The sequence below is a fragment of the Stenotrophomonas sp. TWI602 genome, assembly GCF_039674045.1.
GTDB lineage: Bacteria > Pseudomonadota > Gammaproteobacteria > Xanthomonadales > Xanthomonadaceae > Stenotrophomonas.
The window spans coordinates 112,640-153,527 of record NZ_JBDJMT010000008.1 but is presented as its reverse complement, the minus strand read 5'-3'; the positions used below and the strand labels follow the sequence as shown (position 1 = coordinate 153,527).

The following is a 40,888-nucleotide window of genomic DNA, read 5'->3' as shown; positions in this document are numbered from 1 at the left end:
GTGGGGGCGGGGGGCGGGGGGGGGGGCCCCCCCCGCTCCTCTGGCATCGGGCGGGCCCCCCCCCCGCCCCCGCCACTACCGATACCATCGCGCGCGATTACGCCGGCGCACCGGGCAACGGCACCACCGCTCGCTTCGCGGTCAACGTACTGCCCACCGAGGCCACCACCGTGCAGCCGATCGCTGCCCACTGCAGCGTGGTCAGGTGCTCGGCGAGCAACCCCATCGCCAGCAGCGCGGCGACCGCCGGCTCCATGCTGATCAGGATGCCGAAGGTCTCCTTCGGCAATCGCTTGAGCGCCATCATCTCCAGCGACATCGGGATCGCGCTGGAGACGATCGCCACGCCCAGCCCGAACAGCAGGATCTTCGGATCCAGCAGTGCCATGCCCGCGTGCGCCACGCCGACCGGCACCACCACCAGCGCCGCCGCGCACAGCCCCAGCGAGACGGTGTGCCCGGCCGGCAGATGGCCGGCACGCTTGCCGAAGATGATGTACATCGCCCAGCACACCGCCGCGCCCAGGGCGAACATCACCCCGGCCGGATCCAGTGGCTCGCCATGGCCCAGCGGCAGCAGCAGCAACAGCCCGACCAGCGCGCAGCCGACCCAGACGAAATCGACCGGCCGCCGCGAGGACCACATCGCCACCGCCAACGGCCCGCAGAATTCGATCGCCACCGCGATGCCGAACGGGATCGTGCGCAGCGCCATGTAGAACAGCAGGTTCATCACCCCCAACGTGATGCCATAGCGGAAGATCGCCCCCGCATCCGCGCGCGAGGTGGTCCAGCGCCACGGCCGGAACACCATCAGCAGCACCAGCGCCGAGAAGCCCACGCGCAGTGCGCTGGTGCCCTGCGCACCGATCAGCGGGAACAGCTGTTTGGCATACGAGGTGCCGACGGCCAGCGAGGTGACCGAGCCCAGCACGGCCAGGGCGGGAAAGAACGTAGAGAGGCGGGAGGTCGACATGCGCACAGGATATTGCGGATCGCCTGCCGACGCCGCCTTACTGCTGGCCCTGACGGCGGCCTCGATGTGCCGCGCTCGGAAGGCGTGAACGTTGCCCGGGCGGAGCTACCTGCGTCAGCGCGTGGCCGACAGCGCAGCATCGAACAATGCCGTCGCTTCCGTGATCGCGGCCCCGTGTGTGGCCTGCTTGTCGGCCGCCACCTGGCAGAGTGCGCCGACGCGCGTCTGGCCCAAAGCGGTGCAGCTGGACAGGAAGTCGTAGTGTCCCACCGCCGGCAAGGTGGTCAGCGTCGCCTTCGGAAGTGCCGAGGCAGCCACGTCGCTGTTGGTGGCCGGCGAGGCCACGGTGTCGGCTGCACCGACGATGATCGAGACCGGCGGCCTGACCTTCTCCAGTTCCTCCGGGGCGAAGGCCTGCACCATGGCCGGCGCAATCAGGAACACGGCGTCCACGCCTGGGATGGCGCGATCCTCACCGGCCTTGGCCACCCATGGGGCCAGTTCCGGTGTGTCTGCAGCCGCCATCCGGCGGGCAAGCGTCAGCGCCGGGTTCTCCGCCTGCGGGGCGCATACCCCATCGGCGGGATATGCGCGGCAGAATGCCAGCAGCCGCTTCACGTCCGGGCGTGCGCCCGCGGCGACCAGGGCAGTGAACCCGCCGGCCGAATAGCCCGCGATGCCCAACCGGGTGGCATCGATCTCCGCGGCCAGCGCCGGGTCGGCCTGCACCGCGGCCAGCGCGGCAGCCAGGTCATCCACGCGGTTCCACATCAGGATGCTGCCGGCCGCGGTCATCGGGTCCACCCCGTTGTTGCCGGGATGATCCACGGCGATCACCACGTATCCGGCCCGCGCCATCGCGGTGCCGAACCAGCCCATCATCCGGGCACTGCCACCGTTGCCGTGCGAGAGCAGCAGGACCGGCCAGCGGCCTTTGGCGATGGCGGCATCGGCGGCCGCCGTACCGACCTCGAACAAGGGCGCCCCCGGCGGGCCGATCGTCAGCGCGGTTTCCTGCGCATCGGGCTGGGCCGGATACCACACGGTGTAGCGCACGTTGTCGCGGTGGTCGGCATCGCGCACGGCCGCACTGGGCGTATGTGCAACGCCGTGCCGCTCGCCAACGGGCGGCACGGCCCCAGCGGCAAACAGGGGCAGGCACAGCGCCAGCAGCGCGGCACAACAACGGGCGGTCATTCGCATGGGTCAATCTCCTTGAGGTGCAACGTGTCGGCCAGCGGCAGCCAGATCTCCACCCCGCCGTGGCCGCTGCGGTCATCGAAGCGCGCGTCGTAGCGCTCCAGGTCCGGTGCGTCGGTCAGGGTCAGGCCGGACGCCGGCAGATAGTCATTCAACAGCCAGAACCAGGTGGAGCGGATCGCGGAAATGTGCCCGGCATGCCAGGCCACCACATACTCGCGAGGCGCAATCGAGATCGCCTGCCAGCCAGCGGGCACGGGCGCAGAGGCAGGGATCTCCACGCCGGCGATGTAGTCAAAGCCGCCGTCAGCGTCATTGTTGCCGCACACGCCGTAGGCGATCTGCGCGCCCAACCCATGCGCCTCGTCCAGGCGCTGCCATTGCGAAGGAATCGATGCGACGGTCGCGGCGGTATGGCGTGCACCGATGCCGGCCACGCGCAGGGCACCGCGGTGCGCGCGATGGGGTTCGATCGTGCAGGGTGTCGAGGGATCGATCAGCTTCAATGCCTCGACCAACACCATGCCGGCCAGCCCCTGCTCGCGCACCTGCTCGGGCGAACGTCCGAACTGCTCGGAAAATGCGCGGGTAAAGGCCGCGTGTGAGGCGTAGCCGGCAGCAATGGCCACCTCGAGAATGCCATCGGCCCCGGCCGCCAGCTGGTGCGCGGCGTGGGTCAGCCGGCGGCCTCGCAGATAGCGCACCACCGAGGTCCCGGTGCTGAGCTGGAACAGCCGCGAGAGATGGAACGGCGACAGCCCCACCACGCCGGCGATATCGGCCAGCGACGGGTTTTCAGCGAAGTGGCTTTCGATGTACCACAGGGCCCTGCGTGCCGCACCCATACCGCCAGATCCATGCCGATGAACGGGACCGCAGCGTAACCCAGCGCGCGCCGCGCCATTTGATCGTTCTTGCTGTCCGCTGCAACGCGCCGCGCCTGTTGTCTCAGCCCCTCACCGCCGCTTCGATGGCCGCCACGTCGATCCTGCGCATGGTCATCATCGCCTCGAACGCGCGCCGGGCCACGGCGGGGTCCTTGCTGGTCACCGCGTCGGTCAATACCCGCGGGGTGATCTGCCAGGACAGGCCCCACTTGTCGCGGCACCAGCCGCAGGCGCTTTCCTCGCCGCCGTTGCCGACGATCGCGTTCCAGAGCCGGTCGGTCTCGGCCTGGTCATCGGTCGCGATCTGGAAGGAGAAGGCTTCGCTGTGCTTGAACGCCGGTCCGCCGTTGAGCCCGAGGCAGGGAATGCCGGCGACGGTGAAATCGACGGTGAGTACGTCCCCCTGCTTGCCGGAGGGGAAGTCGCCCGGTGCGTGGTGCACCGCGTGCACCGCGCTGTCCGGGAAGGTGGCGGCGTAGAAGGTGGCGGCGTCCAGCGCGGTACCGTCGAACCAGAGGCAGATCGTATTCTTGCTGACCATGGGCATCTCCTGCAGCGGAGGAAGGCGGCCTGGCCTGCGCGGGGCCGCCGAATCGCGCGGAGGCTCAGGCTGTCCACCCAGCGCAGGCTCAGGGTAGCGACGGGGCTGTTAACCCAGCGCGCGGGTAGCTGCGGCGACGCACGAGGCGCGCCTGCGCCCGCGGGGGCTCGGCAGCGGGAAGTATGAATACGAGAGCGCCTGGAGTCGCCGGCCTTGCGCATCGGTGCCGATGTCCGATGCGGTTGATGATGCGAATCATTGCTATTACCATAGTGTGATCCGGGTCGCGCAAGGGATGCGTACCCGTGAACAGTTATCGAGCCCGCGCCGGGTCACCGCCCCCGCCAGCCGCTTCCTGCCCCCACCCGCTCCGCCGCAGGCCACCCAGGACGCCGGCCTTGCCCGTTGCCGCCTTTCTGGAAACGCCGATGACCCGCTCCGCCCACGTGCTGTCCCGCCCGTCGATGCACCGTCGCCCGCTGCCGCAGGCCTTGATGGTGGCGCTGTGCGCCCTCGCCGTTGCGCCTGCGTTCGCGCAGGATGCGACTCCTGACGCCACCACCCTGGACAAGATCGTGGTCAAGGGCGAGCGCGCCGAAGGCTATTCGGTCCGCCGGACCTCGGCCGGAACCCGCTTCGATCTGGCCCCGCGCGAGATCCCGCAGTCGGTCAGCATCATCAGCCACCAGCGCATCGAAGATCAGAACCTTGATGACATCATCGACGTGCTGGCCAACACCACCGGTGTGAGCAGCACCCAGTCCGATACCGAGCGCACCGAGTTCTATGCGCGCGGTTTCTACATCGACAGCTACCAGTTCGACGGCCTGCCGACCCAGATGGTGCAGAACTGGAGCTACGGCGATTCCGGCCTGGACCTGGCCCTGTATGACCGCGTGGAAGTGGTCCGTGGCGCCACCGGCCTGCTGAGCGGCGCCGGCAACCCGTCTGCCTCGGTGAACCTGATCCGCAAGCACGCCGACAGCGCCGAACTGACCGGCAACGTGTCGGTCAATGTCGGCAGCTGGGGCCGCACCCGCAGCACGGTGGATGTAACCACCCCGCTGAACGCCAGCGGCTCGGTGCGCGCGCGCGTGATCGGCAGCTACCTGGATACCGAATCGCAGATGGACCGCTACGACCAGCACAAGACGCTGGGCTATGCGGTGATCGATGCCGACCTGACCCCGGACACCCAGCTGAGCGTGGGCTACGACTACCAGCAGAAGCGCGCGAACGGCGCGACCTGGGGTGGCTTCCCGATGCTGTTCTCCGATGGCAGCCCGACCCCGTTCGATGCGTCCTTCAGCGCCAACCCGCGCTGGACCTACTGGGATACCACCAGCAAGCGCCTGTTCGCCACGCTGGAGCATGCGTTCGCGAACGACTGGAAGGTCAAGCTCGGCGCAACGCACGACACGACCAAGGCCGATGACAAGTTGTTCTACCCGGCCTACAACGACTGGACCAGCGGTGCATCGCTGCTGGACAAGACCACCGGTGCCGGCGTTACGCCCTCGGCAGGGTTCTACAACACCGAGCGCAAGGTCAATGCGGTGGACGGCTTCGTGGAAGGTCCGTTCCAGCTGTTCGGTCGCGAGCACCAGTTCATGGCCGGCCTGAGCTACAACAAGCGCGAGTTCGCCAACTACGGCGACTACCAGATGGGCTGGGCGCCGCTGGACAACTATCTGGCCGGTGTGGCGGATTTCCCCGAACCGAACTGGGTCGGCACCCTGCCGCTGCAGAGCGAAGGCACCATCACCCAGAAAGCCGGCTACGTCGCCACCCGCCTGTCGCTGGCCGATCCGCTCAAGCTCATCCTGGGCGCGCGCTACACCGACTGGAAGAGCGAAGGTGAAGGCGATGACCGTTCGCACAAGGTCACCACTCCGTACGCCGGCCTGGTGTTCGACATCAACGACACCTACTCCACCTACGCCAGCTATACCGAGATCTTCCAGCCGCAGACGGCGCGCGACCGCAGCGGCAGCTACCTCGATCCGGTGGACGGCAAGAGCTACGAAATCGGCGTCAAGGGCGCCTGGTTCGACAATCGCCTGAACGCCTCCGTCGCTGCGTTCCGCATCGAGCAGGACAACGTCGCACAGGTCACCAGCGAGCTGATCCCCAGCCGCCCGGGTGAGTTCGCCTACATCGCCGCGCGCGGCACGGTGAGCCGTGGGTTCGAGTTTGAGCTCAACGGCGAACTGGCCCCGGGCTGGAACGCGACCCTCGGTGCCTCGCGCTACGTGGCCAAGGACATCAACGATGCGGACATCAACACCAACCTGCCGCAGACCACCATCAAGCTGTTCACCAGCTACACCCCGCAGTCGCTGAGCTCGCTGACGGTCGGTGGCGGTGCCAACTGGCAGAACGGCATCTACTATCCGGTGCCGGCCTATGGCCGTATCGAGCAGGGTGGCTATGCGCTGGTCAGCGCGTTCGTGCGCTACCGCATCTCGCCGGCGTTCAGCGTGCAGGCCAACCTCAACAATCTGCTGGACAAGACGTACTTCTCGCAGATCAACGGGTACGGCGCGTACGGTGATGGTCGCAATGGCTCCATCACCTTCAACTGGTCGTTCTGACCGGTCTTTGATCGTATCGCTTCAACAACGGGGAGCCGGGCATTGCCCGGCTCTCTGCGTTTGGGGCCCCGGCAGATGGGTCGAGAGCCGGCCAGCGGCCGGCACTACCATCAAGGCCGCGCGCGCAGCACCAGATCATCACGGCCTGGCACGCAGCAGCGCCAGTCCAAACCCGATGAAGATCGTGCCGACCACACGGTCGAACACCTTGCGCAGCCCCGGCTTGGCCAGATGCCCGGCCAGCCCGCGGCCACCGGCGGCATACACCGTGTACCAGAACATCTCCATCACCGCGAAGGTGCCCACCAGGATCACGAACTGCGGCAGCTGCGGCTGGGTGAGATCAACGAACTGCGGCAGGAACGCCGAGGCGAACAGCAGCAACTTGGGGTTGCTGATGCCGATGATGAATCCATCGCGGAACAGCACGGTGCGTGAACTGGGCACCAGCGCCGTGGTGCTGCCGACGTCGATCGGCGCATCACCGCCGCGCCAGGCCTTGATCCCCAGGTACACCAGGTACGCCACGCCCGCGTAGCGCAGCACGTCGAACACCATCGGCGAGGCCTTGAGCACCGCGCCCAGCCCGGCGGCGGAGATCGCCAGGGCCAGTACCAGCGCGGTCAGGCAGCCGGCCATGGCGGCGATACTGCGACGGAAACCCACGCGCACGCTGCGGGTCATCACGTGCAGCATGTTCGGGCCGGGCGTGCCGCACAGGACGAACACGGTGACGGCGAAGATCCACCAGGTATGCAGGTTCATGGCAATGCCGTTCAGGAGAGGTAGTGCCGGCCGCTGGCCGGCTCCCCATGATGCCTGACGCAGACAGCACCGGCATGCCAGGCACGCGCGGTGGCCGGTGTGCGCAACGCATTTGTCCGTCCCTGCACGCAGCGGGGCGTGACCGGTACTGCTGCAAGCCGGCACCGGGGCGCCCTGATGGCGCCCCGGTGTGTCACCTTCGCATCAGCCCGCGATCAGAACCGCAGGTCCGCGCGCACGTACCAGTAGCGCCCGCGCGGAATGTCGTAGGTGGACGCGTCATAGCCGTTGAGCGAGCACGACAGGCAGATCGGCGGATCCTTGTCGAACACGTTGTTCAGGCCGGCGCTGAGTTGCAGACCCTTCATCCAGTCGACCTTGTAGCCCACCTGCATGTCGTGGAAGGTGGTGGCCGACAGTTCGTTGGTGCCTTCGGCCTGGTTGCTGCAGATCGGGAAGGCGGCCACATCGCCGCACTCCTCGGTGAGCTTGGAGATGTGGCGCACCGTCCAGGAGGCGTTCCAGTTGGACAGGTTCCAGCTCAGCGTGGCATTGCTGGTCCACTCCGGGATCGAGCTGTCGGCCACTTCCACACCCGGCTCCTGCGGCTGCTTCTGGCCGGCGGCCCCCAATGCCTCATAGCGGCCGACGAAGGTGTTCTGCCAACCGAGCTTGAACTGCCCGATCTCCGTCTGCGGCAGGGTCCAGAACAGATCCACGTCCCAGCCATCGGTCTTGATCGAGCCCAGGTTGGTCAGCCGGTTGTTGAAGCTGCTGACCGCACCGGTCGAGGCGCGGGTGATGCCACTGCAGTACAGCGGGTCCAGTGTGTCCACGCACAGATCAAGCTGGGTTTGGGCGTTGATCGCCTGGATCGCGCCTTCAATGTGGTGACGGTAGAACGTCACCTCGACATCGAAGCGCTCCGACCAGGACGCGTTGCTGCCGAACCACGGGCTCCACACGAAGCCGGCGCTGAAGCTGCGCGAGCGCTCCGGATCCAGTTCCGCGTTGCCGCCGGTGGTGACCGATATCTGCGAGTTGGCCTGCTGGAAGCCGCCCGGCACGCCGAGTGCGGCACAGTTGGCGGCACTGCCGCGCGGCGGCGTGCCCCCCAGCCCGACCGAGCACGGATCGAACAGCTGCAGATCGGCACGCGCGGCCGAGCCGTACAGTTCGCCGATGGACGGTGCGCGGAAGCCTTCGGCATAGCTGGTGCGCAGCACGAAGTCATTGGTCACCTGCCAGCGCAGACCGTACTTCGGGGTGAACTCGCCGCCGAAGGTGGAGTAATCCGAGTAGCGCCCGGCCAGGCTCAGGTCGAGTTTTTCCCCGAGCGCGCTCTTGGCGAAGATCGGCACGCTCAGCTCCAGGTAGGCCTCGTTGACATCGTAGGAACCGGAGGTCGGCAGTGACGGCACGCCGTTGTAGTGACCGATCACAGTCAGCGGATCCGGATCGTAGCGGCCCTCGTACTTGCGGTACTCATAGCCGGTGGCGAACGAGACCGGGCCGGCCGGCAGGTTGAAGAGCTCACTGCTCAGGTTGGCGGTGAACAGGCTCAGCTCGTTCTGGCTGCGGTCGCGCACGACCGGCTGGATCCAGCGCAGCATGTCCGGGGTGATCGAGCCGACCCCACCGAAGATGTTCAGCGGTACGCAGCCGGGGGTGGCCGCACATAACGCGGGATCACCCAGCGCCATGTTGACCTTGTAGATGTCATAGCTGCCGTAGTTGGTCTGCTCGGCCTTGTTCTTGCTGTACATGCCGTTGAGGTCCCAGAACCAGCTGCGGTCGGCGGCCTGGAACTGGCCGACCAGGCCGGTGGCGAAGTACTGGGTATTGACCTCCTGCTCGAACACGCGCGCGCCGCCTTCGACCGGGCGACGGCCGATCAGGCTCATGTTCCCCGAGGCGACCAGATCGAAGCCGAACGGGTTGTAGGGATTCAGCCCGGAGACCACGATATTGTCCGCCAGCGGATTGCCGGTGGCGCCGTCCGGGCCGAAGAACAGCGGCTCGGGGCCGGCCTGGTTGGTGGATTCGCGGCGGTTGCCCAGTGCCTTGATGTACCACTGGATGTCATCGGTGAGGTCGAAACGGAACTGGCCGAAGATGCCCTTCCGCTCGGACGGGGTGAGCACCAGGTTGTACTCGGCGAAGTTGAAGCGATCGGCCGAGGTGAAGCAGTGGTAGTCGTCGCTGCGGTTGCAACCGGCGCTGCCGTCATAGCGCGGATTGCTCACGCCGGTGTTGGGCACGATGTTCTGGCTGGCGCCGGTGTTGGGGTCCACGAAGGCGAACCGCCCCTGCGGAATGCCGCCACTGCCGAAGGCCAGCCCGGTACCCGGAATCGGGAAGCGCGACTGTTCGCGGTCCCGTGCATACACCGGGTCCTGCTTGGTCCAGCTCGCGCCCAGGAACAGGCTGTAGCGGTCACCGCTGGTGCCCCAGGCCAGGTCCACGCCCTTCTGGGTGCCATCGCCCTTGGTGTATTCGCCGTAGTTCATCGTCACCTGCGCGCCGTCGAATTCGCGGCGGGTGATGATGTTGACCACACCGGCGATGGCGTCGGAGCCGTACAGCGACGACGCGCCGTCTTCGAGTACTTCGATGCGCTCGACGATGGCCAGCGGGATGGTGTTCAAGTCTGTCGCCGCGCCCACGCCGGAGGCGGAGGATTCGTTGACCCAGCGGATGCCGTCGACCAGCACCAGCACGCGCTTGGCGCCCAGGTGCCGCAGATCGACCTGGGCCGAGCCCGCGCCCACCCCGCTGCCATCCGGCGGGAAGCCGAAGTTGCCCGAGGAATTGAACTTCGCATTGAGCGCCGAACCGGAGCCGGTCAGCTGCTGCAGCACATCGCCGATCGAGGTCAGGCCGGTACGTTCGATCTCGGTGCGGGTGAGGGTCTGGATCGGCACCTGCCCTTCCACCTCGGCCCGCTTGATGCGGCTGCCGGTCACTTCCACCCGGTCCAGATCGGTCGTGCTGCGGGGCGCGTCCTGCGCGCTGGCCAAGGCCGGCGCAGCCAGCAGCAGGCACAGCGATACGGCAACCGCCAGCGGGCGGTGGTGCAGGTTGTTCATTCGCTCTCTCTCCAAAGGAATGTCGGGCTGGGCTGCCGCGCCCCCTGCATGGCGGCAGCGTCTCCTTTGTAAACAACCTGTAAATGTGAAGGAGTGACGTGCGCCTCGCTTTCACGGGAATTCGACAAAACCGACTGCGCAGGGTCCAGCTATGGAGGCAGCTCCCGTGCGACGCGTAGGAACGCAAATGTCGCTGTTTTCAAGGGTCGTTGAAGGCATCCAAGGTGGGCGTCGTGCCGCTGCTGCGCGAACGCCATCCGCTTGATGCCAGGATTCGGGTGGCGACCGGAACCTTGGCATTTGCGCCATCCAGCGCGTCGGAATCGGCTTCAGTGCGCAGCCGTTGAACGTCGCCCGCACGGGCATCCACGTGCTACACCGCCCATGATGCGGTGGGATCGCGATCGGCACGTGCTTCCCACGTCCGTGGTCACCGGTGGAGCGATGGACCGGTGATGCGAATGGCCCGCCTCAGCGGCAGCTGTTCATCCTCGAGTCGGCTTGCCCTCACTCCCTTTCACCCCGCGCCGTTATGCTTTCCGGCATGACTCGACTTCCCCTGTATTTCTTCAGCGCGACCGTCCTGCTGGCCTGCACCGGGGTCAGCCCGGTGGCCGATGCCCAGAACCTGGATGCCCAGCGCGCGCAGCTCAAGGCCGTGATCGACAATGCCGAGCGCGGCCAGTTCGATCCTGCCCAGGCGGCGGCACTGAGCAGGCACCCGCTGTATGGCTGGGTCGAATTCGCCAACCTGCGGCGCAACATCGATACCGTCAGCAACGTGCAGGCGCAGGATTTCCTGAAGCGCTACAACGGCCAGGCGGTGGCCACCAGCTTCCGCAACGTATGGCTGCCCGCGGTGGCGCGGCGCCAGGATTGGCCGACGCTGCTCGCCAACTGGACCGACACGACCAACGTCGGCCTGCGCTGCGCCCAGCTCAACGCACGCCAGGCTACCGGCAAGGCCGATGCGCAGTGGGTCAGCGAGGCGCAGGCGATCTGGCGCAGTACCGGCAAATCGCTGCCCGATGCCTGCGATCCGGTGTTCGCGGTGCTGGACGCCAAGGGCGGCATGAACGCCGAACTGCGCTGGGCGCGCATCGATGCCGCTGCCGATGAGCAGCAGCCGGCGGTGATGCGCAGCGCCGCGCGCGGCCTGCCCGCTGCCGACCTGGCGTTGGCCAACACCTATGCCGCCTTCGTCGACAAGCCCAACGCCAGCGCGTTGAACTGGCCACGCAATGAGCGCAGCCGGCGCATCGCCACCGATGGCCTGGCCAAGCTGGCCAAGGCCGATCCCGGAGCCACCGAACAGCAGTTGCCGCAGTACGCCGACGCCCTGCAGCTGAGCGCCGCGCAGCGCGCGCAGGTGCTGTACCAGATCGCGTTGTGGACGGTCGCCTCGTACGGTCCCGACTCCGCCCGTCGCCTCAATGCGGTGCCCGAATCGGCGTACGACGAGCGCCTGCACGAATGGCGCACGCGCGAAGCGCTGTCGCGCGGCGACTGGCCAGCCGCACTGACCGCCATCCGCAAGATGGGCCCCACCCAGCGGGCCGACTCGCGCTGGCGTTATTTCGAAGCGCGCATGCTGGACAAGACCGGCAAACGCAGCGAAGCGCAGGCGGCCTTCCGTGAGGCGGCCCGTGCGGCCACCTTCCATGGCTTCCTGGCCGCCGACCAGCTCGGCCAGAACTACACGCTGTGCCCGTGGGAACCCAACGACAGCGCCCAGGCGCAGGCGGCGGTCGCGCGGGACCCGGCGATCGTGCGGGCGATGGAACTGTTCAAGATCGAACGTGCCGGCTGGGCCGTGGCCGAGTGGAACGATGCGCTGAGCCGCTATGACAACACGCAGCGTCGTCTCGCCGTGGAAGTGGCCCGCGACAACGGCTGGTTCGACCGTGCGGTGTTCTCGCTCGGCAAGACCCCGGACGAGCAGCGCCTGTACTCGCTGCGCTTCCCCCTGCACCACGACGACAGCATCCGCCGCGAGTCCGCACGCAATGCCATCGACCCGGCCTGGGTCGCCGCGGAGATCCGTGCCGAGAGCATCTTCAACCCGAAGGCCCGCTCGCCGGCCAACGCCATGGGCCTGATGCAGGTCCTGCCCACCACCGGCGCGGCCGTGGCCAAATCGATCGGCCTGACCAACTACGGCGGCGCCGCCAGCCTCTACGACCCCGACACCAACATTGCCATCGGCACGGCCTACCTGCGCCAGCTGATGAACAAGTACGAGGGCCTGCCCTACGTCACGATTGCCGCCTACAACGCCGGCCCGACCCCGACCGCCCGCTGGCAGTCGCAGCGCCCGGGGTTCGATCCGGACATCTGGATCGAGACGATCAGCTACAAGGAAACCCGTGAGTATGTCGCGCGCATCCTGGCCTTCAGCGTGATCTACGACTGGCGCTTGAACGGCGACGCGCTGCCGGTGACCGATCGCATGAACGGCCGCCTGCAGGTCAAGCGCAAGACCTTCGCCTGCGCGGCCAACGCAGACAAGGGCGGCGACTGACCGGCCCCGGTATGCCGGTTGGCGTCGCCTTGGCCCACTGCGGCATCATGGGCGCATGAAGATCTATCTTGTTGGCGGCGCCGTACGCGACCGCCTGTTGCAGCAGCCCCCCGGTGACCGCGATTGGGTGGTGGTGGGCGCCACCCAGACGGAGATGGAAGCGCAGGGCTACAAGGCCGTGGGCCGTGATTTCCCGGTGTTCCTGCATCCGGACACCGGCGAGGAATACGCACTGGCCCGCACCGAGCGCAAATCCGGGCGCGGCTACCGCGGTTTCGTGGTGGATGCCGACCCGTCGGTAACGCTGGAAGAAGACCTGCAGCGGCGCGATTTCACCATCAACGCGATCGCCTGCGATGAGGCCACCGGTACGTTGGTGGATCCGTATGGGGGCGTGCGTGATATCCAACAGCGGGTGCTGCGCCACGTCGGTCCGGCCTTCATCGAAGATCCGCTGCGCGTGCTGCGTGCGGCCCGCTTCATGGCGCGCTTTGCCCCAGCCGGCTTCACCGTGGCCGAGGAGACGATGGCCCTGATGCAGCAGATCGCCGCCAGCGGTGAGCTTGAGGCACTGGTGCCCGAGCGTGTCTGGCAGGAGCTGCGACGCGCCCTCGCCTCCGCGCGGCCATCCGCCTTCCTGCGCACGCTGCATGATGCCCATGCACTGGGCCCGATCCTGCCGGAGCTGGAAGCACTGTATGGCGTGCCGCAGCGCGCGGAGTTCCACCCCGAAGTGGATACCGGCGTGCACCAGGAAATGGTCAGCGACATGGCCGCGCAGCTGGCCCCGGGCGATGACCTGATCGGCTTCGCCGCGCTGACCCACGACCTCGGCAAGGGCCTGACCCCGCCAGAGGAATGGCCGCGCCACATCATGCATGAGCAGCGCGGGGTGGCCCCGCTGCGTGCCCTGGCCGAGCGCCTGAAAGTGCCGGTCGATCACCGCCAGTTGGCCGAAGCGGTCTGCCGCGATCATCTCAACGTGCACCGCATCGACGAATTGCGCGATGCCACCGTGCTGGAGCTGCTGGCCCGGTGCGACGGCTTCCGTCGCCCGGAGCGGATCGCGCAGATCGCGCTGTGCTGCGAGGCCGACAAGCGCGGCCGACTGGGCTTCGAGGACAGCGACTACCCGCAGGGCACCACGCTCACCCGCCTGCACCAGGCGGCGCTGGCGGTCCAGGCGCGCGACCTGGACCTCAGCCACCTGAAGGGACCGGCGGTGGGTGAAGCGCTGGCCAAAGCGCGTACGCGGGCGATTGCGGCGGTGCGTTGACCTACGGGATCACCCGGCTGCGGCGACACGCCACGGCGGTTGCAGAAACCGTTCGAGCACATCAAAGAGGGTTATCTTCTCAAGGCCATATGCAACGCGGGCGCTACCGGATGGGCACCTCGAACGGCCCGGCGGGCAAGCCGTTGCGGTCGTAGAGCGTAATGACCGGGCTGCCCGCCCATCCATACCGGACCCGGGTAGCCTGCCCTGCGCCGTCGGCCTCAAGCACCACGTCGTTGCCGTCTATATGCGCCTGCGCGTAGCGGCAGCTGGCCTGGGTATCCCCGCAGAGTTCAAAACCGACCGGCGACAGTCCTCCGTGAGCGACCAGTCCGCTCTCGATGTCGGCAAAGGCAACACGCACGCCGTTGCCATCGCGGCGTGCCTGCACCGGCACCGGCCCGGACGCTGGCGCAGGATCGGCGTAGGCCAGATGAAGCGCGGCACGCGCCAGGCGTTGCCCAACTGCCTGCTTGTTGGCCGGGTGCAGGTCGTCGTGCTCGCCGATATCCAGCGCCACCACCAGCGCCGCGTGCGGATCGGTCGCCACGACCCTGCGCTGCGCCTCCCGCAGTTGCGCCCAGTCGCTGGCCTCTGGTTGCAGCGGCGCCGGGCCGAAGCCGGACAGCTGCACTACCAGCAGCGGCAGCGCGCTGCCGAAGCTGGCGCGCAGGCTGGCACGATAGGCGGCCAATTTCGCGGCATAGGCCCCAGCCTCGAACGTATTGGATTCCCCCTGGTACCACAGCGCGCCCCGCAGGCCATACCCGGCCAGCGGCGACACCATGCCGTTGTGGAGGGTGCCCATGCCCCACGACGACAGCCACGGCGCGGTCGGTGGCATGCGCTGGGCTGCCGGTACTGTCTGGTAGTCCCACGGGCCGGCAAGCGGCAGGCTTGACCTGTCAGCCAACCGCAGTGCGCGCGGCTCCGCCGGCAGGCCTCCTTCGCGATACGTGTTGAGCACGTTGACCACCAGCGTGTTCGCACCGGCGTGCAGCGTGCCGGCCGGCAGCACATAGCGTCGCGCCAGCCCGGCACCGAAGCTGCTGCCCACGATGCGACCGTTGATCCAGGTGGTGTCCAGTTCGTCGATCCGCCCCAACTCCAGCACGCTGGGCTGCCCGGCCTGCGCGGCGTCGAGCTGCAGCGTGGTGCGGTACCAGCCCATGCCAAGGTGGTCGGCCAGTGCCGGCGCAACCCACGCCGTCGTGGGGGACGCCCTCTGCCAGGGACCGGTATCGTCAACGCGCCATGGCTGGCGCCTATCGGCACTATCGCGCTGCCAGGCCTGTTCCCACTGCGCACCCCAGGCCACCAGTGCCGCCGCCGGGTCCTGCGCGTACTGGTCCAGCACGGCCAGGGCCGGCGCCTGCCCATCGACCCGGCGCAGCGCATCGGCGCGTGTCCAGGCCTCGATGCGCGACCCGTTCCACGACGCATTGACCAGCCCCATCGGCACATCCACGTCGCGTTGAAGCGCGCGCGCAAAGTAGTAACACGTGGCCGAAAACCCCCGCACGGTGTCGGGCGTGGCGGCCTGCCACTGCGGTGCATCGGCGAAGCGCTGCGTCGGCACCGCGCTGTCCTGGGCCGGAATCTGCAGCAGGCGGATGCGATCGTGGGTGGCCGCCGCCAGTTCGGCGCGGGCATCCAGCGTGCGCTCCACCGGCAGGGCCATGTTGGATTGGCCACTGCACAGCCACACGTCACCGATGAGCACGTCATCCACGCGCTGCTGCCGCCCCTGCGAGGCCACGTTCAACACATGCGGGCCGCCGGCCGGCAACGCGGGCAGGGTCGCCTGCCAGCGGCCGCTGCGATCGGCGCGCACGCGTTGCGCATGCCCGGCCAGCTGCAGGTCCACCCGTGCGCCCGGTGCCGCCGCGCCCCATACGGCAATCGGGCGGTCGCGCTGCACCACCATGTGGTCGGTGAACGGCGCGTCCAGCAGGGCTGGCGCTGCGTGGGTCGCCGCCACCGCAAAAAACGCAATCAGCAGCACGCCGACCGGCCCGGCAGGCCGCTGCAGGCTCACGGCTGGACCGCGAACAATCCGCCGGAACCGGGCCACTGCGCCAACGCCTGCTCGCCCAGTCGTGCACGCGCGGTGGTGATGAACAGCCGTCCGTCGGGCGCGAAGCACAGGCTGCCCACGTGCGGCGCCGGTACCGCGAGCGTGCGCAGGACGGCGCCGTTGGCGGCCAACTCCACCACCGAATGGCCGCCCCACATCGCCACCCACAGGTGGCCATCGCGCGCCATCGCCATGCCGTCGGGCTTGCCCGGCACGCCCAGGAAATCGGTGACCACCTTCGGCTCGCCCAACGTGCCTGCCACCACATCGGCCGGGTAGGCGAGCAGGGTGCGGGCCAAGGTGTCGATCACGAACAGGGTGGTTTCGTCAGCCGAGAACGCCATGCCGTTGGCCACGCCCAGGCCGTCGGCCACGCGCCGCGCCGGCGCATCCACGGCCGGCGCATGGAACAGTGCGCCGCGTCCAGTGAGCAGGCCTCGATGCATCGACCCGCCCCACAACCCGCCGCGGCTGTCGGTGACCAGATCATTGAGCCGGCACCCTGCGCCCACGTCCACTTCCGGGCCCGCCTGCAGCGGCCCGTCGGGTGCAAACGCGACAAAGTGCGTCTCGCCGTTGCCCACCAGCGTGCCGTCGGCCATGGCCAGCGACCAGACCGGCTCGGACAGCGGCACCCGTTCGCACTGGGTCCCGTCCCAACGCAACAGGCAGGGCGCAGTCGGATCGACCCATCGCAGGACACCGTCGGCACCGAACACGGGCGATTCGCCCACGGTGGTGCGCGCGTCGCACACCAGGGTAGCGCGCGCCGGTGCCGCCGCCTGCACGGCGTGCATCCAGCGGGAGGCACGCTCCCCCACCGCCTCGGCACTGCGGCCGGGCCGGTACAGGTCGGTGCCCACGCCGAAGGCGCTTACCCCGGCCTCGCGGAACTCAGCAACCTGCGCGGGAGCGACGCCGCCGACGGCGATCAAGGTAACCCCGCCCGGCAACACCGCCGACAACGCCTGCAGGCGCGGCTGCGCACCGTTGGCCGGGAACGCCTTCAGATGGCGCGCACCGGCGGCGATTGCGGCGAAGGCTTCGGAGGCCGTGGCAAACCCCGGCACCGGTACCATGCCGTGCGCGATCGACGCGGCGATCACCGCTGCATCGGTGTTGGGGGCCACGCAGAAGGCGCAGCCGGTGGCGGCCAACTGCTCGACCGCTGCGGTGCTGACCACCGTGCCCGCACCGATCAGCATGCGCCCCTGGAAATGTGCCACCAGGGTGCGGATGGTGCGCAGCGGGTCCGGTGAGTTCAACGGCACTTCGGCCAGCCGCACGCCGGCGGCGTACAGCGCCTCGACCACCGCGATCGCCTCGTCACCGGGCAGGCCGCGCAGGATCGCGATGATGCCGGTACGCGCCAGCGCGGCGTCGAATGTTTCTGCGTGTTCGTCGTTCATGCCAACGCTCCGGCTGCCTGATGCAATGCAAGGAAGCCGCGGGTGGAGGCGTCCTGCGAGGCAATGGAGCGGCTGCCGCCGCCCAGTTCGACCAATGCGCGTGCATACAACGCGCAAACCGGGGCGGCCCCCACCAGCGGCACGGCGTGCAGGGCCTTTGGCCACTGCCGGCGCACATCGGACAGCTCGGCGCCGATCAGCAGCCCGCGCAGATAGGCCGCGCCATCACGCCGCGGCAGGTCGCCGCGGATCACCTTCGCCCGCGCACCAAACAGCAACGTACCCAAGCCCATGCCGCCGTCGTGCGCGGCATGCAGGCCATCGATGAAGGCCGCCCCGTCGTGCGCCGGCCCATCGACCACCGAGGCAAGCAGGCCGGCGGCGGTGAGGCGATCGAATATTTCACCGGACATCGCGGTCATGAAGGCCACCACCGTGCCGCCCTCCAGCTGCACCCATTTGCTGTGCGTGCCCGGCAGCGCGACCACGCCGGTGTCGGGCACCGCACCGGCGGCGACCAGGCCGAGCAATTCGGTTTCCTCGCCGCGCATGATGTCCGGCGCGCCATCCGGCCGCCGACAGGCCAGGCCGGGCACGATCGCCACGGCATGCGCCCCTATCTGGACCGGGTGCAGTTGGCCGGCCAACGCGTCCAGCGTGGCCGGACATTCCACATAGCCCGCATCGCTCCAGCCGATGTTGGAGCCCACCATGCCGCTGGCGTAGATGCGCGTGGCCTGCGGCCACTGCGCCACCACATCCTCCAGCAGCGCCTGCATCTGTGCCCGCTCCAGCCCCGCAATGCCGCGCGGCTGTTCGATCGCGCCGGTCACCTGGCCGTCGTGGCCGATGCGGAACGCGCGGAAATTGGTGCTGCCCCAGTTGATGCCGATGATGTACGGCGTGGCTGCCTCACTCATTGCCGGGTCACTCCTGCGCCACCGTCCAGGGGAAACACCGCGCCGGTGATCCAGCTGCTGCGCGGTGACGCAAGGAACAGCGCCAGCTCGGCCGCATCGGCCGGCGTGCCCAGGCGCCCCAGCGGATGTCGCTGCACGTTGGCGTGGCGGGCGCCAGCCGGGTCGGCGGCGCGTGCGAACGAGGCCTGCAACATCGGCGTATCCACCGACGCCGGGGCGATGGTATTGACCCGGATGCCATCGGCCGCAAACTCCAGCGCGGCGGTGCGCGCCAGTTCCTCCAGTGCGGCCTTGGAGGCCGCGTAGGCCGCCAATCCGGGCGTGGCGAAGCGGGCGTTGATCGACGACACCAGCACGATGCTGCCATCGCGACCGCGCATGTCCGGCACCACCTGCCGGATCACCCGCAGCGCGCCCAGCACGTTGACCGAGTACACATCCAGCCACACCGCATCGTCGTGTGCCAGGGTGCCACCGGCCGGGCAGATGCCGGCGCAATGCACCAGGGCATCAAACGGACCCACCGCAGCACGCAGCTGCCCGATCGCGGCGGTGACCGCCTCGGCCGACCGCAGGTCGGCGATCGCGCTGGCCTGCCCGCCGTCGCTGGCCACCTGGTCCAGCGTGGCCACCGTGGCGCCGTCTGCACGCAACCGCGCCACCACCGCCGCGCCGATGCCACTGGCCGCGCCGGTCACCAGCGCCACGCGCCCGTGCATTGCCGTATCGCTCATGCCCTGCCCTTTCCTTCCAGAAGATCCATGCTCAGAACCGGTAGGTCAGGCTGGCCTTGTAGGACCGGCCGAATACCACGTTGGTGCGCAGCCCTTCGGCATAGCCATCGAAGGTGCGCTGCTCGCTGTCCAACAGGTTGTTGCCTTCCACCTTCAGGGACAGGCGGTCGCTGAAATCGTAGCTCATCGATGCCGACAGATCCTTGTAGGTGTCGTTGTAGATGCCGGTGGACGCGGCCGACAGGCCGACCAGGTATTCGTCACGCCAGTTGTAGGCCACGCGGATGCCGAACGGACCGTTCTCGTAGTAGCCGATCAGGTTGGCGTTGTTCTTGGACAGGCCCGGGAAGGTCAACGCGCTGCCGTTGATGTCGGTGATCGGCGTTTCCGAATCGATCCACGTGTAAGTGGCGACCACCCCGAAGCCGTCGAACATGCCGCTGAAGGGCACCTGCGCCAACAGCTCCACGCCTTTTACCTTGGCCTTGTCGCCGTTGATCTTGCGCAGCACCAGGTAGTTGACGTTGTTGTAGGTCTCCGCGCTCTGGCGCTGGACAATGAAGGTGGAGACATCCTTGTAGAACAGTCCGGCCGACAGCAGCCCCTGGCCGCCGTAGTACCACTCCAGCGACAGGTCGTACTGGGTGGCCTTGAACGGATCCAGGTCCGGGGCGCCGCCGCTGCCGGTGCCCGGCGAGGTCTGCACACCGTTGCTGTCGAACACCGCGTTGTTGTTGAGGGTGACGCCGTTGTTGAGGTCTTCGGTGTTGGGGAAGGCCACCACCTTGGCCGCGCCGCCGCGCAGTATCAGGCTGTCAGTGATCTGCAGCTTGGCCACCGCCGAGGGCAGCACCTCGCGATCGTCGCGCTCGAACAGCGAGGGGCTCAATGCGCCGCTGCCGCTGATCAGGTTGCCGCGCGAGGTCAGGTCGCGGCCGACGAAGCGCACGCCCAGGTTGCCGCCCAGCGGCATGCCGGCCACGTCGGTGTCCCAGTTGAGCTTAGTGTAGGCCTCCAGGAAATCCTCGTCGACGCTGAAGGTGGCCGCGTAGGCCAGCGCGTTGTTGCGCGGGTCCAGGCACTGCGCGTTCTGTGAGATCTGCGGCAGCGTGGTGAAGCTTTCACAGCCCCCGAAGGTGCTGCGGAACGGCCCGAGGTAGGCACGCGGCAGACCACTGAACTCGCCCGGCAGGAAGTCGTTGTTGCTGTACACGCGGATGTACGGCGCCATCTGCGTGACCGGCACCCCGCCAACCGGCCGGATATCCGCGCGGCGCGGATCCTGCAGGCTTTCCAGGCGGCTGAAGCGTGCACCGAAGTCCAGCGAGCGCAACGGGCCATCGCCGAAGGCCAGGCTCCAGTCGGTGCGCAGCGCGCGCGAATCGGTCTGTGCGCGCCAGTCGTTGTCGAACATGATGGTCATGCGCCACTGCGATGGATCGGTCAGGTCGATGCCGCTGACGTTGAAGCTGCCGAAGCTGCCGCTGCGCAGGTCGAAGTCGGTGACCGAACTGCGCCCGGCCATTGGCGCCAGGCGCATATAGCGCTGGTTGTAGTTGGCGGTGGAGCGGCCCCAGTCCAACTCGGCCGAACCATCCAGGCGATCGCCGACCCGGAAGCCCGCACGCAGCGCGGTGGACAGCGTGTCCGAATCGATATCAGCCGATTCGGCATTGAGCAGCACCGTGCCGGTGGAGCGCCCCGCCAGCAGGATGTCGTGGTCGGAGTAGACCGCATTGCTCAACCCCGCCGAGGGATTGAAGGCGATCCAGTAGCGGTCACGCTCGGCCTTCTGGCGCGAATAGAACGTATCCCAGGTGAGCTCCACCCCATCGGTCGGCCGCCATTGCAGCACCGCGCTGACGCCGACCTTGGTGCGGTCATCGTCGATGTTCTGCGCACGCATGTCGGTGCTGCCGAAGCGGGTGCGGGTAGGGTCGGCGGGGTCGGTATAGCGGGCATACCCGGAGAAGGTGTCCAGGCCCTGCTGCACCACGTTGCGGCGACCGTAGGTGGCCGACAGCAGCGCACCGAAGCGACGGTCGTCGCTGCGCCGTGAGATCAGCCCGAACGCGTTGTGCCCCCAGGCATCGGACATTTCATCGTAGGTGCCGGCCAGGCTCACTACGTTCTGGTCGCTGTCGCCGGACAACGGCTGGCGGGTGTGGATGTCCACGATGCCGCCCAGCCCACCGGAGAGCTGGTCGGCGCCAGCCAGCTTGGTCACCTCCAGACGCGAGATCAGCTCGGAAGGCACCAGCGAGAGCAGGCCGTAGGTGGAGGTGGCCAACTGGTCCAGGCCGTTGCCGCCGCGCCCGGTGGCGTCGACGATCTGGCGGCCGTTGTAGAGCAGCACGTTTTCTTTTAGCCCGCGCACCAGGATGTCGCTGCCCTCGCCCATGCCGCGCTCGAGCTGCACGCCGGCCACGCGCCCGAGTGACTCGGCCACGTTGGTGTCGGGCAGTTTGCCGATGTCGTCGGCCACGATCGCGTCGACGATCTGCGCCGAGTCACGTTTGAGATCCCGCGAGGCTTCCAGGCTGCCACGGATGCCCACGACGCTGACCGCGTCCAGGGTCTGCGCCTGCTGTTCGGTGGTTGAGGGGGCCGGGGCGTCCTGCGCCGTTGCCAGCACGGGCGCCAGCAGGCAGGTGCCCAGGGCGATGAACAAGGTGGAACGTCGAAAACGATGCATGGATCGGACCCTCTCCCAAGGTAGGGACCCAGACCGGACTGCCGGCTGGATCCAGCGCTTTTCCGTCATTGCTGCTGCGCTGCGGCTTGGCAGCGTGTAGCTAATATAGCAATATGTTTTGGCCGCGCACGCTGCAATGCAGCGAAAAATGATGGTTCCTTTGCGGCATGTACGGGAACCTCCCTTCCATAGTGTTGCTATCCACGGCACACACAGTTCAACAAGGACCCGGCGCAATGGCCGTTCTGCAAGGTGTCTTCCCCATCCTCCCCACGATCTTCGACGCGCACGGCGCCCTCGATGAACGCGGCACCGAGGCGGTATTCGAGTACATCCTGGCCGCGGGTGCGGCCGGCGTGGTGTTCCCGGGCCTGGCCAGCGAGTACGACATGCTGTCGTTGGAGGAGCGGTTGCACCTGACCGCGTGCATCGGGCGCTGGAACCGCGGCCGGGTGCCCTTCATCGTCGGCGCCAGCGCGAAGACGCTGGAGGATGCGGTGCGGCTGGCGCGTGCCGGTGGCGAGGCCGGGGCCGAGGCGGCGATGGTGTTGACCCCGCATGCGCTGGCCGGCGATGCCGCGGCGATGGCGGCGTTCTTTGCCCGGCTGGGCAGCGAGTCGGGCGTGGCGGTGATGTTGCAGAACGCGCCCGCCCCGATGGGCGTGGGGCTGGGCGTGGACGAGGTGGTGGCACTGACCGCGCAGGTGCCGGCCATCGCCTACGTCAAGGAGGAAACCATGCCGTCGGGCCATCGCATCACCGCATTGTCCGAACGTGCCGGCGACAGCGTGCAGGCGGTGTTCGGCGGTGCCGGAGCGCGCTACGTGCTGGACGAACTGGCACGCGGTGCGGTGGGCACGATGCCGGCCTGTGAGATCACTGAAGTGCATGTGGCGATGTTGGCCGCCTGGGCCGACGGCGACCGCGACCGCGCGCGCGACCTGTTCGAACGCACCCTGCCCCTGCTGAGCATGCAGGCGGTGTTCCGCTGGCGCCTGACCAAGGCGATCCTGCTGCGGCGTGGCCTGATCGGCAGCGACCACGTGCGCGCGCCGGGCCCGTCGCTGGACCGGCATGACCAGCAGGAACTGACTATCCTGCTGGACCGCATCGGCGACCTGCTGCCGATGGATACCGTTCCCGGCCAGGCCACGAGACATTCCGCATGAGCGTTGTCAGCAAGGTCGAGACCTTCATCCTCACCGTGCCACGCACCACGCCGTACCTGGGTCCGCTCGGCGCGGGCGAACGGGTCAACGCGCGGGGCTATCTGGTACGCCGCGGCAACGGCACGCTGTACCCCACCGTGGACCGCTCGGTGCTGGTACGGGTCACCACCGCCGATGGCGCGGTGGGCTGGGGCGAAACCTATGGCATCTGCGCACCGCGTGCCACCTGCGAGATCATCAATGACCTGCTGGCCCCGGAACTGGTGGGTCGCGATCCGCAGGACGTGGAAACGATCTGGGATGACCTGTACGGGTTGATGCGCGTGCGCGGCTGCGGCAGCGGTTTCCATACCGACGCGCTGGCTGCGCTGGACATCGCCCTCTGGGACCTGCGCGCACGTGCGGCGGGGCAACCGCTGTGGTCGCTGCTCGGCACGCGCCAACGCGACAGCATTGCCGGCTATGTGTCCGGACTGCCGGCGGCCACCGTGGACGAGAAGGTGGCCATGGCCCGCACGTTTGCCGCACAGGGGCATGACGCGTTCAAGGTGCATGCCGTGGTCAGCCACGACGGCATCGCCGAGGAAATGGCCGCGCTGCGTGCCGCGCTGGGCGAGCAGGTGCAGCTGATGGTCGACCTGCACTGGAAGTTCGACCATGCCCAGGCCCTCGCACTGGCGCACGAGCTTCTGCCCAGTCGACTGACCTTCATCGAAGCGCCGTTGAAGCCGGAGGACGTGGCGGGTCTGATCGCCCTCGGGGCCGACAGTCCGATCCCGGTGGCGGCAGGCGAAGAGTGGCCCACCGACTACGTGGCACGCCTGCGGCTGGACGGCGGCACGCTGGCGTACGTGCAACCGGAGATGGGCCACACCGGCATCACCCAGTTCCTGCGCATCGCCAGGCTGGCAGCGCGCCGTGGCGTGCAGGTTGCACCGCACGCGACCATTGGCGGCGGCATCTTCATGGCCGCCAGCCTGCATGCATCGGCGGTGATCGACGGGCTGTGGCGGCACGAGTGGCAGCACTCGATCTTCTCGCGTTCGGTGGAGATGCTTGACACCGACATGGCCTACGCGCACGACGGCTATCGTCTGCCCAGCGGCCCCGGCCTGGGCGCGGTGCCGAACGCCCGTTTCTGGCACCACACCGAAGCGGTAGCGTAGTGCCGGGCTCTGCCCGGCTGCTGTTCGCAGGCGCTCCTTTTTGGTTCTTCGCCCCTTTGAGGGGAGCGTCTTGTTCCAACGGCCGTCGCAGAGTGCGCACGACGCTACGCGGATGGCCGGATGTGCAAGCGCCGTTTGGATCGGCTGGCGTCTCCGATCCGGCCGGTCGCGAGCGTAAGGGCGAAGAACCTTTTTCTGGCATGGGCTGATGAAGGCAGCCGGGCAGAGCCCGGCGCTACGTGCGGTGGCGTTTCGTTTGCTGGTCGCGTGGCGACGCGGCCATGATCCGCGCGCGCTTCATTGGCGGGACGCGCGGCGTTTCTCAGCCGGCCCCAACCGCCGCAGCCTGCGGGCCGATCAAGGTCATCTTCGAGAGGCGCGCCTGCTTCAACGCGGTCCACGCCAACAGCACCGCGATAGGATGCAGGAAGGCCATCAGCACGAAGGCGCGATCGAAGTTGCCGTCGGCCACCAGGTGCCCCACCACCTGCGCCGACACCATGCCGCCCAGCGCGCTGCCGCAGCCGACCAGGCCGGCGACCGAGGCGATGTAGCGCGACGGGAACAGGTCCACGGTCATCGTGGTCAGGTTGATCTGGTAGGTAAGGTGGGCGAAGGTCACCACGCAGGCCAGCGCCAGCAGCAGCGGAATCGGGGGATGCATCGCCACGAACAGCCCGACCGGTGCCAGGCACGCCGCGCCCATCATGGTGGTCAGGCGCGCACGCACCGGGTGCATGCCGCGCTTCACCAGCCGGCCGGAAATCAGCCCGCCGCCCACGCTGCCGATATCAGCGGCCACGTACACGATCCACGCCACCGACGCGATCATCGCCAGGCTCATGCCGCGTGCATCGCCCAGGTATTTGGGGAACCAGAACAGGTAGAAGTACCAGACCGGATCGGCAACCGCGCGCGACGCCACCAGTGCCCAAACGGTACGGTCGCGCGCCAGCCGCCCCCACACGCCTTTCATCGAGGTGGGCGGCGCAACCGGCACCGGCGTTTCCAGTCCCGGGGTCGCGCTGGCCTCGGCTGCAGCGGCGGCCTCGGCCTGCGGCGTTGCAGCCGGCACCTGCGCCTTGCGCGGATAGGCCCACCACCACGCCAGCATCCACAGCAGTCCGGCCACGCCGGTGATCCAGAACGCACTGCGCCAGCCGTAGGTCAGCGCGATGCCACCAATCAGCGGCGGCGCCAGCGTGGCGCCGATCATCGCGCCGGCCGTGTACAGCCCCAGTGCCAGCCCGCGTTGCGGCGCGGGAAACTGTTCGGACACCACTTTGGTGCCCACCGTGTAGTTGCCCGGCTCGCCCAGGCCCAGCGCGAAGCGGGCCGCGCCCAGCTCCACCGCACTGCGCACGAACCCGGTGGCGATGTTGGCCAGCGACCACCAGCCCACGAACAGCAGCAGTGCCACGCGCGCGCCAAGCCAATCGGTGACCCGCCCCGCCATGACATAGGCGGCCGCGTAGGCGAACAGGAACACCTGCACTACGCGCGCATATTCCAGGTCGGTCATCTTCAGGTCGGCCTGGATGGTCGTCGCCAGGATCGACAGCGCCTGCCGGTCCAGGTAGTTGATGACGGTCGAGAAGAACAGCAGCGCCAGCAGCACCCATTTGGTTTTCCCGGTCCCGCTCACCCGCCTGCACGCTTGGACATCGCTGATGCCTCCCCATCGGAAGGCTGCAACGTATTGCTATTGTAGCAACATGTCAAACCGCACTGCGGCAATCGCTCAGCCGATTTCCGCCGCCGCCGCGCGCAGCGCCGCCACCAGTTCCTCGGTGGCCGCTTCCGGGATCCAGCCGGACATGGCAATGCCGGCATGCACCGGATCGCCCATCGCGATGGCCACGATGTGGTGGTCACGTTCGTCGGCCACATGCACGCGCGCGTGGCCCTGCGCACGGGTAATGGCCAGGGTGGCCAGCAGTTGCTCGATGCCCTCGGGGAACATGGGAATCGGCCGGTCGGCATACAGCTCGCGCACGTCCTCGTCGCCCAGCTGGGCCAGCAGCGCGATGCCGATGCCGCTGGTGGTGGCGGGCAGCAGCCCGATGCGGCCCAGTCCGCGTGCCGCCTCGATGCCCGGCGGGGCATGGAACAGGTAGCTCACGCTGTCGTTCCAGAGCACCCCCAGCGCCACCGTGTGGCCGAACCGGCGCAGGTGTTCCAGCACCGGCAGCGCGCGCCGGATCAACCCGGAGGCAAACAGGCTCTGCGCGGCCAGCACGTGCATGCCCGGGCCGGCGGTGTACTTGCGGTCGGCGGTCTGCCGCGCAATACCAAGGTAGGCCAAGGTCTTGAGCAGCCGGTTGACCCGGGTGGGGTTGGCGTCAAGCTGCCGGGCCAGTTCACGGCAGCCGACCGGCTCGGGGGACGAGGCCAGCGCCTGCAGGGTGGCGATGCCGTCGATCAGGCTCTGGTTGGGCTGTGCATTGGGCTTGGTTCGCATCGGGAAAGCGTACTTCCCCCCCGCGGGTAATGCCACCAATAGCAACACGCCAGACCGGGGCGACGACCTTTCAGGGCAGCTTGCAGGCCGGTTGCGCCAACAGCCACGCCTGCGCGGCCGTCGTTGCATCCTGCCCCTCGGCCACAATCACGTCGGGCTGCAGGCGGTTGCCATCGCCGACGCCGTTGCGGTCGGCGATCACACTGCCGGTCAACAACAGCAGACTGCCATCGGGCAGACGCTGCGGGGTATTGGCGGTGGAATAGCCCGCACTGGGCTGGCCGAAGCTGCGCGACGCTGCCCGGCCGCGGAAGGCCAGTACCGATGCCTCGCCGGAACTTGCAGTGCGCGGCCCGAACAGGACGGCCACCGGGGCGCCCGGGTGGCGCAGTGTGTACTGCGTGTTGCGCGATCCGACCACCGCCTTGCCGTCCAGCCAGACCGCACCCTCGCGGTACGCCCACGGCTGGCGTTTGTCGGCCAGCAGGAACATGCCCACCGGATCAGCGCCCTTGGCATCGCCCAGCAACGGGCCCATGCCCAACAGCATCGGCCACATGTTGCCGCCACTGTTGCCGCGCAGGTCGACCACCCAGCCACAGCGAGTACCATCATCCTGCGCCTGGATGCGCGCCTGCAGCGCGACGGCCGCCTGCTTGCGCGCCTGCTTCTGCATATCCTGCGACTGCGTTCTGTCGTCCATGTAGGCGCCCACCTTGATCCACCCCAGACGCGCTGTCGGTCCGCTGCGGGCGTCATCTGTCTGCGGGGTCGCAGCACCCATCGCGGTTTGAGTGGCCTGCGCGCGCTGCGACTGCGTGCGCTGCTGGTTGGCCGATATCCAACGCCCGTGCCCGCCACTGCTGCGCTGGATCACATCGTCCAGCAACCGCCGCGTCTGCGCCGGGTCACGCGCGGCCGCCAACTCCGCGCGGGCCTTGGACCAGTCCACGCGGTCGCGATACAGCGACTGCTGCTGCAGCAGATCCAGGATCCGCGCCTGTGCCTCGGCACTGGGTACGTCCTGCGCGTGTGCAGCGCCACTTGCCGTTGCAAGCGCCACCATCAACAGCCAACCACGTCCTGCGATCATCGTGCTACATCCCTGTAGTGAAGAGGCCGCAGCTTAACGCTGCACGCGGTCATTGGCACAGTGCACCGTTCACATGACCAGCGACGCGTGACACTGCAACGCAGCGGCATCGCCGATTCCGTCCGGCGTACCGCTGCGGATTTTTGCCTGCCGTCGCCCTACCAGTCCAGCCGCAGCCCGATATTGCCTTCGATCACCTTGCGTTCCTTGCGTGCACTGCTTTCCAGGTCGCGCGTGTAATCGGCCACTGCAAACGCACTGACGGTGCTGTTGAAGCGCGCAACGACGCCCACGCCTACTTCCAGCGCGCGTGAATCCTGCTGGTTGAGGATGCGGTTGGTATCGAAATCGATGCGGTCTTCGCCGTCCAGGGTCTGCCAGTAATTGAGCTTGATGTACGGCTGCCAGCCGTTGCCGGCGATGTCGTAGTCGGCAGCCAGGCGCAGGCCGACGCGCCCGGTCCAGGCGTTGTCGTTGTCAAAGCGCAGCGCGGACACCGCGTCGCCGGCATCGTCCACCGACGTGCGCTGCCAGATCACCTGCAGCTGGGGCTCCAGCCACCACGCACTCTGCCCGAAGCGCAGCAGCGGCTTGCCCACTTCCAGCGAGGCGGTAGTGCCATCGCCACGCACGTCGATGCCGAGCCCGCGCGAGGAGGTTGCGTCGCCGTCGTAGCGGCTCTGCATCACCACCGCGTCCAGGTAGCCACCGGCGCTGCCGGCGCGGGTCCAGTACACGCCCACGTGTTTGTCATCCAGCCGCGTGCGGCCCACTGCAACGTTTTCCCAGCCGATCGCAAAACCGGTCACGTTGCCCTGCGCACGGGTGCGCCCGACAAACACGCCGAACTGGTCGCGGTGGGTATCGGTCGCGTTGGCGTACAGGTCCAGGCCGGCCTGGATGCCCTGGATGTCGCCATCGAAGCCGGGCTGCGCGTCGCCGTCCCACTGCTGTTCGTGGCTCTGCCCCACCAGCCGCGCCCAGGCCGCGCGCACGCCGCCCTGCCCGGCCAGCAGACGCTGCTCGCCCTGGCGTTCGTGGAAGGTGCCCAGGCTGGCCAGGCTGGTCTCACGCAGCAACGGCGGCACCACCGAGTACAGACCGGTCTCGAAGCGGTACAGCGGAATGATGTCGCCCTGCGCCGGGCGCGCACCGGGCGTGGGCGGCACCGCCAGCGGCCCGGGCACCGCCGCCACGTCGGTGGGCACCGGCGGCGGGGTATCGATGGTGGGCGGCGCCACGTCGGCCGGATCGGCCGGCTCCGGCGGTGGCGCCGGCTCGGGCGCGGCCGGGTTGGGATCATCCGGCGGATTGACGTCCGGCGGCGGGGGCGGCGCGGGTGGCAGCTCCGCCGGCGGGGTCCCGGCGCCCTCCGGCGGCGGGGGCGGCGGCGTGGTGACTCCACCCGGCGGCGGTGCGGGCGCCGGGGTCACGCTGGCCACCAGGGTCGAGCGCAGATACCAGTTTTCGCTGGTGCCGCCGCTGACGCCGCCCTTGAACAGGAAATACTCGTAGGCACCAACAGCGACCGGGTTGTACAACGCGAACGCGGTGGGCGCGGTGGTCGCACCGTTGATCGCCTGCACCACCAGGATGCCGTCAGCCACCGTGGACGCGCCGGTGCCGCCGGCGTTGAGGATGCCCACGCCGGTGGTGCCAGTGGCGCTGCCGGTGGAGATCACCAGTTTGTCCGACAGCGAGCTGTCGTCGCCCAGCACCGTGTTGAGGTACAACGCGCCACCGTTGCCGACATAGTTGCCCACCACGGTGAAGGTATCGCCGACGCCGCCCCCATTGCTGAGATCGATGCGGCCGGCATTGGTGAGCGTGGCCAGCCGCCCGGCCACGAACGGGGCGAGGACGCCGTTGCTGCCGCCGCCGAACACCGCGCTGGTGGCATCGATGTCCAGGCTGCCCGTGCCGCTGCCGCTGTCGCCCAGCACCCACGTGCCATCGAACGTCAGCTGGGTATCGTCGCGCAGCGCCACCTGTTCCCAGTTGGTGAAGCGCGCCACGCCATTGGTCTTGACGTTGTCCAGGCCGAGCACATCGTTGCCCAGCCCGCCATCGAAAGACGGCAGCGCGCCCAGGTGGGCGTTGTTGAGGTTGCTCAGCTGCGCGACATCATCGCCTTCGCCAAAGTCGATCGCTCCGTGCACCACGCCGCCGCCGTTCCAGGTCAGGCTGTCGTTGCCGAAGCTCAGCCGGATTTCGCCGCGCACGGTGCCGCCGGTGATGGTCACCGCGTCATCGCCGCCACTGACGCTGATGTTGCCGCCGATGTAGCCGTCGGACAGCACGATGGTGTCGCGGCCGAAACCGGTGACCAGGTTGCCGTCGATGGTGCCGCCGGACATCAGGAAGGTGTTGTCGTCCAGCTTCATGTTGACCCGGCCGATACGGCCGCCGGTCATTTCGGCGTAATCGCCATCGTCGAACGCGCCGACGATGCGGCCGCCGGTCATGCGGAAGCGGTCCAGCGCATCGCCCTGCAGCAGGGCGCCGATGCTGCCACCGGTCATCAGGAAGGTGTCGATGCCCGCCCCCTGCTGCACGGTGCCGGTCACGCTGCCGCCGCTGATCTCCAGGCTGTCCTGCCCATCGCCCTGGTCGACGCTGTCGATCACGCCGTCGCGGATCACCAGGGTGTCGTTGCCCGCGCCCTGCAGCACGCCGCCCTGGATGCTGCCGCCGAGCATGTCGATGCGGTCGTTGCCGGCACCGGACACGACGCCGCCGGTACTGCCGGCAAGGGTGCCGCGGTTGGTCAGGTAGGTGGCCCCGTTGAGCTGCAGCGCGCGGCCGGCGTTGGCGATGATGCTGCCACTGTTGTTGATGGCATGCCCGGTACCGGCCTGCACGGTGATCGCATCGCCGCTGGCGATAGCGAGCTGCGCGTTGGCCAGCACGTTGATGGAGGTGTTGGACGCGCCACCGGCGGTGACGATCGCCACCGGATCCGGATTGGGCGCTGCGGTCGAGCAGGTCACCGTCTGGTCCTGCCCGGGCGCGGGGTTGTCGCAGCCGGCCCAGGCGGGCGCGGTACCGGCCAGCAGGACCGTGCCGAGCGCGCCCCCGCAGCTTCGACGCAACCAATATGAAATGCGGTCGGCCAGCACGGTGCGTGCCGGCGAAGCGGGCTTGGAGCGCATACGCCTTTCCTGTTCTACAAGAGGGGGGTACGGCAACGGCCCAGTGCTTCTACGCAGACCGGCGTCAGTACTTTTACCGCCGCGCCGTGATGGGGGGGTAAACGCACGTGATGCCCATCCTAGATTTTGAGGTAGATGCGCCGCGCGTCCAGCGCCCACACCACGCCCCACCACACCGCCACGAAGCTCAGCGCACACAGCAGCGAGGCCAGTGCGGGGGCCGTCGGCAGCAGCGCCGACAGCGTCTGGTACAGCCATCCCCACGCGCCGCTGGCCATCAGCAGCAGCGCCATCGCTGACGAGCCGAGGTAGGCGGCAATGGCGTTGACGCCGAAGCGTCGGCCCAGCGCCGGCGCACCCCAGCGATCCACCAGCAGGTGGGCCAGAAGCAAGGCCGCCACCGACAGCCCGCCCGTCCACAGCACGAAACTGGGGGTCCACAGCTGCTTGTTGAGGGGTAGCCACAGCGTCGCTACACCGCCCAGGAACAGGCATGCCGTGGCCAGCGCCGCCAGCCCACCCACCTGCCCCGCCCGCAGCCACGCGCCCGCACGCAGGCCCAGCAGCGTGCTGGCGAGCGCGCCCAGGCTGCTCAGCAGCCCTTCGGGGTCGTGGCCGAGCCCAGTCAGCGGGTTGTACTTGTAGAGCAGCGGCGCGAACAACGCGGTATCCAGGCGGCTGGCCGGGTTGACCCACGGTGCCAGCGAATCGGCCCCCAGCAGGATCGCCGTGTACACCAGCAGCAGCCCGACCAGCACCGCCCATTGCGTGCGCGCACGCGTCTGGATCGCCAGCAGCCCGACCACCGCCACGCACAGCGCGATCCGCTGCAGCACGCCCCACAGCCGGTAGGCCGGCAGGTCCATCAGCCACCACGCCAGCAGGTGCAGCACCGCGCCGGCCACCGCGATGCGCAGCGCACGCTGCAGCAGGCCACTGCGCAGGGCCGGGCGCAACGCAGGCTCGCCCGCGCGCGGCGACAGGCTGAAGGCCATCGACACGCCGGCAATGAACAGGAACAGCGGGAAGATCAGGTCGGTGGGCGTGAAGCCGTGCCAGTCCGCATGCAGCAGCGGTGCATACACATGGCCCCAGTCGCCGGGGTTGTTGACCAGCAGCATCGCCGCCACGGTCAGCCCGCGCAGGGCATCGATCGAGCCCATGCGCGGCGATGGGGAGGCGGTCATGCGTCCTCGCGCTCGCCAGCAATCCAAGTGGCGCGCACCTGCAGTGCGTCGTCGAGCAGCACCAGGTCGGCCTGGTAGCCCTCGGCGATCTCACCCAGGCGGTCGTCCAGGTTGAGGAACTGCGCCGGGTAACGCGAGGCCATGCGTGCAGCCTCGTCCAGCGGCAGGCCGAGCAGGTGCACCGCGTTGCGTACCGCCGTGGCCATGTCCAGCGCCGAGCCCGCCAGCGAACCGGCGGCATTGCGCACCACGCCGTCCACGGCCGTGATCATTTCGCCATACAGCTCATAGCTGGGGCTGTCGGCGCCCACTGGCGGCATCGCGTCGGTGACCAGCATCACCTTGCCGCGCGGCTTGGCCGCCAGCGCCACGCGCAGGCTGGCCGGGTGCACGTGCACGCCGTCGGCGATGATGCCGATCCAGCTGTCGCGGTCTTCCAGCGCCGCGCCCACCGCACCCGGCTCGCGCCCGGTCAACGGCGACATCGCGTTGTAGAGATGGGTAAAACCGCGGATGCCGGCGTCCAGCCCGGCGCGCGCTTCTTCGTAACTGGCGGCGGTATGCCCGGCGGCCACGATCACGCCGCGCTCGACCAGCGCGCGGATGCTCTCCAGCGGCACCCGTTCGGGGGCCAGGGTCAACAGGGTCACGCCGTTGTCGAGCGAGGCCGCCATCGCGATCTCGTCAGCGTCGGGCACGCGGAATTTGTTGGCGTCATGGGTGCCCTTGCGCGCCGGCGCGATGTACGGGCCTTCCAGGTGGATGCCGAGCACGCCGGGCACGCCCTGCGCGATGGCCGCGCGGGTGGCGTCGATCGCGCGGCGCATCACCTGCACATCGTCGCTGATCAGCGTGGGCAGCAGCCCGGTGGTGCCGAAGCGGCGGTGCGCGGCAGCCAGCGTGCGCAGGCTGTCCACGTCGGGCGTGTTGTTGAACAGCACGCCGCCGCCACCGTTGACCTGCGCGTCGATGAAGCCCGGCAGCAGCCAGCCGCCGCCCAGGTCCACCTGTTCGTCGGCGCTGCCCAGTTGCGGGGCCGCGTCGGAGACCAGCGCGGTGATGCGGCCGTCTTCGATCACCACTGCCAGGTCGTCGCGGAACTCATCGCCGGCCAGGATCCGGGCATTGCGCAGGACGGTTTTCATCAGACGGTTTCCGTCACCTTGTTCAGATGCGGCGGCAGGTCCGGGTTGTGCCCGCGGCGCAGCGCCAGTGCGTTGATGGCGCGATAGAAGGCCTGCACGGTGAGCAGCGGTGCGCAGGCCGGGTGCGGCGCAACCGGCAGCGCCAGGTCGCCATCGACGTCGGCCAGCCACACCTGCGCGTCGCGCGCGCCGAACTCCTCCAGCACCGCGCGGGTGCCCGCGCCGGTTTCATCGGGCTGGGCAAACGCCAGCACCGGGAAGCCCGGGCCCACCAGCGCCATCGGGCCATGCTTCACTTCGGCCGAGCTGTAGGCCTCGGCATGCAGGCCGCAGGTCTCCTTGAACTTCAGCGCGGCTTCCTGGGCCGCGCCCAGGCCCAGGCCGCGGCCAAGCACGAACAGGTTGTGCGCCGGCACCAGGCCCTCAGTCAGCGCCGACCAGTCGCTGTTCCAGGCCTGGCGCAATGCATCGGGCAGCGCCCGCAGCGCGGCGATCAGTGCCGCGTCCTGGCTCCAGTAGGCCACCAGCTGCAGGATCGCCGACAACGAGGCCAGGTAGCTCTTGGTCGCCGCCACGCTGCGCTCGGCACCGGCCCCCAGCGGGATCACCGTTTCGGCCAGCTGCGCCAGCGGCGAATCCTCCACGTTCACCAACGCGACCACGCGCGCACCGGCCGCACGCGCGGCCTCCGCGTTGCGCAGCAGGTCCGGGCTCTTGCCCGACTGCGAAATGACGATGTACAGCGCGCCCCGCAGTTTCAGCGGCGCTTCGTACACCGAGCCCACCGACGGCGACGCCGAGGCAGTCACCAGCCCGAGGCGCGTTTCCAGCAGGTACTTGGCGTAAGTGGCGGCATGGTCCGAGCTGCCCCGCGCGCAGGTCACCACGAACGGCGGCGGCGCCGCGCGCAGGCTGGCGGCCAGCGTCTCCACGGCCACCTGGTTGCGCGCGAACTGCGCGGCGATCACATCGGCAGCCTCGGCGGCTTCGCGGTACATCAGGGTGTCGTGGGGAGCAGGCAGGGACATGGGGACTCAGGTCGTTTCAGGAGAAGGAAGCCGTGCACCCTGCGGGCGCATCGGCGCGGTGGAGCCACGCACCACCAGCTGCGGCACGAAGCCCTGGTTCTGCAGCTGCAGTGGTGCGTCGTCGTAGGCATCGCTGCGCAGCTGCGCGATCAGCAGGCGCGCGGCATGCCGGGCGATGTCTTCGGTGGCCTGCTTGGCGGTGGTCAACGGCGGCCAGGACTGGCGTGAGAACGGGCTGTCCTCGAAACCGGCAATGGACAGGTCGTAGGGCACGTTCATGCCGGTGGACTTGGCTGCCGCCAGCACGCCGGCGGCGATTTCATCGTTGGAGCCGAAGATCGCGGTAGGCGGTTCGCGCAGCGCCAGCAGCCGTCGTGCGCCGCGGAAACCATCATCGAAGGTGTAATCGCCCTGCACCACCAGGTGCTTGTCGATGCTCATGCCGTAGTCGCGCAGTGCTGCTTCGTAGCCGGCGTAACGTTCGCCGCTGGACCTGTGCGAAGTGCCGCCCCAGAGGAAGCCGATCCGCTGGTGGCCCAGCTGGATCAGGTGCTCGGTGATTTCATAGGCCGCTTCGCGGTCATCGACGAACACGCACGCGCCGTCTTCGGGATCGGCGGTGGCGGCGATGATGCGCACCAGCTTGATGCCGCGGGCAGTGAGCGCGGCCACCAGATCCTTGCGCTCGGACATCGGCGCGGTCAGCACCAGCCCGGCCAGGCGCGAACGCTGCACCCAGTCGGCCAGTTCCTCGGCGAGCATCGGCGAGCTGGAATCGCAGGGGTGGATCTGCAGCCCGAAGCCGGTTTCGCGACAGGCGGCGAGCACGCCGTTCTGCACGCCGATGATGTGGTACGGGTTGGGGTTGTCGTAGACCAGCCCGACCACCAGCGTGGTGCCGGTGCGCAGGTTGCGCGCGGCCGGATCGGGCTCGTAGTCCAGCTCGGCGATCGCACGCAGCACCCGTGCACGGGTGGCCTGCATCACCGAGGGCTCGTTGTTGATGACCCGCGAGACCGTCTTCAGCGATACCTTGGCCCGTTCGGCGACATCCTTGATGGTCGCTCTACGCATCGTCTTTTCCTGGCTGACCGGTTGAGCGTCCATGATCGCCGATCACTGCCCGTCGCGGGACAGCCCGACGCGGTGGCCGCGCATCGAATAGAACAGGATGTACAGGTAGCAGGGCACCATCAGGCCGGCGAACACCCACTGGAAATCGAAGTGCTGCTTGAGCACGGCAAACAGCTGGGGAATGATCGCGCCACCGGCGATGGCCATCACCAGCAGGGCCGAGCCGGTCTCGGTGAAGCGGCCCAGGCCGCGGATCGCCAGCGGGAAGATCGCCGGCCACATCATCGCGTTGGCAAAGCCCAGGGCCGCCACGAAGCCCACCGAGACATAGCCGTGGGTCAGCAGCGCGCCGATGCAGAACAGCACGCCCAGCACCGCCGAGATGCTCAGGTAGCGCGACTGCGAGACCAGGTGCGGGATCAGCGCCAGGCCGGCCAGGTAGCCGATCAGCATCGCGCCCAGGGTGATCGAGGTGAACATCTTGGTCTGGTCCAGCGGCAGGTCGAAGCCGTGGCCGTAAGTGCCGATCGCATCGCCGGCCATCACTTCCACGCCGACGTACACGAACAGGCACAGCACGCCCAGCCACAGGTGCGGGAACTGGAAGATGCTGGTGCGCTCGGCCACCCCGGGCGCGCGGGCCGGCGTGGCATTGGCTTCAGCGGTCTTCAGCTCGGGCAGCGGCGAGAACAGCACGCCCACTGCCAGCACCACCAGCAGCCCGGCCATGGCCATGTACGGCAGCTGGATCTTGGCGGCGAAGTCATTGAGCAGCACCGTCTTGGCGGCCGCATCGGCGACCTTCACCTGGGCGTCCAGATCGCCGATGCCATGCAGCACCAGCGTGCCGATCAGCACCGGGGCCAGCATGCCGGCGATCTTGTTGCAGATGCCCATCAGCGCAATGCGCCGGGCCGCGGTCTCGATCGGGCCGAGGATGCTGATGTACGGGTTGACCGCCGTCTGCAGCAGGGCCAGGCCGCTGCCGATGATGAACAGGCCGCTGAGCGCGCCCGGGTACCAGCGCTGCTGGGCGAAGTGCGCGAAGACCACCGCACCGGCCGCCATCACCAGCAGGCTCAGGCTCAGGCCCTTCTTCATGCCGGTGCGCTTGAGGATCCACGAGGCCGGCAGGGCCAGGAAGAAATACGACAGGTAGAAGACCATCAGCACCAGGAAGGCGCCGACCTCGTCCAGCTCGAAGGCGAGCTTGACGAAGGTGATCAACGGGCCGTTGAGCCAGGTGAAGAAGCCGATCAGGAAGAACAGCACGCCGATGATCAGGATCGAGGTAAGCACGCTCGAACGCGCGGAGGCAGCAGGCACGGCAGACATCAAGGAGGCTCCTGCATCGACGGCGCCTGGGCGGCATCGGAAGAGTGGCTGGGAACAACGTTGTCACATTTATTCGTTGCAGCCGCCAGGTTTGTCAACAACTGGTTCACGCCAGCGCCGCGCATTTTCCTTTGCTGCACCTGCGCAATCTGGCGGCAGCGCTCGGCGCGGGAGGAGCGAAGCCCGTATTCACGGCAGTTTGCGAAAACATGACGGCAGTGTGATGAAAACGTTTTCCCGCGCAAACCCACGTTGCGGCGCAGCATCGAAAGTGTGAGGTTATCGTTGACATCGTTGTCAGAACGATTACAGACTCCGCCTCAATCGCCGGGTCAGCCCTGGCCGTGCCCAACCGATGGAGTCCGTGTGACCAACGCCGCCCACGCTGTACCGGCCCATGCCCCGCCCGCCGCGACGCCGCCGTTCCTGGCCGCCGACGTGGGTGGCACGCATGTCCGGGTTGGCCGGGTCCAGGCCAGCGCCGATCCGGCCCATCCGGTGGAGCTGCTGGACTACCGCAAGTTCCGCAATGCGGATTACGCCGGCCTCAGCGCGATCCTGTCCGACTTCCTGGCCGACGGCCCGCGCCCGACGCATTGCGTGGTCGCCACGGCCGGCTATGCCCGCGACGACGGCACGGTGATCACCGCCAACCTGCCCTGGCCGCTGTCGGCGCGGCAGATCGAGCGCGATGTCGGGCTGGACCAGGTGTACATCGTCAATGACTTCGAAGCCGTGGCCTACGCCGCCGCCCAGGTCGATGCCAGCGGCGTGCTGCAGCTGACCGGCCCGGCCACCGCCCCGCGCGGCCCGACCCTGGTGGTCGGTCCCGGCACCGGCCTCGGCGCGGCGGTATGGATTCCGACCGCCCATGGCGCGGTGGTCCTGGCCACCGAAGCCGGCCAGCCGACGCTGGCCACCACCACCGAACTGGAGATGGCGATCGTGCGGCAGATGCTGCGCGACCGGTCGCATGTCTCGGTCGAGCAGGCGCTGTCCGGCCCCGGCCTGATGAATCTGTATCGCGCCCTGTGCGCGTTGAACGACCACGCACCGACGTTGACCACCCCCGATGCGATCACCGCCGCCGCCGTGGCCGATCAGGACCCGCTCGCGCGGCAGAGCCTGGACGTGTTCTGCGGCCTGCTCGGCAGCACGATCGGTGACATGGCGCTGCAGTACGGCGTCACCGGCGGGGTCTACCTGGCCGGCGGCATCCTGCCGCAGATCCGCGATTTCCTGTTGAACAGCACCTTCGTCGAGCGGTACCTCAACAAGGGGCCGATGCGCGAGGCGCTGGAACGCATTCCCGTGAAGGTGGTCGAGCACGGGCAGCTGGGCGTCATCGGCGCCGCCAGCTGGTATCTCGGCCGCTCGGACACCTGATCTGCCACGGCGCCGGGATCGGCGCTGCGGACACCGCACCACGCAGTACGTAGTACCCAAGGCGCACCCGGACAACAGGCGCGCGGCACAGTCGTACCAGACGCAAGCAAACAGACGCCGTCGCCGGCGACCATCGAGTGATGAGGAGAGACATCATGAACACCCGCAAGACCCTGCTTTCCGCAGCCATCGTCAGCTGCCTGGCCTTCAGCGCCCACGCGCAGCAGGCCCCTGCCTCCACGCCGGCCGCAACCGACCTGGACACCATCCAGGTCACCGGCATCCGCGGTTCGATGGAGAAGTCGCTCGATACCAAGCGCGAAGCGAATGCGCGCCTGGAAGTGGTCACCGCCGAAGACGTGGGCAAGCTGCCCGCGCACAACGTCGCCGATACCCTGCAGCGCGTGCCCGGCGTGAACATCAGCTCGTCCAGCGCCGATGAGGGCGGCTTCGATGAAGCCGACCGTGTCAGCCTGCGCGGCACCAGCCCGAGCCTGACCCAGACCCTCATCAACGGCCACAGCGTCGGCTCGGCCGACTGGTTCGTGCTCAGCCAGGGCAACAACGTCGGCCGCAGCGTCAGCTATTCGCTGCTGCCGTCCGAGCTGGTCAGCTCGGTGGAAGTGAACAAGTCCTCGCAGGCCAAGCTGCAGGACGGCGGCACCACCGGTACCGTCAACATCATCACCCGTACCCCGCTGCAGTTCGCCAAGCAGTTCACGGCCGAAGCATCGATCGGCGCCGTGCGCTCGGACCAGGCCGACTCGACCGATCCGCAGTACTCGGCCCTGTTCAACTACAAGAATGACGCCAACACCTTCGGCGTGCTGGTGCAGGGCTTCTACCAGGAGCGCGAACTGCGCCGTGAAGCGCAGGAAATCCCGGGCGGCTTCTTCGCGCTCAAGGCGACCGATCCGGTCGTGGCAGGCATCCCCGATCCGGCCAATCCGGGCCAGTTCCTGCAGGCGCCGCGTCCGGACCTGGAAGGCCTGTCCATTCCCGGCCTGCTGGGTTCGACCCTGTTCGAGCAGACCCGCAAGCGCAAGGGTGGCATGGTCACCGTGCAGTGGAAGCCGATCGACACGCTGACCCTGGGCCTGAGCGGCTTCACGTCCGAACTGGAAGCAAACAACTACAACCGCAACTTCATGATGTTCGGCAGCGGCTTCGGCCGGACCCAGGCCCCGGACCCGGGTTACACCGTGGTGGATGGCGTGATCACCAACGCGACGTATACCGGTGTTCCCGGTACGAACTACGGCGTGTACGACATGATCTACCGCGAGGCCACCGCCAAGAGCAGCTACGTCACCTTCGACGCGGACTGGCAGATCAACGACAACCTCAACGCGAAGTTCCAGGCCGGCACCACCAAGGGCACCGGCGAAACCCCGCGCCAGTTCATCGCCGAAGTCACCGTCGGCCAGGGTGGCGGCGCGTCTTACGCCAGCCACGGCGCCGGCTCCCCGGTCGACTGGAACATCGGTGGCGACCTCAGCGAAGCAGGCGTCAGCAGCTTCGGCACCTGGGGCAACCAGCTGGTCAAGGCAGAGGACAAGGAAGACTGGGCGTCGCTGGATTTCAACCAGTACTTCAGCAACGGTGGCACGCTGAGCTCGATCGACTTCGGCCTGCGCTTCGCCGACCACGAACGTGAAGCCCTGTCACCGGAAGGCGCCAGCCCGGGCGATATCTGGTCCGCACTGCGCGGCAGCGCCACCGGGCAGTACCCGGGCAACTTCGCCAGCGGCGTGGGCGGCACCTTCCCGCGCAACATCTGGTACTACACCCCGGATGCGCTGCAGAACGCCATCGTCAACAACTCGACCTGGCTGGCCGGCAACGACGGTCCCGACGGCCGCCACAACTACGGTGCCGAGTGGAAGGTGAAGGAAAAGAACTTCGCCGGTTACGTGCAGGCCAACTTCACCGGTGACTGGTGGAGCGGCAACATCGGCCTGCGCTACGTCAACATCAAGCAGGACATCGACACCTACCTGGCCGTCAGCGATCCGGCCCGCGCCGACGTGCGCAGCCTGTTCGGCATGTGGCAGCGCCAGGCCTTCGAGAACAAGCACGACCGCGTGCTGCCGAGCGCCAACATCAAGTTCGACCTGGACGATGACCTGGTGCTGCGCGTGGCCGCGTCGCAGACCCAGACGCTGCCGGACTACTCGGCACTGGGTGCGTCGTCGTGGGGTTCGGATCTGAACAAGACCGGCGGTGGCGGCAACCCCGACCTGAAGCCGACCCTGTCCAGCAACCTGGATGCCAACCTGGAGTGGTACTTCATGCCGCGCGGCCTTTTGTCGCTGGGCGCGTACCACATGCGCCTGAAGGACTACATCGCCTTCGACGTGGTCCAGCGCCAGCTCTTCAGCGAACTGACCAACCAGCTTGAAACCTACGACATCTCCACCCCGATCAATGCCGATGGGCAGGTCACCGGCGTGGAAGTGGCCTACGAGCAGCCGATCGGCGAGTACTTCGGCGTCAACGCCAACTACACCTACGCCAATGGCAAGACCAACCACACCTGGGCCGATGGCACCAACAACCTGCTGGGCACCTCGAAGAACACCTACAACGTGGGTGCGTACTTCGAGAACGAACGCTTCGGCGCCCGCGTCAGCTACACCCGCCGTTCCTCGTTCCTGATCAGCCTGTCCGGTACCAACCCGTACTACCAGGATGACTTCGGCACCCTGTCGGCGTCGCTGAGCTACAAGGCAACCGACTGGCTGAGCATCAGCCTGGATGGCCTGAACCTCAACAACCCGACCTACAAGTACTACCAGAGCGCGTTGATTCCGACCTCGTTCTACTCCAACGGCCGCCAGTACTATCTGAACTTCCGCTTCAAGTACTGATCGCCGCGGTAACACGCTGCACACCTGAAACGGGCCCGGATTTCCGGGCCCGTTTCACAGGTGGAACCCGATTCGCTACAAAGGAATGACCCGATGCACACCCGCACCCGTCGTACCTCGCTGTCGCTGCTGTCCTTC

At 68.1% G+C, this 40,888-nt stretch carries 30 protein-coding genes (1 of these 30 only partly in view); 8 read left to right on the top strand and 22 right to left on the bottom strand.

Annotation, left to right across the window (positions count from 1 at the left end):
- Positions 1 to 97: 97 nt before the first annotated feature.
- The 4 genes from ABE483_RS10525 to ABE483_RS10510 all read right to left on the bottom strand — a co-directional run bounded on the left by ABE483_RS10525 (position 98) and on the right by ABE483_RS10510 (position 3,604).
- Positions 98 to 976, bottom strand: a complete 879-nt coding sequence (locus ABE483_RS10525; RefSeq protein WP_313212698.1) for an EamA family transporter — start codon at positions 974 to 976, stop codon at positions 98 to 100.
- Positions 977 to 1,090: 114 nt separating this feature from the next.
- Positions 1,091 to 2,179: an alpha/beta fold hydrolase gene (locus ABE483_RS10520; protein ID WP_346481636.1), complete on the bottom strand. Its 1,089-nt coding sequence runs from the start codon at positions 2,177 to 2,179 to the stop codon at positions 1,091 to 1,093.
- Positions 2,170 to 3,021 carry an AraC family transcriptional regulator gene (locus tag ABE483_RS10515; protein WP_346481635.1) on the bottom strand — a complete coding sequence of 284 codons (852 nt, stop codon included), beginning with the start codon at positions 3,019 to 3,021 and terminating at the stop codon, positions 2,170 to 2,172. The genes ABE483_RS10520 and ABE483_RS10515 overlap by 10 nt, the downstream gene beginning before the upstream one ends.
- A 103-nt stretch (positions 3,022 to 3,124) precedes the next feature.
- On the bottom strand, positions 3,125 to 3,604 hold the full coding sequence (locus ABE483_RS10510) for a VOC family protein (RefSeq protein ID WP_070471854.1): 480 nt from the start codon (positions 3,602 to 3,604) through the stop codon (positions 3,125 to 3,127).
- A 428-nt stretch (positions 3,605 to 4,032) separates the two neighbouring features.
- On the opposite strand from ABE483_RS10510, the gene fhuE reads away from it, so the two are divergent.
- The gene (gene fhuE / locus ABE483_RS10505; RefSeq protein WP_346481634.1) at positions 4,033 to 6,198 is read left to right on the top strand and encodes a ferric-rhodotorulic acid/ferric-coprogen receptor FhuE; all 2,166 of its coding nucleotides are present in this window, start codon (positions 4,033 to 4,035) and stop codon (positions 6,196 to 6,198) included.
- Positions 6,199 to 6,336: 138 nt separating this feature from the next.
- Here the strand turns inward: fhuE and ABE483_RS10500 are convergent, their stop codons facing one another.
- From ABE483_RS10500 to ABE483_RS10490, 3 genes are all read right to left on the bottom strand, one after another.
- Positions 6,337 to 6,963, bottom strand: coding sequence for a LysE family translocator (locus ABE483_RS10500; RefSeq protein WP_102789412.1), 627 nt, complete (start codon positions 6,961 to 6,963; stop codon positions 6,337 to 6,339).
- 215 nt (positions 6,964 to 7,178) lie between these two features.
- Positions 7,179 to 10,052 (bottom strand): TonB-dependent receptor, encoded by a 2,874-nt coding sequence (locus ABE483_RS10495; protein ID WP_346481633.1) that lies wholly within the window; start codon positions 10,050 to 10,052, stop codon positions 7,179 to 7,181.
- A 199-nt stretch (positions 10,053 to 10,251) separates the two neighbouring features.
- The gene (locus tag ABE483_RS10490; protein WP_346463460.1) at positions 10,252 to 10,422 is read right to left on the bottom strand and encodes a hypothetical protein; all 171 of its coding nucleotides are present in this window, start codon (positions 10,420 to 10,422) and stop codon (positions 10,252 to 10,254) included.
- A 174-nt stretch (positions 10,423 to 10,596) separates the two neighbouring features.
- On the opposite strand from ABE483_RS10490, the gene ABE483_RS10485 reads away from it, so the two are divergent.
- A complete protein-coding gene (locus ABE483_RS10485) occupies positions 10,597 to 12,573 on the top strand; it encodes a transglycosylase SLT domain-containing protein (protein ID WP_313219591.1) in 1,977 nt (658 codons plus the stop codon).
- Positions 12,574 to 12,628: 55 nt separating this feature from the next.
- Complete coding sequence (locus ABE483_RS10480) at positions 12,629 to 13,849, top strand: multifunctional CCA addition/repair protein (RefSeq protein WP_346481632.1); 1,221 nt, start codon at positions 12,629 to 12,631, stop codon at positions 13,847 to 13,849.
- Between the two features lie 103 nt (positions 13,850 to 13,952).
- Here ABE483_RS10480 and ABE483_RS10475 read toward each other — a convergent pair whose 3' ends face one another.
- From ABE483_RS10475 to ABE483_RS10455, 5 genes are read right to left on the bottom strand one after another with little or no spacing between them, the layout of a single operon-like run.
- Positions 13,953 to 15,887, bottom strand: a complete 1,935-nt coding sequence (locus tag ABE483_RS10475) for a sialate O-acetylesterase (protein ID WP_346481631.1) — start codon at positions 15,885 to 15,887, stop codon at positions 13,953 to 13,955.
- On the bottom strand, positions 15,884 to 17,335 hold the full coding sequence (locus tag ABE483_RS10470; RefSeq protein WP_346481630.1) for a 2-dehydro-3-deoxy-6-phosphogalactonate aldolase: 1,452 nt from the start codon (positions 17,333 to 17,335) through the stop codon (positions 15,884 to 15,886). Before ABE483_RS10470 ends, ABE483_RS10475 begins: the two co-directional genes overlap by 4 nt.
- Positions 17,332 to 18,255, bottom strand: coding sequence for a 2-dehydro-3-deoxygalactonokinase (locus tag ABE483_RS10465; protein WP_313219588.1), 924 nt, complete (start codon positions 18,253 to 18,255; stop codon positions 17,332 to 17,334). The genes ABE483_RS10470 and ABE483_RS10465 overlap by 4 nt, the downstream gene beginning before the upstream one ends.
- On the bottom strand, positions 18,252 to 18,989 hold the full coding sequence (locus ABE483_RS10460) for an SDR family oxidoreductase (protein WP_206663131.1): 738 nt from the start codon (positions 18,987 to 18,989) through the stop codon (positions 18,252 to 18,254). Before ABE483_RS10460 ends, ABE483_RS10465 begins: the two co-directional genes overlap by 4 nt.
- A 31-nt stretch (positions 18,990 to 19,020) precedes the next feature.
- Positions 19,021 to 21,684 (bottom strand): TonB-dependent receptor, encoded by a 2,664-nt coding sequence (locus ABE483_RS10455; RefSeq protein WP_313211624.1) that lies wholly within the window; start codon positions 21,682 to 21,684, stop codon positions 19,021 to 19,023.
- Between the two features lie 236 nt (positions 21,685 to 21,920).
- On the opposite strand from ABE483_RS10455, the gene ABE483_RS10450 reads away from it, so the two are divergent.
- Positions 21,921 to 22,853 (top strand): dihydrodipicolinate synthase family protein, encoded by a 933-nt coding sequence (locus ABE483_RS10450; protein WP_102789407.1) that lies wholly within the window; start codon positions 21,921 to 21,923, stop codon positions 22,851 to 22,853.
- Positions 22,850 to 24,019 carry a mandelate racemase/muconate lactonizing enzyme family protein gene (locus ABE483_RS10445; protein ID WP_313219586.1) on the top strand — a complete coding sequence of 390 codons (1,170 nt, stop codon included), beginning with the start codon at positions 22,850 to 22,852 and terminating at the stop codon, positions 24,017 to 24,019. Before ABE483_RS10450 ends, ABE483_RS10445 begins: the two co-directional genes overlap by 4 nt.
- Before the next feature lie 322 nt (positions 24,020 to 24,341).
- On the opposite strand, the gene ABE483_RS10440 is transcribed toward ABE483_RS10445, so the two are convergent.
- The 10 genes from ABE483_RS10440 to ABE483_RS10395 form a co-directional block, all read right to left on the bottom strand.
- Entirely contained in the window at positions 24,342 to 25,637 is a 1,296-nt protein-coding gene (locus tag ABE483_RS10440; protein WP_346481629.1) for an MFS transporter, read from the bottom strand.
- A 123-nt stretch (positions 25,638 to 25,760) separates the two neighbouring features.
- The gene (locus ABE483_RS10435; protein ID WP_137190365.1) at positions 25,761 to 26,480 is read right to left on the bottom strand and encodes a helix-turn-helix domain-containing protein; all 720 of its coding nucleotides are present in this window, start codon (positions 26,478 to 26,480) and stop codon (positions 25,761 to 25,763) included.
- 70 nt (positions 26,481 to 26,550) lie between these two features.
- On the bottom strand, positions 26,551 to 27,573 hold the full coding sequence (locus tag ABE483_RS10430; RefSeq protein WP_346481628.1) for a S41 family peptidase: 1,023 nt from the start codon (positions 27,571 to 27,573) through the stop codon (positions 26,551 to 26,553).
- Between the two features lie 158 nt (positions 27,574 to 27,731).
- A complete protein-coding gene (locus ABE483_RS10425) occupies positions 27,732 to 30,725 on the bottom strand; it encodes an autotransporter domain-containing protein (protein ID WP_346481627.1) in 2,994 nt (997 codons plus the stop codon).
- A 119-nt stretch (positions 30,726 to 30,844) separates the two neighbouring features.
- Entirely contained in the window at positions 30,845 to 31,912 is a 1,068-nt protein-coding gene (locus tag ABE483_RS10420) for a heparan-alpha-glucosaminide N-acetyltransferase domain-containing protein (protein ID WP_346481626.1), read from the bottom strand.
- On the bottom strand, positions 31,909 to 33,057 hold the full coding sequence (gene nagA, locus ABE483_RS10415; RefSeq protein ID WP_346481625.1) for an N-acetylglucosamine-6-phosphate deacetylase: 1,149 nt from the start codon (positions 33,055 to 33,057) through the stop codon (positions 31,909 to 31,911). Before nagA ends, ABE483_RS10420 begins: the two co-directional genes overlap by 4 nt.
- Positions 33,057 to 34,085 (bottom strand): SIS domain-containing protein, encoded by a 1,029-nt coding sequence (locus ABE483_RS10410; protein ID WP_313426754.1) that lies wholly within the window; start codon positions 34,083 to 34,085, stop codon positions 33,057 to 33,059. Before ABE483_RS10410 ends, nagA begins: the two co-directional genes overlap by 1 nt.
- Before the next feature lie 6 nt (positions 34,086 to 34,091).
- On the bottom strand, positions 34,092 to 35,159 hold the full coding sequence (locus ABE483_RS10405; RefSeq protein ID WP_313211617.1) for a LacI family DNA-binding transcriptional regulator: 1,068 nt from the start codon (positions 35,157 to 35,159) through the stop codon (positions 34,092 to 34,094).
- 42 nt (positions 35,160 to 35,201) lie between these two features.
- The gene (locus tag ABE483_RS10400; protein WP_313211616.1) at positions 35,202 to 36,494 is read right to left on the bottom strand and encodes a sugar MFS transporter; all 1,293 of its coding nucleotides are present in this window, start codon (positions 36,492 to 36,494) and stop codon (positions 35,202 to 35,204) included.
- Positions 36,494 to 36,760, bottom strand: a complete 267-nt coding sequence (locus tag ABE483_RS10395) for a hypothetical protein (RefSeq protein ID WP_346481624.1) — start codon at positions 36,758 to 36,760, stop codon at positions 36,494 to 36,496. Before ABE483_RS10395 ends, ABE483_RS10400 begins: the two co-directional genes overlap by 1 nt.
- Before the next feature lie 100 nt (positions 36,761 to 36,860).
- Here ABE483_RS10395 and ABE483_RS10390 point away from each other — a divergent pair, with 100 nt between their 5' ends.
- From ABE483_RS10390 to ABE483_RS10380, 3 genes are all read left to right on the top strand, one after another.
- A complete protein-coding gene (locus ABE483_RS10390) occupies positions 36,861 to 37,880 on the top strand; it encodes a glucokinase family protein (protein WP_346481623.1) in 1,020 nt (339 codons plus the stop codon).
- A 155-nt stretch (positions 37,881 to 38,035) separates the two neighbouring features.
- On the top strand, positions 38,036 to 40,750 hold the full coding sequence (locus tag ABE483_RS10385; RefSeq protein ID WP_313219579.1) for a TonB-dependent receptor: 2,715 nt from the start codon (positions 38,036 to 38,038) through the stop codon (positions 40,748 to 40,750).
- Positions 40,751 to 40,843: 93 nt separating this feature from the next.
- A protein-coding gene (locus tag ABE483_RS10380; RefSeq protein WP_346481622.1) for a family 20 glycosylhydrolase crosses the window boundary here: on the top strand, positions 40,844 to 40,888 show its 5' end (the start). It continues 2,292 nt past the right edge of the window; the window shows 45 of its 2,337 coding nt (coding positions 1–45); the start codon lies at positions 40,844 to 40,846; its stop codon lies off the right edge, out of view.

Coding starts and splice junctions, on each gene's coding strand:
- ABE483_RS10525 (WP_313212698.1), bottom strand. CDS start 976: ATGTCGACCTCCCGCCTCTCTACGTTCTTTCCCGCCCTGGCCGTGCTG.
- ABE483_RS10520 (WP_346481636.1), bottom strand. CDS start 2,179: ATGCGAATGACCGCCCGTTGTTGTGCCGCGCTGCTGGCGCTGTGCCTG.
- ABE483_RS10515 (WP_346481635.1), bottom strand. CDS start 3,021: ATGGGTGCGGCACGCAGGGCCCTGTGGTACATCGAAAGCCACTTCGCT.
- ABE483_RS10510 (WP_070471854.1), bottom strand. CDS start 3,604: ATGGTCAGCAAGAATACGATCTGCCTCTGGTTCGACGGTACCGCGCTG.
- fhuE (WP_346481634.1), top strand. CDS start 4,033: ATGACCCGCTCCGCCCACGTGCTGTCCCGCCCGTCGATGCACCGTCGC.
- ABE483_RS10500 (WP_102789412.1), bottom strand. CDS start 6,963: ATGAACCTGCATACCTGGTGGATCTTCGCCGTCACCGTGTTCGTCCTG.
- ABE483_RS10495 (WP_346481633.1), bottom strand. CDS start 10,052: ATGAACAACCTGCACCACCGCCCGCTGGCGGTTGCCGTATCGCTGTGC.
- ABE483_RS10485 (WP_313219591.1), top strand. CDS start 10,597: ATGACTCGACTTCCCCTGTATTTCTTCAGCGCGACCGTCCTGCTGGCC.
- ABE483_RS10480 (WP_346481632.1), top strand. CDS start 12,629: ATGAAGATCTATCTTGTTGGCGGCGCCGTACGCGACCGCCTGTTGCAG.
- ABE483_RS10470 (WP_346481630.1), bottom strand. CDS start 17,335: ATGAACGACGAACACGCAGAAACATTCGACGCCGCGCTGGCGCGTACC.
- ABE483_RS10465 (WP_313219588.1), bottom strand. CDS start 18,255: ATGAGTGAGGCAGCCACGCCGTACATCATCGGCATCAACTGGGGCAGC.
- ABE483_RS10460 (WP_206663131.1), bottom strand. CDS start 18,989: ATGAGCGATACGGCAATGCACGGGCGCGTGGCGCTGGTGACCGGCGCG.
- ABE483_RS10455 (WP_313211624.1), bottom strand. CDS start 21,684: ATGCATCGTTTTCGACGTTCCACCTTGTTCATCGCCCTGGGCACCTGC.
- ABE483_RS10450 (WP_102789407.1), top strand. CDS start 21,921: ATGGCCGTTCTGCAAGGTGTCTTCCCCATCCTCCCCACGATCTTCGAC.
- ABE483_RS10445 (WP_313219586.1), top strand. CDS start 22,850: ATGAGCGTTGTCAGCAAGGTCGAGACCTTCATCCTCACCGTGCCACGC.
- ABE483_RS10435 (WP_137190365.1), bottom strand. CDS start 26,480: ATGCGAACCAAGCCCAATGCACAGCCCAACCAGAGCCTGATCGACGGC.
- ABE483_RS10430 (WP_346481628.1), bottom strand. CDS start 27,573: ATGATCGCAGGACGTGGTTGGCTGTTGATGGTGGCGCTTGCAACGGCA.
- ABE483_RS10425 (WP_346481627.1), bottom strand. CDS start 30,725: ATGCGCTCCAAGCCCGCTTCGCCGGCACGCACCGTGCTGGCCGACCGC.
- ABE483_RS10420 (WP_346481626.1), bottom strand. CDS start 31,912: ATGACCGCCTCCCCATCGCCGCGCATGGGCTCGATCGATGCCCTGCGC.
- nagA (WP_346481625.1), bottom strand. CDS start 33,057: ATGAAAACCGTCCTGCGCAATGCCCGGATCCTGGCCGGCGATGAGTTC.
- ABE483_RS10410 (WP_313426754.1), bottom strand. CDS start 34,085: ATGTCCCTGCCTGCTCCCCACGACACCCTGATGTACCGCGAAGCCGCC.
- ABE483_RS10405 (WP_313211617.1), bottom strand. CDS start 35,159: ATGCGTAGAGCGACCATCAAGGATGTCGCCGAACGGGCCAAGGTATCG.
- ABE483_RS10400 (WP_313211616.1), bottom strand. CDS start 36,494: ATGTCTGCCGTGCCTGCTGCCTCCGCGCGTTCGAGCGTGCTTACCTCG.
- ABE483_RS10395 (WP_346481624.1), bottom strand. CDS start 36,760: ATGCTGCGCCGCAACGTGGGTTTGCGCGGGAAAACGTTTTCATCACAC.
- ABE483_RS10385 (WP_313219579.1), top strand. CDS start 38,036: ATGAACACCCGCAAGACCCTGCTTTCCGCAGCCATCGTCAGCTGCCTG.